General features: G+C 62.8%; 50 protein-coding genes, 2 tRNA genes and 1 riboswitch (2 of these 53 running past the window's edge). Of the genes, 25 read left to right on the top strand and 27 right to left on the bottom strand.

The features are described 5' to 3' along the window. From napH to moaA, 6 genes are all read right to left on the bottom strand, one after another. Window positions 1-605: the 5' portion of a quinol dehydrogenase ferredoxin subunit NapH gene (gene napH / locus BN1143_RS11900; protein WP_042050776.1), read on the bottom strand. Its footprint begins 271 nt before the window's first position; 605 of the gene's 876 nt are visible here — the first part of the coding sequence; its start codon is at window positions 603-605; its stop codon lies beyond the left edge, outside the window. After that, on the bottom strand, window positions 602-1,336 hold the full coding sequence (gene napG, locus BN1143_RS11895) for a ferredoxin-type protein NapG (protein ID WP_005299334.1): 735 nt from the start codon (window positions 1,334-1,336) through the stop codon (window positions 602-604). The genes napH and napG overlap by 4 nt, the downstream gene beginning before the upstream one ends. 15 nt (window positions 1,337-1,351) lie before the next feature. Continuing rightward, a complete protein-coding gene (gene napA, locus BN1143_RS11890) occupies window positions 1,352-3,841 on the bottom strand; it encodes a nitrate reductase catalytic subunit NapA (protein WP_017781794.1) in 2,490 nt (829 codons plus the stop codon). A 147-nt stretch (window positions 3,842-3,988) separates the two neighbouring features. Beyond that, the gene (locus BN1143_RS11885) at window positions 3,989-4,252 is read right to left on the bottom strand and encodes a chaperone NapD (RefSeq protein WP_017779249.1); all 264 of its coding nucleotides are present in this window, start codon (window positions 4,250-4,252) and stop codon (window positions 3,989-3,991) included. Between the two features lie 29 nt (window positions 4,253-4,281). After that, window positions 4,282-4,791, bottom strand: coding sequence for a ferredoxin-type protein NapF (napF, locus tag BN1143_RS11880; RefSeq protein WP_042050774.1), 510 nt, complete (start codon window positions 4,789-4,791; stop codon window positions 4,282-4,284). A 248-nt stretch (window positions 4,792-5,039) separates the two neighbouring features. Beyond that, window positions 5,040-6,035 (bottom strand): GTP 3',8-cyclase MoaA, encoded by a 996-nt coding sequence (moaA, locus tag BN1143_RS11875; protein ID WP_041203111.1) that lies wholly within the window; start codon window positions 6,033-6,035, stop codon window positions 5,040-5,042. Next, window positions 6,023-6,162, bottom strand: a riboswitch (molybdenum cofactor riboswitch). Its footprint overlaps the gene before it by 13 nt. 79 nt (window positions 6,163-6,241) lie before the next feature. On the opposite strand from moaA, the gene narQ reads away from it, so the two are divergent. From narQ to BN1143_RS11860, 3 genes are all read left to right on the top strand, one after another. Beyond that, on the top strand, window positions 6,242-7,954 hold the full coding sequence (gene narQ / locus BN1143_RS11870) for a nitrate/nitrite two-component system sensor histidine kinase NarQ (RefSeq protein ID WP_024942815.1): 1,713 nt from the start codon (window positions 6,242-6,244) through the stop codon (window positions 7,952-7,954). Next, the gene (gene narL / locus BN1143_RS11865; protein ID WP_005299317.1) at window positions 7,954-8,592 is read left to right on the top strand and encodes a two-component system response regulator NarL; all 639 of its coding nucleotides are present in this window, start codon (window positions 7,954-7,956) and stop codon (window positions 8,590-8,592) included. Before narQ ends, narL begins: the two co-directional genes overlap by 1 nt. Before the next feature lie 104 nt (window positions 8,593-8,696). Continuing rightward, complete coding sequence (locus tag BN1143_RS11860) at window positions 8,697-9,272, top strand: LON peptidase substrate-binding domain-containing protein (protein WP_005299312.1); 576 nt, start codon at window positions 8,697-8,699, stop codon at window positions 9,270-9,272. Between the two features lie 230 nt (window positions 9,273-9,502). Here the strand turns inward: BN1143_RS11860 and BN1143_RS11855 are convergent, their stop codons facing one another. Further along, window positions 9,503-11,599: an ATP-binding protein gene (locus tag BN1143_RS11855; protein ID WP_042050772.1), complete on the bottom strand. Its 2,097-nt coding sequence runs from the start codon at window positions 11,597-11,599 to the stop codon at window positions 9,503-9,505. Between the two features lie 18 nt (window positions 11,600-11,617). After that, on the bottom strand, window positions 11,618-12,802 hold the full coding sequence (locus BN1143_RS11850) for an FIST signal transduction protein (RefSeq protein WP_042050771.1): 1,185 nt from the start codon (window positions 12,800-12,802) through the stop codon (window positions 11,618-11,620). 112 nt (window positions 12,803-12,914) lie between these two features. Between BN1143_RS11850 and BN1143_RS11845 the strand changes: the two genes are divergently transcribed. Next, a complete protein-coding gene (locus BN1143_RS11845) occupies window positions 12,915-13,826 on the top strand; it encodes a gluconeogenesis factor YvcK family protein (protein ID WP_042050769.1) in 912 nt (303 codons plus the stop codon). Between the two features lie 51 nt (window positions 13,827-13,877). Here BN1143_RS11845 and BN1143_RS11840 read toward each other — a convergent pair whose 3' ends face one another. From BN1143_RS11840 to lpcA, 3 genes are all read right to left on the bottom strand, one after another. Next, complete coding sequence (locus tag BN1143_RS11840) at window positions 13,878-14,213, bottom strand: Hpt domain-containing protein (RefSeq protein ID WP_005299299.1); 336 nt, start codon at window positions 14,211-14,213, stop codon at window positions 13,878-13,880. A gap of 319 nt (window positions 14,214-14,532) precedes the next feature. Further along, window positions 14,533-15,312: a class II glutamine amidotransferase gene (locus BN1143_RS11835; protein WP_017781801.1), complete on the bottom strand. Its 780-nt coding sequence runs from the start codon at window positions 15,310-15,312 to the stop codon at window positions 14,533-14,535. Window positions 15,313-15,465: 153 nt separating this feature from the next. Then, the gene (gene lpcA / locus BN1143_RS11830; protein WP_005299294.1) at window positions 15,466-16,044 is read right to left on the bottom strand and encodes a D-sedoheptulose 7-phosphate isomerase; all 579 of its coding nucleotides are present in this window, start codon (window positions 16,042-16,044) and stop codon (window positions 15,466-15,468) included. A gap of 245 nt (window positions 16,045-16,289) precedes the next feature. On the opposite strand from lpcA, the gene fadE reads away from it, so the two are divergent. Beyond that, window positions 16,290-18,746: an acyl-CoA dehydrogenase FadE gene (gene fadE / locus BN1143_RS11825; protein WP_042050767.1), complete on the top strand. Its 2,457-nt coding sequence runs from the start codon at window positions 16,290-16,292 to the stop codon at window positions 18,744-18,746. A gap of 165 nt (window positions 18,747-18,911) precedes the next feature. Continuing rightward, a complete protein-coding gene (locus BN1143_RS11820) occupies window positions 18,912-20,429 on the top strand; it encodes an HD domain-containing phosphohydrolase (protein WP_005299285.1) in 1,518 nt (505 codons plus the stop codon). Between the two features lie 94 nt (window positions 20,430-20,523). On the opposite strand, the gene BN1143_RS11815 is transcribed toward BN1143_RS11820, so the two are convergent. After that, window positions 20,524-21,792: a TIGR03503 family protein gene (locus tag BN1143_RS11815; protein WP_042050765.1), complete on the bottom strand. Its 1,269-nt coding sequence runs from the start codon at window positions 21,790-21,792 to the stop codon at window positions 20,524-20,526. After that, a complete protein-coding gene (gene dnaQ / locus BN1143_RS11810) occupies window positions 21,789-22,523 on the bottom strand; it encodes a DNA polymerase III subunit epsilon (RefSeq protein WP_042050764.1) in 735 nt (244 codons plus the stop codon). The genes BN1143_RS11815 and dnaQ overlap by 4 nt, the downstream gene beginning before the upstream one ends. Before the next feature lie 52 nt (window positions 22,524-22,575). On the opposite strand from dnaQ, the gene rnhA reads away from it, so the two are divergent. Further along, complete coding sequence (gene rnhA, locus BN1143_RS11805) at window positions 22,576-23,040, top strand: ribonuclease HI (RefSeq protein ID WP_005299276.1); 465 nt, start codon at window positions 22,576-22,578, stop codon at window positions 23,038-23,040. A 43-nt stretch (window positions 23,041-23,083) separates the two neighbouring features. On the opposite strand, the gene BN1143_RS11800 is transcribed toward rnhA, so the two are convergent. Next, complete coding sequence (locus BN1143_RS11800) at window positions 23,084-23,806, bottom strand: methyltransferase domain-containing protein (protein WP_010634452.1); 723 nt, start codon at window positions 23,804-23,806, stop codon at window positions 23,084-23,086. A 71-nt stretch (window positions 23,807-23,877) separates the two neighbouring features. On the opposite strand from BN1143_RS11800, the gene gloB reads away from it, so the two are divergent. Both gloB and BN1143_RS11790 read left to right on the top strand, forming a co-directional pair. Then, the gene (gene gloB / locus BN1143_RS11795) at window positions 23,878-24,642 is read left to right on the top strand and encodes a hydroxyacylglutathione hydrolase (RefSeq protein ID WP_042050762.1); all 765 of its coding nucleotides are present in this window, start codon (window positions 23,878-23,880) and stop codon (window positions 24,640-24,642) included. Between the two features lie 70 nt (window positions 24,643-24,712). Next, window positions 24,713-26,260 (top strand): LysM peptidoglycan-binding domain-containing protein, encoded by a 1,548-nt coding sequence (locus BN1143_RS11790; protein WP_042050761.1) that lies wholly within the window; start codon window positions 24,713-24,715, stop codon window positions 26,258-26,260. A gap of 65 nt (window positions 26,261-26,325) precedes the next feature. On the opposite strand, the gene BN1143_RS11785 is transcribed toward BN1143_RS11790, so the two are convergent. Beyond that, window positions 26,326-27,171: an endonuclease/exonuclease/phosphatase family protein gene (locus BN1143_RS11785; protein WP_005299265.1), complete on the bottom strand. Its 846-nt coding sequence runs from the start codon at window positions 27,169-27,171 to the stop codon at window positions 26,326-26,328. Window positions 27,172-27,282: 111 nt separating this feature from the next. Here BN1143_RS11785 and BN1143_RS11780 point away from each other — a divergent pair, with 111 nt between their 5' ends. Then, window positions 27,283-27,507, top strand: coding sequence for a hypothetical protein (locus BN1143_RS11780; protein ID WP_005299261.1), 225 nt, complete (start codon window positions 27,283-27,285; stop codon window positions 27,505-27,507). A 6-nt stretch (window positions 27,508-27,513) separates the two neighbouring features. Here BN1143_RS11780 and yciA read toward each other — a convergent pair whose 3' ends face one another. From yciA to BN1143_RS11755, 5 genes are all read right to left on the bottom strand, one after another. Beyond that, a complete protein-coding gene (gene yciA / locus BN1143_RS11775) occupies window positions 27,514-27,912 on the bottom strand; it encodes an acyl-CoA thioester hydrolase YciA (RefSeq protein WP_024942822.1) in 399 nt (132 codons plus the stop codon). A 148-nt stretch (window positions 27,913-28,060) separates the two neighbouring features. Next, window positions 28,061-28,873 carry an NAD-dependent epimerase/dehydratase family protein gene (locus tag BN1143_RS11770; RefSeq protein ID WP_042050760.1) on the bottom strand — a complete coding sequence of 271 codons (813 nt, stop codon included), beginning with the start codon at window positions 28,871-28,873 and terminating at the stop codon, window positions 28,061-28,063. 258 nt (window positions 28,874-29,131) lie between these two features. Continuing rightward, on the bottom strand, window positions 29,132-30,130 hold the full coding sequence (locus tag BN1143_RS11765; RefSeq protein ID WP_042050759.1) for a LacI family DNA-binding transcriptional regulator: 999 nt from the start codon (window positions 30,128-30,130) through the stop codon (window positions 29,132-29,134). A gap of 179 nt (window positions 30,131-30,309) precedes the next feature. Beyond that, entirely contained in the window at window positions 30,310-32,226 is a 1,917-nt protein-coding gene (locus BN1143_RS11760; protein ID WP_042050757.1) for a transglycosylase SLT domain-containing protein, read from the bottom strand. A gap of 109 nt (window positions 32,227-32,335) precedes the next feature. Continuing rightward, window positions 32,336-34,828, bottom strand: coding sequence for a putative bifunctional diguanylate cyclase/phosphodiesterase (locus tag BN1143_RS11755; RefSeq protein ID WP_042050756.1), 2,493 nt, complete (start codon window positions 34,826-34,828; stop codon window positions 32,336-32,338). A 370-nt stretch (window positions 34,829-35,198) separates the two neighbouring features. Here BN1143_RS11755 and hpf point away from each other — a divergent pair, with 370 nt between their 5' ends. After that, window positions 35,199-35,537: a ribosome hibernation-promoting factor, HPF/YfiA family gene (gene hpf / locus BN1143_RS11750; protein WP_010634460.1), complete on the top strand. Its 339-nt coding sequence runs from the start codon at window positions 35,199-35,201 to the stop codon at window positions 35,535-35,537. A 77-nt stretch (window positions 35,538-35,614) separates the two neighbouring features. Here hpf and BN1143_RS11745 read toward each other — a convergent pair whose 3' ends face one another. Then, window positions 35,615-36,124, bottom strand: coding sequence for a VC2046/SO_2500 family protein (locus tag BN1143_RS11745; protein WP_042050754.1), 510 nt, complete (start codon window positions 36,122-36,124; stop codon window positions 35,615-35,617). A 125-nt stretch (window positions 36,125-36,249) separates the two neighbouring features. Between BN1143_RS11745 and BN1143_RS11740 the strand changes: the two genes are divergently transcribed. Further along, window positions 36,250-36,334 (top strand) — tRNA-Tyr (locus BN1143_RS11740). Window positions 36,335-36,386: 52 nt separating this feature from the next. After that, a tRNA-Tyr gene (locus BN1143_RS11735) sits at window positions 36,387-36,471 on the top strand. Between the two features lie 129 nt (window positions 36,472-36,600). On the opposite strand, the gene tamB is transcribed toward BN1143_RS11735, so the two are convergent. Both tamB and tamA read right to left on the bottom strand, forming a co-directional pair. Continuing rightward, window positions 36,601-40,383 (bottom strand): autotransporter assembly complex protein TamB, encoded by a 3,783-nt coding sequence (gene tamB / locus BN1143_RS11730; RefSeq protein WP_042050753.1) that lies wholly within the window; start codon window positions 40,381-40,383, stop codon window positions 36,601-36,603. 79 nt (window positions 40,384-40,462) lie between these two features. Continuing rightward, on the bottom strand, window positions 40,463-42,238 hold the full coding sequence (gene tamA, locus BN1143_RS11725) for an autotransporter assembly complex protein TamA (protein ID WP_042050752.1): 1,776 nt from the start codon (window positions 42,236-42,238) through the stop codon (window positions 40,463-40,465). A gap of 579 nt (window positions 42,239-42,817) precedes the next feature. Here tamA and BN1143_RS11720 point away from each other — a divergent pair. Together BN1143_RS11720 and BN1143_RS11715 are read left to right on the top strand one after the other, a co-directional pair. Next, a complete protein-coding gene (locus BN1143_RS11720) occupies window positions 42,818-43,192 on the top strand; it encodes a hypothetical protein (RefSeq protein ID WP_010634464.1) in 375 nt (124 codons plus the stop codon). Between the two features lie 81 nt (window positions 43,193-43,273). After that, a complete protein-coding gene (locus tag BN1143_RS11715; RefSeq protein WP_005299228.1) occupies window positions 43,274-43,552 on the top strand; it encodes a peptidylprolyl isomerase in 279 nt (92 codons plus the stop codon). A gap of 14 nt (window positions 43,553-43,566) precedes the next feature. Here the strand turns inward: BN1143_RS11715 and BN1143_RS11710 are convergent, their stop codons facing one another. Further along, entirely contained in the window at window positions 43,567-44,127 is a 561-nt protein-coding gene (locus BN1143_RS11710) for a peptide-methionine (S)-S-oxide reductase (RefSeq protein ID WP_042050750.1), read from the bottom strand. A gap of 51 nt (window positions 44,128-44,178) precedes the next feature. Between BN1143_RS11710 and BN1143_RS11705 the strand changes: the two genes are divergently transcribed. The 8 genes from BN1143_RS11705 (at window position 44,179) to mltB (ending at window position 52,955) form a co-directional block, all read left to right on the top strand. Then, a complete protein-coding gene (locus BN1143_RS11705) occupies window positions 44,179-44,853 on the top strand; it encodes a DUF1499 domain-containing protein (protein ID WP_017783881.1) in 675 nt (224 codons plus the stop codon). Between the two features lie 11 nt (window positions 44,854-44,864). Next, window positions 44,865-45,446, top strand: coding sequence for a carboxymuconolactone decarboxylase family protein (locus BN1143_RS11700; RefSeq protein ID WP_017783880.1), 582 nt, complete (start codon window positions 44,865-44,867; stop codon window positions 45,444-45,446). Further along, window positions 45,446-47,596 (top strand): FAD-dependent oxidoreductase, encoded by a 2,151-nt coding sequence (locus BN1143_RS11695; protein ID WP_042050748.1) that lies wholly within the window; start codon window positions 45,446-45,448, stop codon window positions 47,594-47,596. The genes BN1143_RS11700 and BN1143_RS11695 overlap by 1 nt, the downstream gene beginning before the upstream one ends. Before the next feature lie 20 nt (window positions 47,597-47,616). Beyond that, window positions 47,617-48,801: an ABC transporter substrate-binding protein gene (locus tag BN1143_RS11690; RefSeq protein WP_042050747.1), complete on the top strand. Its 1,185-nt coding sequence runs from the start codon at window positions 47,617-47,619 to the stop codon at window positions 48,799-48,801. Continuing rightward, a complete protein-coding gene (locus BN1143_RS11685; RefSeq protein ID WP_042050745.1) occupies window positions 48,801-50,471 on the top strand; it encodes an ABC transporter permease in 1,671 nt (556 codons plus the stop codon). The genes BN1143_RS11690 and BN1143_RS11685 overlap by 1 nt, the downstream gene beginning before the upstream one ends. Window positions 50,472-50,500: 29 nt before the next feature. Further along, window positions 50,501-51,139: an ATP-binding cassette domain-containing protein gene (locus tag BN1143_RS11680; RefSeq protein WP_042050744.1), complete on the top strand. Its 639-nt coding sequence runs from the start codon at window positions 50,501-50,503 to the stop codon at window positions 51,137-51,139. Between the two features lie 14 nt (window positions 51,140-51,153). Beyond that, on the top strand, window positions 51,154-51,756 hold the full coding sequence (locus BN1143_RS11675; RefSeq protein WP_042050743.1) for a CDP-alcohol phosphatidyltransferase family protein: 603 nt from the start codon (window positions 51,154-51,156) through the stop codon (window positions 51,754-51,756). 95 nt (window positions 51,757-51,851) lie between these two features. After that, window positions 51,852-52,955, top strand: coding sequence for a lytic murein transglycosylase B (gene mltB, locus BN1143_RS11670; protein WP_042050742.1), 1,104 nt, complete (start codon window positions 51,852-51,854; stop codon window positions 52,953-52,955). Between the two features lie 77 nt (window positions 52,956-53,032). On the opposite strand, the gene BN1143_RS11665 is transcribed toward mltB, so the two are convergent. Next, window positions 53,033-53,698: a peroxiredoxin-like family protein gene (locus BN1143_RS11665; protein ID WP_042050983.1), complete on the bottom strand. Its 666-nt coding sequence runs from the start codon at window positions 53,696-53,698 to the stop codon at window positions 53,033-53,035. A gap of 112 nt (window positions 53,699-53,810) precedes the next feature. Between BN1143_RS11665 and BN1143_RS11660 the strand changes: the two genes are divergently transcribed. Next, window positions 53,811-54,401: a TetR/AcrR family transcriptional regulator gene (locus tag BN1143_RS11660; RefSeq protein ID WP_042050741.1), complete on the top strand. Its 591-nt coding sequence runs from the start codon at window positions 53,811-53,813 to the stop codon at window positions 54,399-54,401. 24 nt (window positions 54,402-54,425) lie between these two features. Here BN1143_RS11660 and BN1143_RS11655 read toward each other — a convergent pair whose 3' ends face one another. After that, window positions 54,426-54,908 (bottom strand): MarR family winged helix-turn-helix transcriptional regulator, encoded by a 483-nt coding sequence (locus BN1143_RS11655; protein WP_042050740.1) that lies wholly within the window; start codon window positions 54,906-54,908, stop codon window positions 54,426-54,428. Between the two features lie 96 nt (window positions 54,909-55,004). Between BN1143_RS11655 and BN1143_RS11650 the strand changes: the two genes are divergently transcribed. Beyond that, on the top strand, window positions 55,005-55,886 hold the full coding sequence (locus BN1143_RS11650; protein ID WP_042050739.1) for a DMT family transporter: 882 nt from the start codon (window positions 55,005-55,007) through the stop codon (window positions 55,884-55,886). Window positions 55,887-55,971: 85 nt separating this feature from the next. Here BN1143_RS11650 and pgm read toward each other — a convergent pair whose 3' ends face one another. Continuing rightward, a protein-coding gene (pgm, locus tag BN1143_RS11645) for a phosphoglucomutase (alpha-D-glucose-1,6-bisphosphate-dependent) (protein ID WP_025201930.1) crosses the window boundary here: on the bottom strand, window positions 55,972-56,199 show its 3' end. The gene runs 1,422 nt beyond the window's last position; the window shows 228 of its 1,650 coding nt (coding positions 1,423-1,650); its start codon lies off the right edge, out of view; the stop codon is at window positions 55,972-55,974.

Below are 56,199 nucleotides of genomic sequence, written 5' to 3'. Positions count from 1 at the left end.
GCCCCCACCGGACAGAGGTGACCGCACCAGCCCCGCTCCACCACGAAGAGGTCGAACAGGAACAGCACCGCCAGCAAGGCCCAGCCCGCCCCCATGCCAAACAGCAGACCGCGCAGGGTGAGCGACACCGGATTGACCAGCTCCCACACCAGCACACCGGTGATGGCCGGCGCCACCAGCACCATGGCCAGCAGCCAGTAACGGGTATTGCGGCTGAACTGGCCATTGCCCTTGAGACCGAGCCGGGCTCGCAGCCAGGCGGCGGCATCCGTGATGAGGTTGACCGGACAGACCCAGGAGCAGAACACCCGCCCCCCGACCAGCCAGTAACCAGCCAGCACGATGACAGCCCCCAGCCAGAGGGTGGGGATGGGCCAATGGCCCGCCGCCACCGACTGCAGCAGGGTCAGCGGATCCGTGAGCGGCACCGTCTCCAGCAACAGCGAGCTGGAGAGGTTGCCCTCGAGGATCCAGATGCCCGCCAGCGGTCCCAGCAGGAACAACCCCAGCACGCCAAACTGGCTGAGCCGGCGCAACAGCAGGAAGCGATGGGCGCGCCACCAACCCAGCCTGGCCGTGGCTTCGGCTCCCGGATAACGACTCATAGCCCCTCCGGTTTGCGGGTTGGCAGGGTGAGCCTGTCGCCGATGAGCGATTTGCCCGCCTTTGCCTTCTCTTCCCAGCCGAGCCGGTAGTGGTGGCCCAGCTCCCCCTTGGCGAGCTGACGAGGCACCACCTTGATGGCTGCCTCTTCCAGCACGCAGGCGTGCTCGCACTTGCCGCAGCCGGTGCAGACATCGCTGTGCACCGTGGGCAGGAACATGGCGTGCTTGCCGGTGCGCTGGTTGTGCTGCAGCTCCAGGGTGATCGCCTTGTCAATCAGCGGGCAGACCCGGTAGCAGACGTCGCAACGCAGCCCCAGGTAGTTGAGGCAGGTCTCGTGATCGATGAGCACCGCCACCCCCATCCGCGCCTGATCGATGTCGGTCATGGCCTGATCCAGCGCCCCGCTCGGGCAAGCCGCCACGCAAGGGATGTCGTCACACATCTCGCACGGCACGGCACGCGCCTTGAAGTAGGGGGTGCCGGTGGTCACGGGTTCAAACAGCCGGGCGAGCTTGAGGGTGTCGTAGGGACAAGCCTCGACGCAGAGCCCGCAGCGCACGCAGGCGCCGAGAAACTCGGCCTCGTCGAGGGCGGCAGGCGGACGCAGCGCCTGGGCAGGCACCGCCTGCACCTGCTGGCGCGCCATGCCGCCGAGCCCCACGCCAAGCAGGCCCACACCGCAGGCCCCCTTGGCCATGTCGGCCAGAAACTGGCGCCGACTACGACTCATCTCGCGCTCCCCGCCTTATGCCTTGACGACCTTGACGGCGCACTTCTTGTAATCCGTCTCTTTGGAGAGCGGATCGGTGGCGTCCAGGGTCAGCTTGTTGACCAGCTGACTCGCGTCGAAGAAGGGCATGAACACCAGTCCCTTGGGCGGACGGTTGCGACCGCGGGTCTCGACCCGGGTTTTCACCTCGCCACGGCGGGAGGAGACGATCACCTCTTCACCACGGCGCACGCCGCGAGCCTTGGCATCTTCCGGGTGCATGAACAGTACCGCATCCGGGAAGGCGCGATAAAGCTCGGGGACCCGGCGGGTCATGGTGCCGGTGTGCCAGTGCTCCAGCACGCGACCGGTGGAGAGCCACATGTCGTACTCTTTGTCCGGTGCCTCGGCGGCCGGCTCATAGGGCAGCGCGAAGATCACCGCCTTGCCGTCGGGCTTGCCGTAGAAACGCACCCCCTCGCCCGCTTTCACGTAAGGGTCGAACCCTTCGCGATAGCGCCACAGGGTCTCTTTGCCATCCACCACAGGCCAGCGCAGGCCACGGGCTTCGTGATACTGATCAAACGGCGCCAGATCGTGGCCATGGCCGCGCCCGAAGGTAGCGTACTCTTCGAACAGCCCCTTCTGGACGTAGAAACCAAAGTGCTCTGCCTCGTCGTTCAGCGCCCCCTTGCTCTGCTCTTTCGGGAACTGGTTGACCTGGCCGTTGGCATAGAGCACGTCGAACAGGGTCTTGCCCTTCACTTCCGGCATCTTGGCGATAAGCTCCGCCGGCCACACCTCTTCCACGGTGAAGCGCTTGGAGAACTCCATCAGCTGCCACAGGTCGGACTTGGCCCCTTCCGGTGCCTTCACCTGCTGGTGCCAGAACTGGGTGCGACGCTCGGCGTTGCCGTAAGCCCCCTCTTTCTCCACCCACATGGCGGTCGGCAGGATGAGGTCGGCCGCCTGGGCGGTCACGGTCGGATAAGGATCGGAGACCACGATGAAGTTGGCCGGGTTGCGATAACCGGGCAGCCCCTCTTCGTTCATGTTCGGGCCGGCCTGCATGTTGTTGTTGCACATCACCCAGTAGGCGTTGAGCTTGCCGTCCTTGAGCATGCGGTTTTGCAGTACGGCGTGGTAGCCCACCTGCTCCGGGATGGTGCCTTCCGGCAGCTTCCAGATCTTCTCGGCGATGGCGCGGTGCTTGGGTTCGGTCACCACCATGTCGGCCGGCAGACGGTGAGCGAAGGTGCCCACCTCACGGGCAGTACCGCAGGCGGAGGGCTGACCGGTCAGGGAGAAGGGACCGGAACCCGGCTGGGAGATCTTGCCGGTCAGCAGGTGAATGTTGTAGCAGAGGTTGTTGGCCCAGACACCGCGGGTGTGCTGGTTGAACCCCATGGTCCAGTAGGAGACCACCTTCTTGCTCGGATCGGCATAGAGCTGAGCCAGCTTCTCGAGCTTGTCCTTGGAGACGCCGGAGAGCTTGGAGACGGACTCCAGATCGTAATCCGCCACGAACTTGGCGAAGTCGTCGAAGCTCATCGGGGTGGAATCGCCGTTGTCCGGGTTCTTGGCCTTCTGCTGCAGCGGGTTGGTGGGGCGCAGGCCGTAGCCGATGTCCGTGGTGCCCTTGCGGAACTGGGTGTGCTTGTTGACGAACTCCCAGTTCACCTTGTCATTCTGGATGATGTAGTTGGCGATGTAGTTGAGGATCGCCAAGTCGGTCTGCGGGGTGAACACCATGCCGTTGTCCGCCAGCTCGAAGCTGCGATGCTCGAAGGTGGAGAGCACGTGCACCTGCACGTCCTGGTGGGACAGGCGGCGATCGGAGATGCGCGACCAGAGGATGGGGTGCATCTCGGCCATGTTGGAGCCCCACAGCACGAAGGCGTCGGCCTGCTCGATATCGTCGTAGCAGCCCATGGGTTCATCCATGCCGAAGGTACGCATGAAGCCCACTACCGCGGACGCCATGCAGTGACGGGCATTGGGATCTAGGTTGTTGGTACGCAGACCGGCCTTCATCAGCTTGGCGGCGGCATAGCCTTCCCACACGGTCCACTGGCCGGAGCCGAACATGCCGACGGCGGTCGGGCCCTTCTCTTTCAGGGTGGCCTTGAACTTCTCGGCCATGATGTCGAAGGCCTGATCCCAGCTGATGGGGGCGAAGTTGCCGTTCTTGTCGAACTTGCCGTTGGTCATGCGCAGCATGGGCTGGGTCAGCCTGTCCTGGCCATACATGATCTTGGACAGGAAGTAACCCTTGATGCAGTTAAGACCGCGGTTGACCGGTGCATCGGGATCGCCCTGGGTCGCCACGACACGCCCATCCTGGGAACCCACCAGCACGGAACAGCCGGTACCGCAGAAACGGCACGGCGCCTTGTCCCAGGTGATGGCAGTCTTGTCGGTACTGGTGATCAGATTGGCCGCCAGCGTGGGGGCACTGACACCAGCCACGGCAGCGGCTGCCGCCACCGCGTTGGCCTTCATAAAGTCGCGTCGACTCAGCTTCATGGCATATCCTCACATTGCTTATCGCGTAAGTTGTCGAGTGTATCGAACTGGTTTTGGCTCAGGGCGGCGAACTAGAACCCTGGCGTCGTTTTTCTGTGCATCCATGGCGGCCATCATGATGAGTCACGCAGGCTCGGCCTTATGGCACTACTCCTTGCACTGGGCATCGAGCTCATCGAACTGGTGGTAAATCAGGGCGGCGGACAGCACGCCCGGCATCGCATTGATGGCGTCGATGGCCGTCATGATGGGCCGCTGGCTCGGGCCTTCCAGGGTCACCACCAGCTTGCCCTCATCACTGACTGCATGGATCTCGGCCCCCTCGAGGGTGGCAATCTGCTCTGCGAGCCGGTGACGCAAGGAGGGCTGGGTCAGCACCACCAGGCTCGATACATGGAACTCTTGTTTCATTGTGGCTCCTGCTTCACACACATCCTGCTTCATCTGGACTCCTCGCTGGCGGGGGCTCCCACCCGGATGCTGCCGACCGGACAATCCTTCACACAGGCACCGCAACCGGTGCAGACTGCGGCCTCGATGCTGGGGGTCGGCACCCGGCCCAGCACGGGGGAGAAATGGATTGCCCTGGGCTCGCAGCTGTCCTGGCAGCGCTGGCAGAACACCTGACCCTGAGCCAGACAGCTGGCTTCAATATGGGCGATGTATTGCCAGGGCGCCTCCGTGGTCGGACGAAATATCGGCACTCTGCAAGCGGCGACACATTCCCCGCAGAAGGTGCACTCGCCGCGCAGAAAATCCACGGTCGGGAAACCGCCATCGCCCTTTACCAGGATCTGCTCTGGGCAGGCCGTGAGACAGTCACCGCAGCGGGTGCAGTCGGCGGCAAAGTCGGACCAGGCGATGGACCAAGGGAGTTGTACCCGAGGTTCATTCGATGTCAGACGACCCCGAAACAGACTGCGACGCGACAGGTTGACCCCATCCGGCATAACGGCTCCTTGTTGCTGGTGATGGCGCACGAGTGAGTCCTATGACAGGTATTTTCAATACCTATTATAAGAGTGGGTGTATATTGCGGCCCTGACAAGTTCAGGGATATACCACCAGGGAGATAAACAGGGGGGATTCTTGCGCTGGATCAAACCCTTGGCGCAGGAAAGAACAACGGGGGAAAGACAAAATACCCCCATTTGAGGATTGCTTATTAATCGATGGCTATTTTTTCGAGCGAGGTCGCTCAGCCACCGATGGAGGCCAGATGCGGGGTCATGCCGGCATTGCCTTCGTGCAGCCTGTGGGTCGCAGCCTTGCCGGCAAGGGCGCTGCGGATCCGCTGCTGCAATTCATCCTGCTGGCCGTCATCCGTCAACAGATCGCGAAGCTCCACCCCGTGATCGCCGAACAGGCAGAGGTGCAGCTTGCCGAGGGAAGAGACTCGCAGCCGGTTGCAACCGGCACAGAAATCCTTGCTGTAGGGCATGATGAGCCCGACCCCACCCATCGACTCCGGATGCATGAATACCTGGGCGGGGCCATCGTCGTCGCCACGCAGCTGCTGCAACCAACCGGCATCGAGCAGACGCTGTTTGATGAGCGCCCCGCTGGCGTGGTGATCGCGAAACAGGGTATCCATCTCGCCGGTCTGCATCAGCTCGATGAAACGCAGCTCGATGGGTTGGTGCCGGATCCAGGCCAGGAAGGCATCCAGCTGGTGGTCGTTGAGACCCTTGAGCAGTACGGCATTGATCTTGACCGACTTGAAGCCGGCGGCCAGCGCCGCTTCGATCCCCTCCATCACCTCCGCCAGCTTGTTCTCGCCGGTGATCTGGTGAAACTGACGCGGATCCAGGCTGTCGACGCTGACGTTGAGGGCGGTCAGGCCCGCATCGAACCACTCTTTGGCCCGCTCTTTCAAACGATACCCATTGGTGGTCATGGCCACCTTCTCGATGCCGGGGGTATTGGCCACCGTCTCTATGATGGCGGTGAAGTCCCGGCGCAGGGAGGGTTCCCCGCCGGTCAGACGCACCTTGCGGGTGCCCATGGCGGCAAAGCCACCGACGACGCGGCGGATCTCTTCGAGAGAGAGAAAGGGCTGGCGCCCCGCCTTGCCACCGGCCGGTGGCCGATAGCCATCCGGCAAACAGTAGGTACAGCGAAAATTGCACACGTCGGTGACCGACAGGCGCAAATAGTAAAAACGACGGGAAAAACCATCTTGCAGTGGCGACATAAACACCTTTCCAAATACGGGAGGCCAGGGCATTTCTTTCCTGACCCTTACAGCTCGAACATCGGCTGACGGCGGTTTCCCCCTATCATGAGGACTTAGGCAAAACCGCTCGGAGTTCATCTAGTTTTTCGATGCTAGCACAAGTTGGAGTACACTCCCATGCTACTTTGTGGGGTTATTGTCTGCAGTGAAGGAAGAGAGCCGGCATGGGAAAGTGGTTCAAAGTACATTCGGTCAGCAGCGCCATCGGACGCTCCATGGTGCTCATCCTGTTCATGGCGAGCCTGATCGCCGTGGTGGCCATGGTGACCCTGTTCTATTCGGTGCCCGATGCCAAGGCGATCAACCTCTCCGGCTCCCTGCGGATGCAGGCCTACCGGATGGCCTACGAGATTGAGCAGGGCCAGCAGGTGCTGAGCCGGCTCGATCAGTTCGAGCAGACCCTGCACGCCGCCGAGCTGCAGGAGACCCAGCGCTGGATCACGCCAGCCTCCCTGCGTCGCACCTACGGCGAGGTGCTGCAGCAGTGGCAGGTGATGCGCGAGCACATCGAGAATGCCACCCCGCGGCGCTATACGGATAACACAGAGCAGTTCGTCGCCGCCATCGATGACTTCGTCAACCAGATGCAGTATCACGTGGAGTTCAAGGTGCGCATGCTGGCGCTGGCCGAAGGGCTGGGGCTGCTCTCCATCATCACCATCGCCTGGTTCACGGTGCGCTTTACCCGCCAGCAGGTGGTGGCCCCGCTCAACCAGCTGGTCTATTGCGCCCGCCAGATCCAGCGCCAGGAGTTCGATCTGACCCTGCCCCCCCGCTGCGAAAACGAACTGGGGGAGCTGTCGGGGGCCTTTGTCACCATGGCCGATGAGCTTGGCAAGCTCTACCGGGAGCTGGAGAGCAAGGTGGAAGAGAAGACTGCCAAGCTGCAACAGGCCAACGACACCCTCTCCTTTCTCTACAGCACAGCCCAGAAGCTGCACGCGGCGCCGCTGAGCCGGCGCACCCTGCTCAAGCTGCTGGAGCGAGCGGCGGCCCACCAGCACATCGACTACATCCGGCTGACCCGTTTCGAGCACAATGCCATGCCGGACTACATCACCGGCCGCAAGGGTTGGCCAGGCGATCTGGAGGCGGTGGTCAGCTTCTATCTGCAGATGGATGAGCAGGAGTATGGCCGGCTCGACGTCATCAGCAGCCACCCCATCGACGAGCGGCTGATGAAGAACTTCTCCATGTTGCTGGCTCAGGTGCTGCACAAGGATCAGACCCTGCTGCAACACCAGCGCCTGCTGCTGATGGAAGAGCGGGCCGTCATCGCCCGCGAGTTGCACGACTCCCTGGCCCAGGCGCTCTCCTATCTCAAGATCCAGGCCACCCTGCTCAAGCGCTCGTTTGCCAAGGGGGATACCGCCAAGGCCGAAGCCGCCATGCAGCAGATCGATGAGGGGCTTGGCAGCGCCTACACCCAGCTGCGCGAGCTGCTCGGCACCTTCCGCCTCAGCATTGGTGACGCCAATCTCGGCGAAGCCATCAAGGTGATGCTGGAGCAACTCAAGCCGCAGACCCAGGCCGATATCAGGCTCCATTACGGTCTGGCCGATACCGACCTCGAAGCGGGTCAGCACATTCACATTTTGCAGCTGATCCGTGAGGCAGTCCTCAATGCCATCAAACATGCCAGCGCACAAGTGATTGATGTTAGCTGTGAGACCCTCGCCGATGGTAACATCCAGGTTCAGATTTCAGATGATGGTGTCGGAATAGGGATCGCAAGCTCGGCGGTCAACCACTACGGCCTGAGCATCATGAACGAGCGTGCCAACAAGCTGCATGGCCTGCTGACCATCAGTGAAAGGCCGCCCAGAGGCACCTGCGTACATCTGACCTTTCCCACCAGCCTAACAAGAGACGCCTGATGGACGAGATGAAATATAGTGTTCTGGTCGTGGATGACCATCCCCTCATGCGCAAAGGGATTGTGCAACTGCTGGCACTGGAAGAGAACATCGAGGTCGTCGGTGAAGCTTCCAATGGTACCGACGCCGTCGCCATGGCCAAGGAGTCCGAACCGGACCTGATCCTGCTCGACCTCAACATGAAAGGTCTCTCGGGCCTGGACACCCTCAAGGCGCTGCGCGCCGAGGAGGTGACCTCCCGGGTGGTGATCCTGACCGTCTCCGATGCCCGTCAAGATGTGGTGGCCCTGCTCAAGGCCGGCGCCGACGGCTACCTGCTCAAGGACACCGAACCCGATATGCTGCTGGCCCAGCTGGCAGACGTGATGACCGGCAAGCAGATCCTGAGCGAACCGCTGCGCCCCTACCTCGAGAACATCTACGAGCTGGATCACCTGCAGCAGAAGCTGGAGAGCTTAACGCGTCGCGAAATGCAAATTCTGCGTGAAATTGCAAAGGGCCTCTCCAACAAACAGGTCGCCTCCGTGCTCCATATTTCCGAAGGCACGGTCAAGGTACACGTCAAGAGCCTGCTCAAGAAACTCGAGGCGCAAAGCCGCGTGGAAGCGGCTGTCATGTACCTGGAGCAACGCAACTAAGCCCCCTTTTTACCCAGCCAAAGCCACCGTCCGGTGGCTTTTTTCATCCTCTGGCACAGTCGCTGCATTGTCCTGTTCAGTAACAACTGAATGGAGGATGGAACATGAAACTTCAACCTTTGGCACTGTTCCCCTTGCCTTCCCACATCCTGCCTGGTGGCAAGCTTCCTCTGCGTTTGTTTGAGCCGCGCCACCTGCAGATGCTCAAAGAGTCATTCATCAATGACCAGGGGTTTGGCATCGTGATGGAAGAGGCAACCACCTCGGGCAAGTCGGGTCGGATCCTGCCGGTCGGCACCCGGGTCAAAGTCACCGACTTTTACACCCTGAATGACGGCCTGCTCGGTGTCACCGTGCTCGGCATGGAACGATTCTGCATCCACGAGATGGAGACGGACGAGCTGGGTCTGCGCCGGGCCAAGGTCGAGGCCCTGCCCAACTGGCCGAGTACCCACTCAAATTTCAGCGACAAGCCGCTGGTCACCCGGTTGCAGGAAGTGTTCGAACAATATCCGGAGCTCGACGAACTCTATCCGGACAAGCGGTTTGACGATGCAGCCTGGCTCTGCCAACGCTGGCTCGAGATCCTGCCGATGCCGATCTATGAGAAGCAGATGTTGATTGCCAAACAAAATAGTGAAGCGGCTCGTCAATTCTTGCGCCGACTGATCGCACAGTGAGTCAATTTGGGCTTTGCAAAATGCAAATATTCCGATAATGAAAATGTCACTTTCGCATTTTGCAAATTGCAGGACGCAATAAAAACCGATAATCGCGCTGCAAGCCCTGTAAAACCGGTTCTGAAAAGTTGGCACGACTTTTTCATATAGAATCGTACAACCCGATTTATCCCGTGCTCTCTTCAGTATTTGCTGAAGAATTGGTCAACCACCCAGGTTGACCATTTTTTTTAGCTGCGATCCGGTGATGCGGGATGAAAATGACGTTGCAGGCACTCTCGCAGCCGCATCAGACTGATGGGTTTGGCCAGAAAATCATCCATGCCCTGCGCCAGGCAACGGGCTCTGTCTTCCGCCATGGCGTTGGCCGTCAGCGCCACTATGGGCATGCGGTAACCCAGCTCCCGCAAGCGGCGGGTCGCCTCCAGTCCATCCATCTGCGGCATTCGCATGTCCATCAGAATGAGATCCGGCTGCTGCTGCGCGACCTGCGCCAGTGCCTCCAATCCGTTAGCGGCCACCCTGACCCGGCTAACCAGCTTTTGCAGCATGAGCGAGACCACCAGCTGGTTGACCGGGCTGTCCTCCACCACCAGCACATCCAGTGCCTGAATGGGCTGCTGATCCGGCTCTGGCCGGCTGCTGCACTCGCATGGCAATGCCATGCCTGGCAAATCAAACCAGAAGCAGCTGCCCTCGCCAGGCGTGCTGCGCAGATGGATGCTGCCCCCCATCAATTCCACCAGTCGCTTGCTGATGGCCAGCCCCAGTCCGGTGCCGGAGAAGCGGCGGGTGGCCGAGCTGTCCACCTGGGAAAAGGGCTCAAACAGCAGCGCCTGATCCTCGGCCGAGATGCCGATCCCGGTGTCGGTCACCGTCACCCGCAACTGCTGATCATGCCACGCCAGCTGTAACAACACCCTGCCCACGCTGGTGAATTTTACCGCGTTGCCGAGCAGGTTGCTGATCACCTGGGAGAGGCGCACCGGATCCCCCTGCAACTGGGCCGGCACGGCCTCATCGACCTGCCAGCGCAGGTCGATACCCTTGGCGACAGCCCGTGCCAGCAGTGGTTCGATGAGGGACTGGCAGAGCTGGGCCGGCTGCAACGTCTCGCAGTGAAACTCCAGGGTGTGGGATTCAATCTTCGAAAAATCGAGTACGTCGTCGATGATGGTCTGCAGCAGTCGCGCCGCATGGGTGGCATGGCCAAGCAGCGTCTGCTGCTGGGGTTCGAGCTGGGCGTGTTGCAGCAGATCCAGCATCCCCAGCACAGCATTCATGGGGGAACGGATCTCATGGGTCATCATGGCCAGAAACTGCGACTTGGCACGGTTGGCGGCCTCAGCTTCGTCCCGCGCCCTGGCCAGCTCCTGCTCACGGCGGATCTGGTTGCCCACATCCCGCGCCGTGCCCCGATAGCCGATGAAAACACCGGCCCCGTCGAAACAGGGTTCGGCGTTGATCTCCATCCAGCGCGGCCCCCGTGCCAGGCTGACCTGCACCCGCACTGCCCGTACCGGCAGGTGCAGACCGATGAGCCGGCGGTACTTGCCCCATTCGGGATCCCGCCTGTCATAGGCGTAGTCGTAGAGACTCTGGCCGGTCTGATGCACCAGCATCTCTTCCTGCTGACCGGGGGCCGAGACGTAGCTCAGCCTGTGTTCGGTATCCGTCTCCCAGAACCAGTCGGAGGCCATGCCGGCAAAACTGCGAAAACGCTGCTCACCCGCCTGCAACGCCAGGGTCTTGAGTTCAACCTGCTCCTGCAAGCGGGCCCGATAGGCGATGTTGACCAATGCCTGGGAGATAAGCGGCCGGCAGCGCTGCATGGCCGCCTTGCTCTTGAGATCGAAGGTACCCATCAGGGAGTGGCGACAGATGAGCACGCCGGAGAAACCGGGGGCCCGCAGCCCCGTCATCATGACGCTGGCCCAGCCCGTCACATCGGCCAGCGGCGCCAGCTCGGGCAACTGGGTCGGGTCATAGATGACCAGGGTCTCCCCCTCGATGGCCCGGGAAAAGATGGGTGTCAGCTGCCAGGGACGGCCCACCTCCCCCTCCTGGGTGCTGAGGTGGGTCAGCCCCCCCTCGCCCTCCCAGGCCACCACATCCGCGTGTTCGAAGCCGATGAAGGGTTTCAGCACCTGGATGAGGCTGTCCAGTACCTGCTCCAGCGTCTGGGCATCGGCCAAGGTGGCCACCCCGCACAGCAGGGTTTGCGACTCCTGCCGGTATTTGGCCTCTCGCTCCCGACAGCGCACCAGCTCCACCAGGGTGGTCTGCAGCTTGTCGCCAAGGGCTTCCAGTTCCGTATTACCAATCATCTTGTTTCCAGCGCAGTGTCAGCTGTCGAGAAAGATCACGCTCGATATCATCAGGTTGCCGTGTGCCAGCTCACCGTGTGGCAGACGTCCCTGCTCACCGAAGGTGAACGGGGTGATGAAGGGGATGTCCCCCAGCCGGGTATGAAATTGATCGACAAATTGGCATAAGCTATCACCAAGAGCCAAGCGGCAACCAGCACAAAAGATCACGAGGGCACCAAACGGCTGCATCTCGGTGGCCATGCCGTACTCTGGCTCGATGCGGGTCGCATTCAGACAGCGTTGCAACAGGCCCTCCTGGCTGCTGTACATCAGCAGCAACCGTTCCCCGACCTGAGTATCGGTAAAGAGGCGCAATCCGCCACCTTCTGTCACGGCTTCGGGGTGGGAGAGCTTGTAATAGGGCATGTCATCCAGGGTGCCAACCTGCCTGGCCAGCGGAGACAAGGTGGTTTCTCGCAGGATGGGCCCCACCGGCCAGGGCGTCGTGCGTCCGGTCCAGCGGGCATAGACGGCGGCGGCCGCTTCATCGTCAATGGTGAGGATCTCACGTCCTGCCAACGCCGTGATGATGCCGCGCTGTTCGGTGGGGACATAGCCGGAGTGGAACTGGAACGCCAGCTGGCAATCGGGATAGAGCACCGCCAGCACCACCCCCTCGCGAGTACTGCCCTCGTCCCAGCACAACTGCCACTCCCCGCTCACGCTGTTGTCGGCGGCTGAGCCGCCGACCACCGGCACCGTTGTGCCCAGTTCGGCTTCGATGCTCTCCAGCATCGCCTCCTCCTGGCCCGGGCTTGCATGCAACAAGATGAGTTGCGGCAACTCGCCGGGGCGCCCCCCGTCAGCAATGGCGCTGCGCAGCAGTTGGCGCACATCGACGGCAGCCCCCGCCTGACCCGCCACACCGTAGGCGCCCTTGTCATCGTAGATGGCCGCAACCGCCACCCCCCGCCCCTGGCGGGCATGGTGGCCGGTCTGGGTCATGACCCCGCCGCAGGAGCTGCAACCGATCAGCCGGGACGACGGGAACTGCTGTTTGAAGTGATGACGCAGTTCCTCAGCATCATGAGCCTGAGTAAAATAGACCAACAACAGCGAAGGGGAATCGGGTGATTGAGCGAGCAGCCGCTCACTGATCTGTCGGGCAGCCAGCAGGGAGGTCTCTTCAAGAGAGTGAGCCGTCAGAAAGTTCAACACCATCTCCTAGTTGTGCATGATGCTGGGGGTAAGCAAAAATCATACCTTAATCAAACAATTATCCCGTTTCATCGACTAGAATGCTCTCAATCGAGACCAACCACAGGACAGCCGCATGTGGCAGAAGAACATCAATGATTTTGACCGGGTCGTCGCCATCGGTGGCGGCCATGGCATGGGCCGCGTGCTCTCGTCCCTCTCGTTCCTGGGATCGCGCCTGACCGGCATCGTCACCACCACGGATGATGGCGGCTCCACCGGACGACTGCGCAAGAGCCAGGAGTGTATCGCCTGGGGTGATCTGCGCAACTGTTTGAATCAACTGGTCACAGATCCCAGCATCGGCAGCCTGCTGTTCGAGTATCGCTTCGCCGGTCGTGGTGAACTGGCCGGCCACAACCTCGGCAACCTGATGCTGCTGGCACTCGACAACCTCTGCGTGCGTCCTCTTGATGCTATCAAGCTCATCAGTGACATGCTGAAAATAGAGTCACAATTGTTACCCATGTCTGAATTTCCCACCGACCTGTGTGCCCACACAGTCTGTGGCAACCAGATCCTGGGGGAAGTATCCATCGATCAGCTCGATACCCCGCCGCTCTCACTCAGCCTGAGCCCCGAGGTTCCGGCCACCCGCGAGGCAGTACAGGCGCTGGAGCAGGCCGACATGATCATTCTGGGGCCTGGCAGTTTTCTCACCTCCATCATGCCCCCGCTGCTGCTGGCGGAAGTGGCGCAGGCCATCAACGAGAGCAACGCCATGCTGGTGTTCATCTGCAATCTGGTGGCGGAGAATGGCCCGGCTGGCCAGCTCAGCCTGCTCGATCAGTGGCGCTGGCTGGAATCACGGGTCGGTACGGGACGGCTCGATGCCATCCTTGCTCCTGCAGGAGAGTACCAACCTGAACTGGCTGGCAGGTTGATCCAGGCCGATCTGGGTGAAACCGCGCTGCCCCATCGTCATGATCGCCTGAAACTGAAACTGGCCCTGGACAGGGTGATCCAGCAACTGGTCAATCAACGCTAGCGGGCAGGTTGAGTCTGACAAGTCCGGCGCCCATGCGCCGGCTGCCCGGACTCAATGGTAGTTGGCAAGGTGGGAGAGCACCTGAGGCAGGGATTGTTCCAGCTCGTTGAGCAGGCGGGCGACCTCGGCCCCATCCGCTTGTTTGCAGGCGAGCTCCAGCGCCATCACCTGCTGATAGCTGACTTGAGCACCGTAACTGCCGCAAGAAGACTTCATGCTGTGGGCAAGCCGGGCCAGGGCCGTCCAGTCCTGACGCTCATAGAGCGGGCGTAGTTGAGTGAGCTGCTCGCCCACCTCCTCGATAAACACCGAGATCACCACCGGCATCATCTCCTGGCCGATATCTTCCGCCAATTGTCGCAATACCTTCTGATCCAGCCACTCCATTTCATCATCCTCCCGTGGTATTCAAACAGACCATACTATAGATGCCCGGCATGGTACCGTCACGTCTGCTTCCCTACCAACAATTAGACCCGCACGGGGCATAGGATGAAAAACGTGATCGAGCTCGCCTAACCAGACAATAGATGGCCGGATTGCAACATAATGGTTGCCAATAAATTAACAATTAAGCAACAATGACAGCCGTGAGAATGATGCGACTCAGCAACACCTCTCTCATCCCTTTTGCCTGTATGGCTGCTGCGAAGAACCAGGGTAGGATTCTACCCTGGTATTTTTTTACATTGAGATCAGGATGTTATCACTTCTGATCGGCAGACACCCGCTCACCCAGCCGAAACAGGTTGAACTCGCCAGGCGCCATCCTGACCCAGTCTTCATTGCCGGTCAGCGGCCGCGTGGCAATCAGGGTCACCACATCGTTCGGGGTTGTCTCGCTCTGAAAATCGATGGCGACATCCTCATCCAGCAGACGTGCCTCCCCGAATGGAGCTCGCCGGGTCAACCAGTAGAGGTTGTTGCTGCAATAGGTCATCACGAACTCCCCATCCGACAGCAACATGTTGAATACCCCAAGGCTACGCAGCTCCTCGCACAGGGTCGCCAGATAGCGGAACATGGCGGGGAAATTGGCAGGGCGCCTGGGGTATTTCTGCTCCAGCCGCTCGAGCAACCAGCAGAAAGCGTGCTCGCTGTCGGTATCTCCCACCGGCCTGTGTCGCCCGGTGGCCAGCTTCTTGTAGCCGGTCAACTGGCCGTTGTGGGCAAAGGTCCAGTAACGGCCCCACAGTTCGCGGGTAAAAGGGTGGGTATTTTCCAGCGACACACAGCCACGGTTGGCCTGGCGGATATGGCTGACCACGGCGCGGCTCTTGATGGGCAGTGCCTGTACCAGCCTGGCGATGGGGGACTGGGCGCTGGGTTCGGGATCCTTGAAGGTACGAAAGCCCTTCCCTTCATAGAAGGTAATGCCCCAGCCATCCTTGTGGGGTCCCGTCTTGCCGCCGCGCAGCATCAGGCCGGTGAAGCTGAAGCAGATATCGGTCGGCACATTGGCACTCATGCCGAGCAGTTCGCACATAAGCTGCGGGCTCCTTGCTTACTTGATCGTTGCTCGTTCAAGAGGTCGCCCGGCAGGAAATGCAGAGCCTTGCCGACCGACCTCTTGCACCGGATCACGCCGGCCGGAACATAAATCTGCAGGATTCAGCGGTTCCGGCGCGGGATCACATCCTTACTTGGCCATCTCTTTTTCGACCAGCTGGATCAGGATGTGGATCACCTTGATGTGCACTTCCTGAATGCGGTCGGCATAGCCAAAGTGCGGCACCCGGATCTCCACATCGGCCAGACCGGCCATCTTGCCGCCATCCTTGCCGGTCAGCGCTATCACCTTCATGCCCTTGGCACGGGCCGCCTCGATGGCCTTCAGGATATTGCCGGAGTTGCCGCTGGTGGAGATGCCGAGCAGCACGTCGCCACGACGGCCGACCGCTTCCACATAGCGGGAGAAGACGTAGTCATAGCCAAAGTCGTTGGAAACGCAGGAGAGGTGGCTGGGATCGGAGATGGCGATGCCGGCGTAGCCGGGGCGGTTCTCGCGATAACGACCGGTCAGCTCCTCGGCAAAATGCATGGCGTCACAGTGGGAACCACCGTTGCCACAGGAGAGTACCTTGCCTTCCTGCTTGAAGGAGTCAGCGAGCAACTTGGCGGCCGCTTCGATGTTCTTCAAATTTTGCTCATCTGCCAGGAACGCCTGGAGCACGCCGGCAGCTTCGGTCAATTCATTGCGGATCAGTTCTTGGTACATGATGTCTCTTCCAAAATATGGGCGGCGCCATTGTCGCACAAGCCAATCCCGGAGTCGCCCCCCGCCCGTCAAGATGGCGCCGGCACTACGTTATGCCGATCACAGAGCCAAGGTAACAAGCTTGTAAACAGCTTGATAAGTTTGTGCGTATGAATTACAACAGAGGCCATATCCAACAGGTCAGACCTCTGGATCAGTTAACCCCCAGTTCACCCAACTTCGGCAACTCATGCAAGGAGCGAAAAATGACGACGACTCTCACTCTGCTCGGAGTGATCCTGGTGATCGGCGCCATGGCTTATCGCCGGGCGTCTCTGTTCACCTCCACGCTTGCCACGGCGGCAGCCCTGATTGCCGGCGCCCTCTATGGCCACGTTCCCCTGCTGGTCTGGGTACTGTTTGCGGTGATCGCCATACCTCTCAATCTGGTGGATTTTCGTCGCAATCAACTGACCAAGCCGCTGTTCAAGCTCTACAAATCCATCATGCCGGAGATGTCCCGCACCGAGAAAGAGGCCATTGAGGCGGGCACCACTTGGTGGGAAGCCGACCTGTTTGCTGGCAACCCGGACTGGAAAAAGCTGCACGCCATCCCGGTCAGCACCCTCTCTGCCGAAGAGCAGGCCTTTCTGGACGGCCCGGTGGAAGAGGTGTGCCGCATGGTCAACGACTGGGAAGTGACCCATGAGCGGGCCGATCTCTCCCCCGAGGTGTGGCAATACCTGAAGGACAACAAGTTCTTCGCCATGATCATCAAGAAGAAATACGGTGGCCTGGAGTTCTCCGCCTACGCCCAGTCCTGCGTGCTGCAAAAGCTGTGCGGCGCCAGCGCCGTGCTCGCTTCCACCGTCGGCGTGCCCAACTCGCTGGGCCCGGGCGAACTGCTGCAACACTATGGCACCGATGAGCAGAAGGATTACTACCTGCCGCGTCTGGCGGTCGGCAAGGAGATCCCCTGCTTCGCCCTCACCAGCCCGGAAGCAGGCTCTGACGCAGGCTCCATTCCCGACTTCGGGATAGTCTGCAGGGGCGAGTGGGAAGGAAAAGAAGTACTCGGCATGCGCCTGACCTGGAACAAGCGCTACATCACGCTTGCCCCCATCGCCACCGTACTGGGCCTCGCCTTCAAGCTGCGTGACCCCGAGCACCTGCTGGGTGACGAAGAGGAACTTGGTATCACTTGCGCCCTCATTCCGACCCACATCAAGGGGGTCGAGATCGGCCGTCGCCACTTCCCGCTCAACGTGCCGTTCCAGAACGGCCCGACCCGTGGCAAGGACGTGTTCGTCCCGCTCGATTTCATCATTGGCGGCCCGGCCATGGCCGGTCAGGGCTGGCGCATGCTGGTCGAATGCCTGTCGGTCGGACGCGGCATTACCTTGCCCTCCAACAGCACCGGCGGCGTCAAGATGCTGGCCCTGGCGAGCGGCGCCTACAGCCGCATCCGCCGTCAGTTCAAGCTGCCCATCGGCAAGATGGAAGGCATTGAAGAGCCGCTGGCCCGCATCGGCGGCAACGCCTACATCATGGGCGCCGCCGCCAAGCTGACCGTGACCGGTATCGATTTGGGCGAGAAACCCTCGGTCATCTCCGCCATCGTCAAGTACCACCTCACCGATCGTGCCCAGAAGTGCATCATCGATGCCATGGACATCCACGGTGGCAAGGCCATCTGCATGGGGCCCAACAACTACCTGGCCCGTGGCTATCAGGGCGCACCCATCGCCGTCACGGTGGAAGGGGCCAATATCCTGACCCGCAGCATGATCATCTACGGTCAGGGCGCCATCCGCTGCCACCCGTACGTGCTGCCCGAAATGCTGGCGGCCAGCCACCCGGATCAGGAGCAGGCCCTCAAGGACTTCGACAAGGCGGTATTCAGCCACGTCGGCTTTGCCATCAGCAACCTGGTGCGCAGCTTCTGGCTGGGTCTGACCGGTGCCCGCTTCGCCGCCGCGCCGTTCAAGGACCAGACCAAGGGTTACTACCAACAGCTCTCCCGCCTCTCTGCCAACCTGGCGTTCCTGTCGGACATGGCGATGGGCACCCTGGGTGGCGAGCTCAAGCGTAAAGAGCGGGTCTCCGCCCGTCTTGGCGACGTGCTGAGCCAGCTCTATCTGGCCTCCAGCGCCCTCAAGCGCTATCAGGATGAGGGTCGTCAGCACGCCGACCTGCCGCTGCTGCACTGGGCGCTGCAAGATGCCCTGTTCAAGGCACAGGAAGCGATCGACGAGCTGCTGCGCAACTTCCCGAACCGCTGGATTGGGCTGGCCCTGCGCGTCATCGTGCTGCCACTGGGCCGCGACCTGAAACGTCCGAGCGACAAGCTGGACAACCAGGTGGCCCGCCTGCTGCAAACCCCGAGCGACACCCGCAGTCGACTGGCCCAGGGGCAGTATCTCACCCGCGAAGAAGGCAACCCCTTCGGTCTGCTGGAGCAGGCGCTGGACGACGTGCTCTCTGCCGAGCCACTGTTTGAGAAAGTATGCAAGGCTGACGGCATCAAGCGTCCGTTTATGCAACTGGACAAGGTGGCAGAATCCGGCCTGACGCTGGGGGTACTCAACCAGACCGAAGCGGACCTGTTGCGCCGCGCCGAAGAGAGTCGTCTGCGCACCATCAACGTCGATGATTTTGATCCCATCGAGCTGGTCGCCAACAAGGCCCTGTTCGAGCCATCGGCCTATCACAGAGCCGCCTGAGCGCCCGATAGATAGTCAAACGCCTCCCAAGTGGAGGCGTTTTTTATGGGGCAGGATCAGGATGACGACAAAGAGATTTCACAGATCAAATTTTATTTCCCAATAAGTTTCCTATCCTTAGTGAAGCAGTTAATGTAAGCACAGGATCCCAAACAGGATTGCATGATGGATGACCAAATCCTGATTATTGACGATGACGATCTGCCCCTTCTCGACGACCAGCAGGCTGGATGGAAGGTGATGATTGTGGACGATGAGCCCGAAGTGCATCGCATAACCAAGATCACCCTGAGCAAGTTTGAATTCGATAATAGACCCATTGAATTTTTGCATGCTTATTCAGCCGCTCAAGCCAAGGAGCTGCTCGCCAAGACCCCGGACGTGGCCTTGTTGCTGCTGGACGTGGTCATGGAGGTCGATCACGCCGGTCTCGATGTGGTCAAATTCGTGCGCGAGGATCTGCAAAACAAGATGGTGCGCATCGTGCTGCGTACCGGTCAACCGGGCCAGGCCCCGGAAGATGACGTGGTCAGCAACTACGACATCAACGACTACAAGGACAAGACCGAGCTCACCTCCCAGAAGCTGCGCACCCTGCTGCGAGCCAGCCTGCGCTCCTATCGCGACATCCGCACCCTCGAGAGCAACCGCCAGGGGCTGGAGAAGGTCATCGAGGCCTCCAAGGGGATCTTCGAGAAGCGGGCACTGCGGCAGTTTGTCGAAGGGGCCCAGGAGCAGCTCAGTGCCCTGCTCAATCTGGAAGATTCACATATCTATGATGTGAAGCAGTATGCCTACGAGGTACGGGATCAGATCCTGGAACCCTTGCTGCCGGGCCATCCGTCGCTGCGTCTGGCCGATGCTCCCGTCATCTTGCGTCAGGCCATGAACAATCGCGCCAACGTCTATGACGGCAACCAGATGGTGCTCTACTGCCAGAACCCCCGCCATCATCTGCTGTTTCACATCGAGACCACTCGCCAGCTCAGCCAGATGGATACGGGCCTGCTCAGCCTGTTCACCGAAAACATCATAGTGGCGCTGGAGAACATCCGACTCAACGAGGTCATCGCCGACAACCAGCGCGAAATCATCTACCGCATTGGCGAACTGGTGGAGACCCGCTCCAAGGAGTCCGGCCTGCACGTCAAGCGGGTCGCCCTTTATACCGAGCTGTTCTGCCAGTTGCTGGGCATGAGCGAGGAACAGAGCGAGCTCATCAAGCGCGCCTCTCCGCTGCACGACATCGGCAAGGTGGGCATTCCGGATGCCATCCTGCACAAACCGGGCAAGTTGACCCCGGAGGAGTGGGAGATCATGAAGACCCACGCCCAACTGGGGCAGGACATGCTCTCCGGTAGCGATCTGGCGTTGTTCCAGATTGGTGCCACCATCGCCGGCAACCACCACGAAAAGTGGAACGGCAGCGGCTATCCCCGTGGCCTCAAGGGCGATGCCATTCCGCTGGAAGGGCGGGTGGTGGCGCTGGCCGACGTGTTCGATGCACTCGGCTCGGATCGCTGCTACAAGAAGGCCTGGCCGCTGGACAAGGTACTGGCGCTGATCCAGGAGGAAAAAGGCCAGCACTTCGACCCCCAGCTGGTGGAGCTGATGCTGGCCAACCTCGATAAATTCCTCGAGATCCGCGAACAGCACAAGGATATCTACGTCGGGGAACATTGAGCTGGATGGGTTGTTCAACCACCCCAGTAATCTGCCCATATAGAAAAAGCCGCCCTGACAGGCGGCTTTTTGCTGCTTGCAGCATTCCCCTCACCTATTGCTCGGGCAGGTTGAGATCCAGCTTGGCCTCCGGCTTGGCGCTCTCGCTCTCGGCTTTTTGCGATGCCATGGCTTTTTTCAGCGCCCGCCGCTTTTGCAGCACGATGAAGCCCACGCCGCCGAGCAGGAGCAGCAATAATATGCCAGCGCCACCCAGCAGCCAGACCAACCAGCCGCCGCTCTCCTTTTCCTCGAACTTGACCTGGCTCGGAATTGCTGCCGAGGCTTCTGACGCGGCAGAGGCGGCCGATGGCGGCGTTGCCAGCACCGGGAAGATATTGAAGGATTTGACCGGCAGGCTCACCTGAATTTCGCGGCCCAAGCGGGTCGTGCCAAACAGGGTAGCCGTCACCTCATATTGGCCGACTTCCTTGATGGCGGAGAGATCCACCTCCACCTTGGGTTCGGTGGCCACCGCATTGAACGGCATGCTGGTCCCGACCGTGCTGGTCGCCTTGCCCTGGATCACCACGGAAGCGGGATCCAGTTCATCCACGTCAATCAGGAAGGAGAGCTTGGCCCCGAACTCCTGCGAGGGAGGCGCGAGGGAGTAACTGACAGGTAGCGGATAGATCAGCACATCCTGATAGCGGGCACGGGAGAAGACCTGATTGCCTGTGCTGTACATGGCCCGGTATTTCCCGGCTGGCACATCCAGCACCGCCTCGGCGGTCATGATGCCGTCGCCTGGCACCTCGTCGAGCCCCTTGCCATCGTCACGATAGTGACCGAGCACCTCATCGACGACCGGCTCCCCCTCCGGCTTGGCGTCATTGAAACGCTGCAGCCGTACCGTCATGCCGAGATCGGACAGGTAGTAGCCATCCTTGGGCGGCGCGTCGTCGATCAGCAGCCAGGATTTGAGCTTGACCTTCTCCCCCTGGTAAAGCTGGGTCGGCAACAGATCGGTTTCCAGCTTGATGTTCGACAGCAGGCGCACCCGGTTGTCGGGGTCCACCTCGCCAATGGCCTGCCAGGGGCCCGGCATGGGATTGCGGATGGTAATGAGATCCTGATCCTTGAGCGCCAACCAGCCGACATCGGGCGGCGTCACCTTGCTCACATAGAGCTTGCTGCCATCGGGCCGCACCAGGATCACCGACGGAGTGCCCGGCTTGCGCGTCACGATGAAGGTGATCTCCTTCACCCCGTAATCGATGCGAAAGCGATTATCGAGCAGGGGGATGTCGGAGGGGGCAAATACCTCGTTGGCCCCGGCCGTCAGCGAGGCCAGCAGCAGCAGGCCGCCCCATAGCTTGCTCATTGCCGCCACAGGCAGGCTCCTCCCTTCTTCTGCACCAGATCCAGCCGCGCCTCGTGTACCGCCTCAACGTCGGCACTGGCCCGGATCACCTTGAGCGGTGGACGGTTGCTCTCCAGTCGCCGGATACTGGTGTCCTGGTTGCTTTCATTCTCGTTGCTCTCGGTGGCCAGGTTCAGTTTGGTCTGGCCACCCGTCATCAACAGGTAGACGTCTGCCAGGATCTCCGCATCGAGCAAGGCCCCGTGCAGGGTACGGTGCGAGTTGTCGATACCGTAGCGATCGCACAGCACGTCCAGGTTGTTGCGCTTGCCCGGGAACAGGTCCCGCGCCATCGCCAGGGTATCCGTGATGCCGCAGATGTCGGCGGTCTTGAAGTTGAGGCCGAGCTTGCTGAACTCATAGTCCATGAAGCTCACGTCAAACGGCGCGTTGTGGGCAATCAGCTCGGCACCGCGAATAAACTCGATGAACTCGTCGGCAATCTGGCTGAACGACGGCTTGTCACGCAAGAACTCGTCGGTGATGCCGTGCACCTGGATGGCTTCCGGGTCCACCAGCCGGTCCGGCTTGATGTAGACGTGGAAGTGGTTCCCGGTCAGCTTGCGGTTGATCACCTCCACACAGCCGATCTCGATGATCCGGTGTCCCAGATAGACGGGGCCACCGGCCGTGTTCATACCAGTGGTTTCAGTATCCAGAATGATCTGGCGATTCAGTTGGGGTGTGCTCATGATCCAATCTATGTCAAACTTCGGCTTTACCCGCTAGTTTACCCCAAGCCTCATGTTAAAACAGATTGATTTGTATACGGATGGTTCCTGCCTCGGCAACCCGGGCCCGGGTGGTTATGGTGCCGTCATGGTCTACGGCAAGCATCGCAAGGAGATCGCCGCCGGCTTTCGCCTCACCACCAATAACCGGATGGAGCTGATGGCCGCCATCATGGGGCTGCGCACCCTGAACGAGCCCTGCCAGGTGCGCCTCACCACAGACAGCCAGTATGTGCGCCAGGGGATCACCCAGTGGATCATCGGCTGGAAGAAGAAGGGATGGATGACCGCCAACCGTCAACCGGTCAAGAACGTCGATCTCTGGAAAGCGCTGGATGCGGAAGTCAGTCGCCACCAGATCGAGTGGCTCTGGGTCAAGGGGCACTCCGGACACCCGGAGAACGAGCGCTGCGATGAGCTGGCCCGCGAGGCCGCCAGCGGCAAACAGCTGGCCGAAGATACCGGCTATCAACCCTGACCGCCTTCCCTTCTGGCACATGAGCCTGATCGGTGGCTGACGACTAGCCGCCCTGGCGCGCCATCCCCGGCGTGGCGATGGAACCCGGCAGACGCCAGCGACGGCGCACCGGTGTCAGGGGGAAGCGCCGTTTGCGCGCCGCTATCACGTAGACAGACGCAAACGGCCGACAGTAATCCCGCCCCACACTCTCCCGCCACCAGCCGATCCGGCTCTGCCTGCCCATGAACGAATAACCGAAGCGCTCGTCAAACATCACCTCGCAGCCAAGCAGCTGCAACCAGTCGGTGACCCGTGCCGGGGTGAACATGCGGGCGGACCAGGGCAGATGTTGACGCAGGAAAGGCAGGCAGTGGCCGATGCCGACCAGACTGAGCGGATTGTAGCCGCTGACGATAAGCCAGCCATCGTCGGTCAGTACCCGCTCCGCCTCCCGCAGCACCTGGTGCGGGTCGGGTGAAAAATCGAGACAGTGGGCCAGCAGGCAGGCATCCACGCTGCCGGTGCGTACCGGCAGGGCCAGCGGATCCCCCTTGAGATCCAGCAGGCGGCCTCCAGGGGCGACCCCTATCTGGTGGCGAATGGAGGAGCAACCGCAGGAGAGCTCGGCGCTCAGCGCGCCGACCTTCAGCAGATGATAACCAAACAGATGCGGGCACCAGCTGTCGAGTCGCTCCTGGATCTCGGCCGCTACCCAGTCCCCCATGGGCAGTGCCGACCAGCTGGTCGGGATCTCGATTTGTTGTTCGGTACGTGCCACCTGCATAATAGGGCTCAACTTGGGGTTCGAACGCCATCCAGTTATATAAGATACCCTCCATAAAGAGAAGCAGACTCATGTATCCAGTGATCACAGTTCCAGCCTTTAACGACAACTACATCTGGTTGATCCGACACGAAAATCACTGCCTGGTCGTCGATCCGGGCGAGGCTGCTCCCGTGCTGGAACGGCTGGCCGTGCTGGAGCTGCAACTGGATGCCATCCTGCTCACCCACCACCATCACGATCATGTGGGCGGCGTGGGTGAGTTGCTGGAACATTTTCCCCATGCCCGCCTCTATGGCCCCAAGCTTGACCCCATGCCGGCGCACCACGGCCAGTGGCTCGATGACGGGGATCAGATCAACTGGCACGGCCTGAGCCTCGAGGTGATCCACGTGCCCGGTCACACCCACGGCCACATTGCCTACCACGGTCACGGCATGCTGTTTTGTGGCGACACCCTCTTCAGTGCCGGCTGCGGCCGCCTGTTCGAAGGGACCCCGGCCCAGATGTTCGGATCGTTGCAGCGCCTCGCCGCCCTGCCCGATGACACCCTCATTTATTGTGCCCACGAGTACACCCTCTCCAACCTGCGCTTCGCCCACGCTGTCGAGCCCGACAACCAGGCGATCCAGCAACAGATCGGGCTGATCAGCAAGCTGCGCCAGCAGGGCCTGCCGAGTCTCCCCTCACGGCTGGGGGATGAGAAGCGCTTTAATGTTTTTCTGCGTTGCGAACAGGATTCCGTGAAATTTTCTGCTGAGAAACATGCTCTGAAATGCGTGGAAAATCCGGTAGATACCTTCACGATCCTGCGCCAATGGAAGGATGTTTTTTGAACAAACCTTGATCAGGGGGCCATTGCCCCTTATGATGCGAGCTGTTTTTCCCAAAGATGACCTGAGCGAGATGAAGGTACGAACGGCCTTATTGGCGGCGCTGTTTCTCAGCGGCTGCCAAAACCTGAGCCATCAGGATGACCGGGCGCTAACGGCAATCGAGCCGATCAAGTCCCCCCAAGTCAACAAAAAAGCGTATAAAAAACATTCTGCGCGCTTCCTGTTCGGTGACGAACAGATCGACGAACTGGATGACACCGATAACCTGTGGGTGCGTATCAGTGATGATATGCAGTTTGATCCGCAGGAGAACGACCGTGTCCGCCAGCAGCGTGATTGGTTGTTGCGCAATGATAAGCATCTGGCGACCATTGCCAGCCGGGCTGAGCCCTACCTGTATCTGATGGTAGAGGAAATCGAACGGCGTGAGCTGCCAATGGAGCTTATTACCATTCCCATGATCGAGAGCATGTTCGATCCCCACGCCCGTTCCCGCAGCAATGCGGTGGGTCTGTGGCAGTTCGTTCCTGCGACCGGCAAAAACTTCGGCCTGCGCCACGACAACTGGTACGATGGCCGCCGCGATGTACTGGCCTCCACCAATGCCGCGCTGGATTATCTGGAGTACCTGAACCGTTTCTTCGACGGCGACTGGCTGCAGACGCTGGCCGCCTACAATGCCGGTGAAGGACGGGTGCGCAACGCCATCATCCGCAATCAGAAGGCTGGCCGGCCGACCGACTACTGGTCGCTCGATCTGCCTCGCGAGACCCGGATGTACGTGCCCAAGATCCTGGCCATGGCTGACATGATCCGCAATGCGGACAAGTACAATGTCACCCTGCCGGTGCTGGCCAACAAACCGCAACTGCGGGTGGTCAACACGGGAGGCCAGATCGACCTGAACGTGGCAGCCCAGCTGGCGGGCCTGCGCCCGGCCCAGCTGAAAGAGGTCAATCCGGCGCTGACCCGCTGGTCGACCTCGCCCAAGGGCCCCTATCGCCTGCTGGTACCGGTTGAATATGCCGATACCCTGGAGCTGGCCCTGGCCGACCTGCCGCAGAGCGAGCGCATCCGCACCCGCTCCTATCAGGTTACCAGTGGCGACACCCTCTCCCGCATCGCCCAGAATCACGGGGTGAGCGTGCAGCAGATCAAGCTGGCCAACAACCTGCACAGCAACAACCTGCGCCGTGGTCAGACCCTGATGATCCCGACCAGCGGCAGCAAACCGGTGGTCAGCCAGAGCGTCCAGAGCAAGCCACAGCAGCTCGCCAGCCGTGGCAGCGGCAAGATCCAGTACAAGGTTCGGGCCGGTGACAATCTGTGGAGTATCAGCCAGGCACACGGGGTGACCCATGAGGAGCTGGCCAAGTGGAACGGTCTCAACGCCAAATCGGCCCTGAAACCGGGCATGAAGCTGGTGGTCTGGCCCAAGCAGGGCAAGGGTGGCAACAAGTCCATGGTCTATCAGGTGCGCCGCGGTGATTCCCTCTCCTCCATCGCAGCCCGCTTTCAGGTCGCCGTGATGGACGTGATGCGCTGGAATCAGCTGGGCAAGAGCGATTACCTCAAGCCGGGTCAGGAGCTGACCCTGTTCGTGAAGAACAACAGCTGATCGTTCATCACTTCATAAAAAAATACCCCGCCTGATGCGGGGTATTTTTTTATCTGGAGCAGGGCTCAGGGGGTGATGGCCTGGGCCGCGAAACGGGCCACGATGGGATTGTGATCCGAGGCATCGGTCGCCGGGCTGCTCACTTCCACCAGATCCAGATTGCGGTAATAGAGGTGATCGAGCGGCCGGCCAAAGGCAGTCCGGCGCAGATCCGGCATCGGGATCGCCTCCTGCAGCCCCAGATCGCTCACCAGCCGCTTCAGCCAGAACTCCCGCTTGTCGCTCCAGGTATTGAAATCCCCGGCCAGAATGACGGGCCCCTGGTGACGATGAATGAGGGCGGTCAGATCGTTGATCTGCTCGCGAAAGGTGGCCATCCCCAGCTCGAAATTGACCGCATGCAGGTTGACCACCAGCACGCCGTCAGGATCCCCCTGCAGGGGATAGAGGCTGACCAGACCGGATTTGGGGATGCGCAGCAGCGGCTCGGGGGAGCGCACGCCGCACACGAACGCCTGCGGCGTCTTGGCGACCGTCATGACACCGAAGGAGACGCCGCCCTGAGTAAAGGCTTGCAATTGCTGCCACTGGAAATCACCGGCCTTGAGCCACTCCAGCATCTCGGGGCGGGTCGCCGACTCCTGCAACAGCACCAGATCCTGGGCCTTGGCATACTCGTCCAGTCCCTCGCGCCAGTTTTTGCGCTGACCCTTGTAGAGATTCCAGACGGTAATGCCAAACTCGCGGGGCAAGGCGGTGGAGGCCAGCGCCACCAGCGGCGGCTTCTGGCAGCTGGCGCCGGGGATGATGCCCTGCGCTGTGACCAGGTGATCCTGATCTGGCACCTCGAAACAGCCGACCAGTCCCAACGTCAGCAGCGACGTACCCAGAATGCGATAACTATTTTTCATTGGCTAACAACCACCTGCCTCTGCATTGTGTCATGACCATCCCAAACGTCATCGCTGCCGACTAGGCTCATAACTCGTGTCCGGCCCGGCTCATCCAGAAGGAATTCAACGATGGCGAGACAGCACCAGTACCGCGTGACGTTTTATGATCAACAAGGAAATTGTCATCAAGTGGAGCTTTCCACCGTCTATCAGATCAGACGGGATCCCCAGTGCGATCTCTGCCTGTTCGACACCCAGCAGTGCGTCGGCTCGGAAGAGATGCTGGAACGCATGATACGGCAAAAAACCGGGTTTGAGCAGGAAATATCCATCATCAACGCCCGGCTTATCTGACCCGGATCAGACCGGTACCGGGCGGGATTTTCCCTGTTCGTCGATGGCGACATAGGTGAAGATCCCCTCGGTGACGCAATAGCGCTGGGCTTCGTTTTCACGCAGTACCGGCTTGACCCACACCTCCAGCTTCAGCCGCATGGAACTGCGGCCAATCTTCAGGCAGCGCCCGTAGCAGCACACCACGTCGCCCACCTTGACCGGGCTGTGAAAGGTCATGCCCTCGACGGATACGGTACAAATACGTCCTTTTGCCAGCTCCTTGGCCATGATGCCCCCACCTATATCCATCTGGGACATGATCCAGCCCCCGAAGATATCGCCATTGGGGTTGGTATCGGCTGGCATTGCCAGGGTTCTCAGCAACAGTTCCCCATCGGGGTGACGTCTTGTATCTACCATCATTACCGCTCTCTCTATATGGATGGCGGCATGATAGGGGGCGAGCTCCCCCTTGGCAAACCTCAATTGCCCGTCAAACGGCAGGCCCGGCCAGGGAGTGGAGCCGCCTGTGCCTCACCGCCATACCCACACATAGCACCGGGCAGTATGTTCAGAGCCCCCGGGCTGCCAGCTCGGCAAACCAGTGCGCCGGATCGGGCCAGCGATAGACAAACCCGCGCTGCTCGCAGATGCGCTGCCCCTCGACGGGGGCAAACCGGCCGGCTGGCTCGATGAAGATCGGGGCCGGCAGGCCCAGCTGGCGCGCGGCAAAGGGATAGAACTGCTCCCGGCGCGGGTGCACTGGCGCACTCAGGTTGTAGGCATCCCCATCCTTGCCCTGTTTCAGCAGCAGCAGGCAGGCGGCCACCACATCATCCAGATGCACCAGGTTCACCGCCTGGCCGCCCCCCTCCAGGGTCTTGCCCGCCAGGAAACGGCCGGGATGGCGCTCTGGCCCGTAGAGCCCGGCCGGGCGCAGCACCATGGAGCATGCAATGCCGGCCCCCATCGCCGCCTGCTCGGCGGCCAGCATCCGCCTCCCGCGCTCGTGGGCAGGCATGGGGTGTTCATCCTCCCCCTGTCCCGGCGCCCAGACCGAGGTAGCACTCACGAACAGCAACCGCTGCACGCCGGCCCCCTTAGCCAATTCAGCCACCCGAGCGATGGCGGCCGGATAATCCTCGACCTTGCTCGGCGGCACGCAGATCACCTGCTCGCGGCAGCGAAACGGCAGGGCCGCCAGCCCGGAGCCCAGTTGCAGCGGCCAGGCCTTCACCCCCTCTGCTGTCAGCTGCGCGGCTTTTTCGGCCGAGCTGACCGTCACCGCCACCTGGCGGCCCTCGGCCTGCAGCGCCCGGGCCAGCGGCAGTCCCAGCCAGCCTGCCCCCACGATCCCGGTCTGGTATTCACGCTCTGTTGTCATGACAAAATCCTGGCAAAAAAAAACGGCCATCCATGATGACCGTCGAAAGTAACGAAGGAAATAGCTGGATTAACCAGTTACCTCCCACAGCGGGAAAATCGGGAGCGCAGGCTCCTAATTCGTGGGGCCTATGCTAGTGGCAGGCAGTCCAAAAAGCTTTGAAGCGGATCACAGTTGAAAAGGATTTCTGAAAACGCTTTCAATTTTTCAGCAAAATTCGGGAGCGACATTGGCCCGTTCAGGGCCAATGTCGGCCACTCAGGCGACGGATTCCCGTCTCACCAACTCGGCCTCGAACTTGAGCTCCAACCCCTCGGCCGGCTTGTGATCCAGCAGGCTCAGCGCCAGCTCGGCAGCCCGGCCGCCCATATCCTCGATGGGGTAACGCACCGTGGTGAGCTTGGGATAGATGTAACGGGCATAGGGAATGTCATCAAAACCCACCACCGAAATCTGCTGCGGGATCTTGTAACCGCGCTCCAGCAGACAGGAGATGGCCCCCGCTACCATGGCGTCGTTGAAGCCGAGCACGGCGGTAAACTCGACGCCCCGATCCAGCAGCTCGCCCATCGCCACGTAGCCACCGTTCTCGTCGGCAAAGGCGCGGCCGATGAGAGCAGGATCAAGAGCGATGCCGGCCCGCTGCAGGGCGTGGTGATATCCGGCCATCCGCTGCTGACCATCGACGAACTCTTCATCGTCCGAGGTGACGAAGGCAATCTTGCGATGACCTGCATCCAGCAAGTGCTGGCAGGCGGTGGTGATGCCGGCCTGGTTGTCCAGCCAGACGCAGCGATCTTCGGCGCCCGGCACCTGGCGGTTGATGAAGACCACCGGGGTGCTGCCCGCCACCAGCTCGCTCAGCTCCTCATCGGGCAACGCCTTGCTGTGCAGGATCAGCGCATCGCACTGGCGCTGCAGCAGCGCCTGGATGGCATGGCGCTCGCGCACCTCGTCGTGATTGCCGGACATGACGATGGTGAACTTGTCCGCCTTGTCCACCACGCTCTCGATACCGCGCATCATCTGGGCGAAGAAGGGGCCACCACACAGATCCCCCACCAGCACGCCGATGCAGTTGGAGCGCTTGCTGACCAGCGCCTGGGCAAAACTGTTGGGACGAAAATTGAGTTCCTTCATGGCCGCCAATACGGCCTCACGCTTTTCTGGTGCCACCTGCGCCGTGTTGTTGATGACTCGCGACACAGTTGAAATGGACACATTAGCCAACCGGGAAACGTCTTTAATCGTTGCCACTATCAATTCCTTTGTTGGGGAAGCCTGTCTGTGTTGAACGGGCGATTATAACGAACCTGCCAGACCAAGAGAGGGCGCCCGATCACCTGGCAGGTTTCCTTTTGTAACAAAACCTTATGGGATAATAACCATTTTGGGGAAGGAATGGGAATCCGGCTGCCGCCAGGGCGGCAGCCGTCTCAATAAGCGTGACTCAGCTCGCGCTCGGACATGAAGCGCAGTGGCTGCTGCAGCTTGTGCTGATAGATGAGGTCAAACGACAGCACGTTCTGCACATAGTTGCGCGTCTCCTTGTAGGGAATGCTCTCGACCCAGACATCCATCGGTTTGTCCGCACTCTGATCGCGCCAGCGTTTGACCCGACCGGGGCCGGCGTTGTAGGCCGCCGCCGCCAGGATCCGGTTGCCGTCATACACATCCAGCAACCGCTTGAGATAGGCGCTGCCAAGGCGGATGTTCATGGCGGGATCAAACAGCTGCTGCTCGTTGCGATAGGGCACCCCCAGCTTGCTGGCCGTCTCCTTAGCGGTGGTCGGCATCAGCTGCATCAGCCCCCTCGCCCCCACTGGCGACTGCGCCAGCGGGTAGAGGGCGCTCTCCTGGCGCGAGATGGCGTAGAGCAGACTGGTGTTCATGGTTCGCTCCTGCGCCATCTGGGAGAAGGTGTGCTTGAGTGGCAGCGGGAAGCGCAAGTCGAGGGCATCCCAGGCCTCGGCCCGGATGCTGGCCAGAATGGCCAGCTCGTGCCAGCCCTGATTGAGGGCGATATGACCAAACTCGAGGCGCTGAGCCACCGGGTTGCGATCCATGTTGTGGATCCACTCCGCCCGCGCCGCCGTGATCTCGTTCATATCGAGCAACTCGCGCACCCGCAGCAGGAAGGGCCAGCGGCGGCTGGCGGTGCGCCAGTCCGGCACCTTGTGCGCCACGCTCTGGTTCTTCATCCGATAGGGCACGCCGGTGCGCTGCGCCGCCATGAAGCCGTAGAAACCGCGCAGATTGGCGGTCTCCAGATAGAGATCCCGCGCCGGTTTCTGTTGGCCCTGCACTTCCAGCGAGCGCGCCAGCCAGTAGCGCCAGCGATCCTCCTTCTGCAGGCCCATGGGCATGCGCTTGACCCAGCCGGAGAGCCCTTTCCAGTCCTGCTCCCAGATGGCGAGCCGGGCCCGCAGCTCCAGCAGATCCGGGTCGGCCTGGCGCACTACCGTTGCATCCAGCCAGCTGCGCTGGGCAGTGGAGCGATCCAGCAGCAGCCGTCTGGCCACCGCCCGTTCCACCGGTTTGAGCTCGGCGGCGCTCAGCGAAAAACGCGAGCGCAGATAGCCAAGCTGCCCCAGCACCGCCTCCGGCTGCTGGTTGGCATAGCGGGCCAGTCCCAGCAGCAGCAACTTCCGGGAAGGGGCTGCGTTAGTGAAATAGGTCGTGTTCATCGCCTTGGCGGGCTGCTCGAACAGGGTGATCATCTGATCCCCATAGGCCTTCATGCCGCTACCGAGCTGGGCGCCGAGGTGGCGGATGAGGTTCGGGTTCTCCGCCTCGAAGGCCAAGGTCATGCGGGTCCAGATCTTCTCCTGGGTGCGCAAGCCCGCCTGCTGCCAGAGCTGGAACAGGGGATCGCAGGCATCGGGACGGGACTGGCCGCTCAGCCAGAGCTTGCCCGCCTCCTGCAGCGCCTGGCTCTGCTGGCCGGTGTAGTAGCGCGCCTGATAGTGCATGCAGAGCAGATCGGTGGAGTTCGGCTTGGCCGGGTAGAAGCGCAGGAACTGGGACCACTGCTGGCTCTGGGCCAGATAAGTGAGGTAGCTGCGCTCCAGCCGGTTGGATTGGGGGGTGTCGCCGTGCTCGCGGATGAAGCGGGTCACGTCGTCATAGTCCGCCGCCCCGGGCCGGAAGGCCAGCTGGTAGTAGTCGAGATAGGGCAGCAGCGGATAATGGGTCAAACGGGCACGAATTTGCTGAAAACGGGCCTGATCGTCGGCCCGCACCGCGTCATAAGCCTGGCGATAGAGAGATTGTTCCAGGGTCTGCGCCGCCACCTGCGTCAGCAGCCCCGACACGCACAGCGCCGATAAAATGATTCCCTGCACGGCTTTCACGAGAGACGTCTCCATTGAGAGGCAATGCCACCGCCCGTTGGCGGTGGTGTCATATTCCCTCATTCTACCCGTTAACCCCGGGGGCTACAGCTCGCCGGCGAGACTATTTTTACTCGCCGCTGGCGAGGCTCTCACTGCGGGCAAGGCGTCGCACGTAGCGCTCCAGATAGGGTACCGGCAGTGGCTTGGAGGCCAGGTAGCCCTGGTAGAAGTGGCAGCCCTGGGCCTGCAGAAACTCCAGTTGCTGGCGCGACTCCACCCCCTCCGCCGTCACGTTGAACCCCATGTGACGCGCCATGGCGATCACCGCCTCGACGATGGCCATGTTGTCGCCATCGCGCGGTATGTCCTGGATGAAGGAGCGGTCGATCTTGAGCTCGTCCGCCGGCAGCCGCTTGAGGTAGCTCAGGGAGGAGTAACCGGCGCCGAAGTCGTCGATGGCAAAGCTGATGCCGAGCGCCTTGAGCTCGCTCATCTTGCTGATGGTGTCTTCTGCATGCCCCAGCACCACGGATTCGGTGATCTCCAGATTAAGGCTGGCGGGATCCATGCCGGTGGAAGCCAGCACGTCGTGGATCCGGTCGACAAAATCGGTGGCGTGAAACTGCTTGGCACTGACGTTGACCGACAGCTGCGGGATGTGGATGCCGTTCTCCTCCCAGCGCACGTACTGGGCGCAGGCCTCGTACAACACCCAGTTGCCGATGTCGACGATAAGGTCCGTCTCCTCGGCGATGGGAATGAACTCGGCGGGCGACACCAAGGCACGGCCTGGCGGCTGCCAGCGGATCAGCGCCTCGACGCCGATGATGTCGCCCCCCTCCACCATGTGCTGAGGCTGGTAGTAGAGGGTCAGCTCCTGCTGGTTGAGGGCGCTGCGCAGCTCGTTGTGGATGAGCAGCCGACGATCCGCCTGCAACTGCATGGAGGCATCGAAGAAGCGCCGGGTCTTGCGACCGGCCGACTTGGCCTGATACATGGCGGTGTCCGCCTGCTTGAGCAGATCGTCCACCCCCTGCTCCCGGCCGGGGAACAGGGTGATGCCGACGCTGGCGCCGATATGCAACACCTGGCCCGCATGGTTGTAGGGGGCCGCAATCTCGCTGATGAGCCGCTCGGCGATGAGATCGGCCTGCATCTCCGCCTGGGGAGGACTGGCCGAGAGGGAGGGCAGCAACAGCACGAACTCGTCGCCACCGAGTCGCGCCAGACAATCCCCCTGGCGTACCAGCCGCTTGAGCCGGCTGGCGACCTCCTTGAGCAGCCAGTCGCCGGTGGCGTGGCCGAGGGAGTCGTTGATGGTCTTGAAGTGGTCGAGATCGATGAACAGCAGGGCGCCGATCAGATAGTCGCGGCTCGCCTCGCCAAAGGCGTGGGCCAGGGTCTCGTGCAGCTGGCGGCGATTGGGCAGGCCGGTCAGCTCGTCGTAGTAGGCGAGATCCTGGATGCGGCGCTCCGCCTCCTTGCGCTCGGAGATATCCTCGAAGCAGATGACGAAGTGGCTGATCGCCCCCCTGTCATCTTGCACCGGGGTGACGATTTCCCACTGCGGATAGGGATAGCCATCCGCGTGCAGGCGCTGGGTCTCCCCCTGCCAGCGGCTCAGGCTGCCGAGCTCGTAGCCAAGCCCCCCCAGCCCGCACCAGAGATCGTTGCCCAGATGCAGGCCGATGACTCGCTGGCTGTCAAAGCCGGTGATCTGGCTGAAGGCGTGGTTGACCCGCAGGATCTTGAAGTCGGGGTCGGTGATGATGATCCCTTCGTGGGTTTCGAAGGCCACCGCCGAGAGGCGCAGCTGGGCGTCGCTCTGCAGCCGCTCCAACTCCGCCACCATGCGCATGGAGAAGGTGGTCAGCACCGAGCCCAGATTGGGGATGGCGCTCTGATCGGAGAAGAGCAGCGCCAGGTGCCCCAGCAGCTGGCCGTTGCGATCGCACAGGGGCAGGCCGTAGTAGCCTTGCCCTGCCTTGAAGCCGGCGCAGTGCAGATGCTCGGCGGTGAGCGGCAGAATGCAGGTCTCGCCGCGCTGGTAGACCTGCTGGCACGGCATGCCAGCCAGCTCGTACTCCTTGAGGTCGATGCCGTGACAGGCCAGCACCTTGAGCCGCTCGCTGCCGGTGCGCTCCGCCAGCCAGACCGCATCCGCCACCAGAATGTGGGCAAGCTGGCTGACCAGGGTATTGAAGAAATCGAGCCCGGTCCGGGCGGAGAGTGCCTGGGCCAGCTGGGTCAGCAGAGGGTCTTGCAGCAGTGGCAATTGCTGGGAGAGATCGGCAGGCAGCTGGGTGCTGCGGGTGGTATCGAGCGGCGCAATCCAGCCACAACACATCTGCTGGGCCGGTACGTACTGGCCACTCCAGAGCACGTGACGCACCTCGCCGTTCTCGTCGCCGAGGTGGCCGATGAACTGGGCCGGTTGCTGGGAGTGGTAGAGTCTGGCGAGAAAGTCGGCAAAGCCGGCCTCGTCATCTGCCGCCAGTTGCCCGAACCAGGGGTGAGGCCCCTCCCCTTGCCAGAGCTGGTAGGAGGCATGATCGGACAGGCTCCACTGGGCATGTTGCCGATCATAAAACCACATCATCTGAGTGGCTTGCTGTTTCATGTACTACTCCAACACCACAACAACCACGTTCAAGTCCCTGACGACTCGATAGCGCCCACATTCTCAGCGCGCACGTCGGCAAGGGCGGTGCGGGGGGAAGTGCGAAAGATGCGAGACTAAGCGGTGAAAACCGGACATGAGGTCGACATGCGGCGCTGCCACGAAGGGACAGAAACGATCCAAGTTTCCCCATACTGCCTGCCTGTTTCGTCGAGCTCAAGTGCTTTTTGGTGCAGAACGGGAAAAGATCACAATTTCCCCCTCCCCTTCGCAGCAAGGAACCATTTAGTGACGCAGATCACATTTTAATGTTCAGCCATGAGTAATCTGAAGGTGAAGACACAAGCAATACGACCCGAAGGGGGCCAATATGAAAATCGAAATTACCAGCAAAATCATCGAGATCACCCCGGCTATCCGCGAGCGCATTGAATCCCGCTTTGACAAGCTCGAACGTCTTCAGGTGCCTCTTATCACACCCCATGTGATTGTCTCCAAAGAGCGTCTGATGTTTATCGTTGAAGCCACTGCTGGCATCCCCAACGGCAAACTGTTTGCCCAGGCAGAACATGAGGACTTGTACGCCGCCATCACCGAACTGGGGCAAAAACTGGAGCGTCAGATCAACCGCCACACCGAGAAACCCATCGCCCGTCGCGCCGCTGCGGCCGGCAAGGAAGTCCCGCTGCCGGACGAAGCCGACGCCTGATCCAGAGCACGACACATCCATCACACAAAAGGCGGGGTCTCCCCGCCTTTTTGCTGCCTGACGCCTTGGGCACACCCTCAGCTGAGCCAGTGCAGGCCGGCATCCACCCCCTCCTTGAGCGCATCGAGTACGGGCAGCATCAGCAGCGGATCCTCGCGTCTGGGCTGATCCGCCAGCTTGCCTCGCCAGCGTTCGCGCCCAAGCGGCGAGAGGTTGTCATAGACGGCGGGCTCCAGCGCAGGTGGGGTACCGAGCAGTGGCGGCGAGCGCAGCGCCAGCCAGAGCCGCACATCCACCATGGAACCCCCCTGCTGCAGCCGTTCGTTGAGCACGCTTGCCTCTGCATCATCCTCGCTCCCCTGCAATGGGGTAACCGGTGACAGCTCAAAGCGGCTGCGCCAGACCCGACTCTCTGCCTTTGCTGGCTGCCTGGGATCAAACCAGGGCTGCTCTTCCACCGCATCGGTCAGCAGGGCCAGATGCAGCCGAAAGTCCGCCCTGTCTCCGTGCTGGAGATCCTGGTTGAGACGTTGCCCGAGCTGGGCTTCGTCCACCAGCCATTGCTCACGAACGGCGCTGGGTAGCATGGGATAACTCTTGGAAACGGTGGTTTCATCCTTTATCGGCCGAAAATCCGATCCTTTGAGCAGGAAAAATCCCGCCGAGGGGTTCACAACCTCAGAAGATCTGTTAGTATGCGCCTCGCACTTGTGGAGGGGTTCCCGAGTGGCCAAAGGGATCAGACTGTAAATCTGACGGCTCTGCCTTCGAAGGTTCGAATCCTTCTCCCTCCACCATTTCAAGTGCCGTCACGCCCCAGGTTGTGATGCAAAATCAGCAATGCCCCGTGGAGGGGTTCCCGAGCGGCCAAAGGGATCAGACTGTAAATCTGACGGCTCTGCCTTCGAAGGTTCGAATCCTTCTCCCTCCACCATCTATTCAAGAAAACCCGGCCTCGCGCCGGGTTTTCGCTTTTCAGCGTCCTACCTCATTCGTCGACCCCCTCAACGCCGCCAATAAAAACGGGAGGCAATCGCCTCCCGTTTTTGTCTCTTGCCGCCCGTTACAGGGTGAAGCGATAGAAGATATCCACCGCCTGGGCCACCCCGCTCATGGCCTGCAGGTAGAGCCTTGGCATCAGCTCGTAGCGCAGCTTGAACTCGGCGATGGGGCTGAACACCCCGACCCCGTACTGGAACTGCAGCCCCGGCAGCAGGTAGGCCGACAGGGTCACCTGGGTGTTTTCACCACTGCCGGCGGTGTCGAGGGCCACGTCGCTCATGCCGAGGGATTCCCCCAGACTGGAGACCACGCCGTTGGCCTGGCTGACTGCGCCCGCCACCAGCAGGCCGTTGAAACCGCCATCCTCGCCGCTGGTCTGCAGCCCCTTGCCACGCAGCAAGTAGGAGAGCTGCTCGGACTGGGCCATCTGCGGCTCCGAGTAGACGGTGATCTTGGGCTTGCTGGCCGGCCCGGTCACCCGCACCCCGACCGTCACCTTGTCCTCTATGGTATCGGGATCCCGATACGCCTCTATGTTGAGGTAGGGCTGATCGAGGGGGCCGGAGAAGAGGATGCGGCCATCCTTGATGATGAGGTTCTGGCCATAGGCTTTGAAGCGCCCGTCGTTGAGCACCAGCTGACCGTTGCCCGCCAGCGGCCGCGAGGGATCCTGGCGAATGTTGATGCCGCCCCCCACCTTGGTCTTGAGCCCCATCGCCTCCAGCCGCACGTCGTCACCCAGCCGGATGGCCAGCTTGATCTCCATCGGCAGCGGCGCGGCCTTGGGCACCGGCGGCAGATCGTCATAGACCACGGTCACGTCATCCGACACCGCCACCGCGCTCTCGGGCAGGCTCTTGACCAGGATCCGCGCCCAGGGAATATCGACCTGGCCGGTGATCCGGGTCTCCTCTCCCAGCGAGATGGCGATGTCCGGGGAGACCCGCACCCGGCCCATGCCCGGATACTGGGCCTCCAGCTCCTTGCCCTCGATGGTGAGGCTGCCGGTGACCGGCAGCTGCGCCCAGCTCAGCCAGCCTCCCAGTGCCAGCGGGCCCTTGCCTACCAGCATGGTGCCGTCCAGCTCGGCCCGGTTGCCTTCAATCTTGAGACGGGTCACCAGCTTGGAGAGGGTCACCATGTCGGAGTGGGTCTGTACTTCCCCATCCAGCAGGCTGAGCTGGCCAAACAGCAGCGGCGAGGCCAGAGTGCCGTCGAAGCGGGCATCGGCCGAGATGACCCCCTGCAGGGAGCGCACCTCTGGGATGAGCGGCGCGAAGGTGGTCAGCTTGAGGTCGTCAAACTTGAGCTGGCCGGAGAGATTGCCGCGACCGGACGGCTCCCGGATATAGAGCTTGGTGTCGATGTTGCCGATCTGCCCGGAGGCAAAGTCGAGCCGGATGGCCGCCTGCTGGCGCTCGAAGTCCACTCCGAGCTCGAGGCGCTGATAGTCGGTCTTGAGCTCGTCCGCCACGAAGGTGCCCGGCGTGGTGCGCACGGTGGCGTGCAGGGTCGGCTGATTGCCGCGCCAGCTGGCCCGCCCGTCGGCGGAGAGCACCGCCTGCCAGCGGAAGTTGTCCGGCAGCCAGGGCCGCAGGCGCTTGAGGTCGAACTGGTTGAGGGCAAACTCCAGGCTGCCCTGCTGGGCCGATACCTGACTGCCCTTGACGCAGAGGCTGGCCCCCTGGGAGCCGAGACAGAGATCGCCCATGGTCAGCCGCTGACGCGGCAGATCCACATCCAGATCCCAGGGGGCGCTCAGCTCCCAGCGCCGCAGCGGCGTCTTCAACTTGAGCTCGCCGAGGGCGCCGCGCCAGCGATCCCCACGCAGGCCGCCGCTCAGCTTGAGGTTGGCCGCCACCGGGTCACCCTTCATGGTGAGCGACAGGGCGTGCTGGTTGAGATCGCCGTTCAGGTTGAGCGCCAGCTGGCTGAGGCTGGTCGTCCCCTGTACCAGGCTGGCCACCGTCAGGGCCACCTCCCCTGCCGGCTTGTCGCCGACCAGGGCATTGCCCTTGATGGCGATCCCCTTCAGGTCGGTGCCGGCATAATAGAGACGGCTGGCAGCCAGATCTGTGGTAACCCGCGGCGCCTGCTGATTGCCGGTCAGCCGCACCTGCCCCTTGATGTCCCCCTTGAGCCCGGGGTAGAGCCCGGCCAGGTTGGGGGCATCGAGATCCGCATCCAGCTTCCATGTCTGCTGGCTCAGGCTGCCCTTGGCCTGCAGCTGATTGGGGCCGCTTTGCAGCGCCAGCGCCGGGATGGTCCACTCCATCTTGTCGTTGCCGCTCGCACTGCCCTTGATGGCCAGCGGATACTGGTTGAGCTTGCCGTCCACCTTCAGCTCGGGCAGTTGCAGCTGCCAGTGGCCCGCCTCATCGAGCTCGAAGCGGCTGGCAATCTTGCCCGCCAGCGCCCCCTTGAGCTCGGGCACCAGCTCGGCCGGGTTGATCCCCTTGAATTCCGTGGTGCCCTGCCAGCGTACCCCCTTGTCCCAGGCGAGCTTGCCGTCCAGCTTGAGCTCCCCCTTGAGGGCGTTGAGCAGCAGGTTTATCTGGTTCAGCTGCGTCAGATCCCCCTTGCCGGTCAGCGCCAGCTTGAAGGGGGGCACGTCCGTGCCCTTGCCGGCGGTATTCAAGGCAAACTGGTAGCCGGAGAGCTTGCCCTTGGCGCTCAGCGTGCCCTTCTCCAGCCGGTAGCTTGGCTCATCTTTGGCAGGCTTGTGCAGCGGCCAGCCCAGGCTCTTCCACTCCAGCCCCGCATCAAACGGCAAGTCGGGATCGAGGGCCGCCAAGGACCCCTTGAGGCTGGCGGCCACCGGCCCCTTGACCTGCAGCGCCAACGCCAGCTTGCCCACCGAGCCACCCAGGGTCAGGCTGGCCTGCTGCCCCTGCAGCTCGCCATCCAGCAGCCCCTTGCGGGCCTTGGCATCCAGGGTCAGGGCGAGCGGATAATCCTCTTTGAGCTGGATCTTGCCCTTGAGCGCCAGATCCGCCATGGCGTGGCGCAAGGAGAGCTCGCGCAGCGCGATGTCGCTCCCCTCGGCGCTGGCCGACAGCAGCAGCTTGTCGAGCCCTTCAATCAATTCACCTTGCTGATAGCGAAACGCCGTGACCTGCAATCCTTCCAGCTGGATGGGGAAAGGCAGCCGGATGGCGGGCAGCGCGATAGGCTCCGCCGGCTTGGGCGGTTGCGCCTTGCCCGCATTTGCCGCTTTGTTCCCGTTGCCGGCAGCCTTGGCCACGTTTTGCGGGTTGGGGGCCGCCTTGACGCCAGCCGGTTTGGCAGCCTCGGTGGCCTGCGTCTCGGCCAGGGTCACCTTGAGGCCATCCAGCACGGGCCCCTGCACGATCAGCCCCTTGCGGCTGAGGGTGGCGCCGATGTCGAGAGACTTGAGGCTCACTCCCACCCCGGGCACAGTCACATCGAGATCCGCCACCGTCAGGCTGTCGACCTGGATTTTCAGCGGCAGCGGATGCCAGACAAAGGGCTCTGACGGCTCTTCCGGGGCAGGCTCCGAGTCGGCCACCTTGACCACCGGGTGGGTAACGTTAAGGGATTTGATCCAGAGCTTGCCCTGCAGCAGCTTGCCCAGATCCCAGTCCAGCACGGCGCGATCCACAGTGACGTCCACCAGCTCGTCCTGCCAGCCGACCCCTTCCAGGGTCCAGCCGTAGCCGAGCTGGCCCGCCACCAGCTCCCCCTTGAGGGAAGGCAGGGCGGCCCTGGCCTGCTGCCACAGCCACTTGTTGCCCTGATGGGTGAAGCCCAGCAGGCTGACGCCGATAAGCAGCAGGAAAATGAGCCCCATCAGCCACAGAAAGATACGTTTTACCCAGATCACAGTGCAGACCCCCGCGAAAGATGCAGCCGCAGCGGCCGGTCAGAAGAACATAAGAGAAGATATGTGGAGCGCAGCCGGATCATAGTTCAGGCCCCAGCGCGAAGTGGAGCCGCAGCGGCTTCTCATCTTCGGAAATGCCCACCGCCAGATCGAGCCTGACCTGGCCGATGGGGGTCACCCAGCGCACACCGACCCCGGTGCCTATCTTCCAGGCCTCGCTGTAGTCGACCGTGGCGGTACCGCTGTCGACGAACAGGGCCCCCAGCCACTTGTCGCTGAAACGGTAGTTGTATTCGGCGCTGGCGACGCTCACGTAGCGGCCCCCCAGCAGCTTGCCGTCGCTGCCGCGCGGCGAGATGGTCTCGTAGCCGTAGCCCCGCACCGTCTGATCGCCACCGGTAAAGAAGCGCAGGGAGGGCGGCACCAGCGAGAAGCTGTCCCCTATGATGGCCCCCTGTTCGGCCCGCAGCAGGAAGCGGTGATCCTCCCCCAGGGTGCGCAGCCACTTGCTGCGCCCCCACACCCGCACGAAGCTGATGTCGGAACCCCAGTAGGGGTCGGAGAACTCCAGGGTGAGCTGCTGGCGATCGCCCCAGTCGGGCACCAGACCGCCGCGTCCCCGCAGCCGTGACCAGGAGACGCCGGGGATCAACAGCAAGCTGTTGCCCTCGTCGGCACCCTGGGTATAGACCTCGTTTTCCAGGCGGATGAACACGTCCCGGTCCCAGCTCTCCGGCCGCCGCTTCCAGCGGTGCACGCTGAAGGTAGTCAGATCGGAGCGGGTATCGTTGTTGTCCTTGTACTGATAGCCGGCCTGCAGCGAGTAGTAGTCCCGCAGCGGGTTGCCCACCGGGATCTGGTAGTCGAAGCTGAGTTCGGCCTCGGGCTGGGAGACCTTGGCGGTGGCGTTGAGCCGGTGGCCGTAGCGGTTGACCCAGGGCTTCTCCCAGGTGGCACTCATGCGCGGCCCCACGTCGGTGGCATAGCCGATACCCGTTTCAATCTCGTGATCGACCCGGTTGGAAAGGGTCACCTGCACCGGCACCCGGTTATGCTCGGCCTGGCTGATGAGGGGCTTGATGTCCACCTGCTTGAACAGCTTGGTGGAGGAGACATCCTGCGACATCTCCGCCAGCCGGATCGCCAGATAGGGGTCACCGCTCTTGATGTTGATGAGAGGGCGGATGAGACGCAGCGCCTCCGGGGTGGCATCGTAGCGGATCTCGCCGAAGTGGTAGCGCGGGCCGGAGCGAAACAGGATGTAGATCTCGGCGGTGCCCTGATCCGGGAACACCTTGACCTGGCTCTTGCTGATCTTGGCGTCGAAGTAGCCGCGGGCCAGCCCCAGGCTGCCCAGATCCGCCTTGATGGATTCGTATTTGCCGTGGTTGAGGGGATCCCCCTCTTTCAGGGGCAGCTTGTCCAACAGCTCGCTGTAGAGCTCGTCGCTGCCGGCATCCCCTTCCAGCAGGATGTCGAGGCGGGAGATGATGACCGGCTTGCCGGGATCCACCTCGATGATCACCTTAGCGGGGGTTTTCTTGTCCCGGCTCAGGGTGATCTTGGGCTGGTAGTAGCCATAGACCTGCAGCGCCTTTTGCACGCTCTCGGTGATCTTGGGGCGGGCCGGGCGGTACTGGCGCTCCTGATAGACCGGCAGGGCGTTGAGGTAGGCTTCGACGTTGTCCTTGTTCTCCCCTTTCAACCCCTTGATTTGATAGGTGAGTTTGGCCGCCATGGCGGGCGTGACGAACAGCAGCAGACAGAGGCTCAGTCCCAGCGCGCGAAGCCCACGACGAAAAGCCCGTGCGGGCGGTGAGATCCCTGCAGGCAGGGGCGGATTGCATCCTGTCAAACGTCAATTTCCCCGAAGAACATGATTAAAATAATGCGATATTCAGAACGAATATGAGGCTCACTCGATCGCAAGCGCGCCTCATCCTAGCATATCCCCGGCTCGACATCAGAGCGGGTTGACCGCGAATTTCGCCATATTATTGAAGCCTTTGCCCGCGCGGGCCGCCCATTTTTCAGGCATTACCCCGCAGACTTATGCCACTATGGGCCCAAAAGGGCAATCCATGACCCTCAGGGCCTGGCCAGATGGCCCCTGTCGGCCACTCCGGCCCGACGGCGCAATCTCCCCGATTTCCCGATGGGCGCGACACCAACTGTCGGCAACGGGTCAAGATAGCAGCGACGCCCCCTCCCCAAGCGGCACAGCCAGGCCCCTGGCCGACACTGGGCCGGCACTGGGCCATCTCACTCGCCCCTCCGCGGGACTGCGGATTTTATCTTGCCGGATCAAACAGTTGCCGTCACGCAATCAAAGCCTCGTTCAACCCAATCGATTTATCCCGCTGCCCCCCTGCTCACTTCTCGCCCACACTGGAGCCATTGGATCAGACCCCTGCCCCACCAGAGGAGACACAGCATGCACGCACGCAGCGAACAGATGGCGGACTACATCGCCGATAGACTCGAATTCATCACCTTTCTCGCCTGTTGCAGCGCCCTGCTGGCCCTGCTGACCGGCATGAACGGCCAGCAGGCGCTGGCCTTCACCGCACTGAACCTGCCATTCGGGCTCGCCATCCTGCTGGGCATGGCCATGCTGGCACCGCTGCCGACCCACTGGCGCCTGCCGGGCATCACCCTGTTGCTGGCAGGCAGCGCCCTGGCGACCCTGCAACTGGGGGGCAACTGGCTCAATCCGCTGGCCATCTGGAGCCTGCACGCCCTGCTCGGGCTGGAGATCCTCTGGCAGGCGCGGCCCAGAACCCGGCTCGGAGCCCGTGCCCGTAGCTGATATGCCGATGACGGCTGACGCGCGGCAGGAATTGGAGTACTCTTTGCGCCCCCGATTTGCCCGCTACCGAGGAGCACCCCGATGAAAAAAGCCTGTGCCCAGCACATCCTGGTCAAGACCGAGAAAGAGTGTCTGGAGATCAAGGAGAAGATTGCCAAGGGAGCCGACTTCGGCCAGATGGCCAAGCGCTTCTCTACCTGCCCCTCCGGCAAGCGCTTCGGCGATCTGGGGGAGTTTTCGAAGGGCGACATGGTCAAGTCGTTTGACGATGCCGTGTTCAAGGGCGAGCTGCTGACCGTGCTCGGCCCGGTGCGCACCAAGTTCGGCTTTCACCTCATCAAGGTGCTCTACCGCAGCTGAGTTCAGGGCCCGGTTCAGGGTTCTGGGTTCAGCTCCACCGGCCAGCCGCCGCAGCGGCGGGCATAGAAGCCAAAGCGCCAGGGGTGGCGCGCCGCCCAGTCCTCCATCTCCGGCGCCGGAGTGAACCGGCTCTGCGGCCAGAGCGCAACCCGGCTCGGCCGCCCGTGCAGGGCCTGCCAGCGTGTCAGGCTCACCTGGGCCAAACGCCACTGGTAGTCATCCTTCGGCAGCAGGGCCGGCGCAAATGCCAGCCCCCGGTTGCAATACTGGCCGTCGCCATCGCGCCCATCCACCAACTGCCAGAAGACGTTGAGCAGATCCCCATACCCCACCTTGACCGGGTCATAATCGATGCGCACCGCCTGGCGCCGCGGTGGCACTTCCCGCCAGCTCGACCCCGTCGCCACCAACTGGCTGACATAGCCCGGCTCCACCCGGCTGACCCCGGGCAGGGTCTCGTAGACGGCCTCGGCACGCCACATGTCCCCCGCCGCCAGCACGGCACTGTCCGCCCACAGCGGAACGCTTGGGAAAAGCAGCAGGATTGAGATAAATTTACTAACGTTATCAGTCAATTAAGTTTATCCTTCTGGGCACTTGTTCATCATAACCAGGGGATCCCCGTTATGCCCAGTTATTTGTGGTGGCCACTGCTGGCCTGGTTGCTGCCGCTCGCCGGCGCCCTCGGCAGCCGTGTTCACCTCTGGCCCTGGTGGCTGGGATTCGCCCTCTGCCTGCTCGGGGCCCTCGTCTCCCTCGTCTTGCTGGTTCGCCTGCCCTGGTCTCGCAATCGCTGCGCCAACGGCTGGGGCGCCGTCCCCCTGCTGTTGCCCCTGGCTTTTGTGGTGCAGGCGCTGCGCACGCCGCTGGTCAACGACGTGAGCACGGATCCCAGCAACCCGCCCCAGCTGCTCTGGGCAGCCGAACTCAGAACGGCGCAGGATCTGCCCATTAATTCGGCCCCCTTGAAAGCATTTGAGGGGAAACCCGGTCCTCTCTTTACCAGCGCCCCTCCGGCCGAGGTGATCACCGAGGCCCACGCCCTGATGGAGCAGCTCGGCTGGCAGGTGCGACCAAGCCCACAAGGGCTCGAGGCGGTGGTCACCACCGGCTGGTTCGGTTTTCAGGATGACGTGTCGCTGCGGGTCTTTGCCGGCCCCAAAGAGACCCGCATCGACATGCGCTCCGCCTCCCGCCAGGGACGCAGCGACTTGGGCACCAACCGGGCCCGTATAGAGGAGTTTCTGATCCGCCTCAACGAGCGGCTGGGTCAGGCCTACAAACCCAACTTGAAGCAATAAGAAGGTCATCCATGCGCGTCGAGGTCAAGCCCGACCGGGAATATGCCTGGTTCATCCGCCCCTTTTTCTGGCTGCAACAGCGCAACTACGGCCAGGTGCTCATTCCGGGCAAGTGCTGGGGCCGCTCACCGCGCCTGTTTGCCGCCGTTGCCACCCTCTATGGCGTCATCAACCGCAAGCGCTCCCCCATCGACCCCGTGCTGCGCTCTCTGGTGACGGTGCGGGTCTCCCAGCTCAACTGGTGCCGCTTTTGTGTCGACATCAACGCCATGACGCTGATCAAACGGGCGGGCTCCAGCGAGAAGGTGGAGGCGCTCGCCAACTGGCGCGAAAGCCCGCTGTTCGATGAGCGAGAAAAAGCCGTACTCGACTACACCGAGGCGATGACTGGCCTCGATGGAGTCAGCGATGAGCAGGCTGCCCGTCTCAAGCCCTGGTTCGACGACGATGCCATGGTGGAGCTCACCGGCCTCATCGCCTTCCAGAACATGTCGGCCAAGTTCAACGCCGCCCTCGATATCGCCCCGCAGGGCTTCTGCCAGCTGCCGGTGCAGCCAGTGCGTCCAGCCCAACCGGATAGCAAGGACGCCTGATGAGAGGCTCCCGCCTGCTGCTGGTGCTGGTGATGGGCTGCCTCATCGGCACCTTTTTCGCTTTCGACCTTGGCCACTACCTGAGCCTGCCCCAGCTGCAGGCCCGTCAGGCCGAGCTGGCCGCCCTGGTCGACCGCCATTTCGTCAGCGCCACCCTGCTGTTTGTCGCCGTCTATGTGGTGAGCACCGCCCTCTCCCTGCCCGGCGCCAGCCTGCTCACCCTGGCCGGCAGCGCCGTGTTCGGCGTTGCCTGGGGACTGCTGCTGGTCTCCTTTGCCAGCAGCATTGGCGCGACCCTGGCCTTTCTCAGCGCCCGCTTTTTGCTGCGCGACTGGGTCGAGCGGCGCTTTGGCGACAAGCTGGCCAGCTTGCAGGCCGGCATGAAAAAAGAGGGAGCGCTTTATCTGTTGAGCCTGCGCCTCATCCCCATCTTCCCCTTCTTTCTGGTCAACCTGCTGATGGGGCTTACTCCCATCAGAGTCAGTACCTACTACTGGGTGAGCCAGCTTGGCATGCTGCCCGGCACCTTCGTCTACGTGCTGGCGGGCAGCGAGCTCGCCAACCTCACCAGCACCGGCAATATCCTCTCCCCCGGTCTGATGGTGGCGCTGACCCTGCTCGGGCTGATGCCGATGCTGCTCAAGGGGTTGCAGCGGCGCCTCGCCCTGCATCGGCTGCACGCCCCCTACCGCAAGCCGACCCGCTATGACTACAACCTGCTGGTGATTGGTGCCGGCGCCGGCGGCCTCGTGACCAGCTATATCGCCGCGGCGGTGAAGGCCAAAGTGGCCCTTATCGAGAAGCACAAGATGGGGGGCGATTGCCTCAACAGCGGCTGCGTCCCCTCCAAGGCGCTGATCCGAAGCGCCCGCTTTGCCGCCGAACAGCGCCGGGCCGGTGAGCTGGGCTTTGGCCCAAGCCAGACCAGCGCCGATTTCGCCGCCGTGATGGAGCGGGTCGCCCGCGTCATCAAGGAGGTTGAACCCCACGACTCCATCGAGCGCTATCAGGGGCTGGGGGTGGAGTGTATCCAGGGGGAGGCAAGGCTGGTCTCTCCCTGGGAGGTGGAGGTGAATGGCCAGCGCCTTGCCAGCCGCCATATCGTGCTCGCCACCGGCGCCCGGCCGCTGGTGCCCGAGCTGCCGGGGCTGGATCAGGTGCCTTGGCTCACCTCCGACACCCTCTGGCAGCTGCGCACTGCACCGCGCCAGCTGTTGGTGCTGGGCGGCGGCCCCATCGGCTGCGAGCTGGCCCAGAGTTTTGCCCTGCTTGGGGTACCCGTTACCCTGGTGGAGCTCTCGGATCAGCTACTGCCCCGCGAAGAGCGGGAGGTGGCCGAGCTGCTGGCGGAGCAGCTGGCCCGCGATGGCGTGCGGGTGCTCACCGGCTGGCGCGCCGAGCGAGCCGACTATCTGCCAGCGGCCTCGGATCTCCCCATCCGGCTGCAACTGCGGCGGGGTGACGAGACGCAAATAATTGAAGGCGATCAGCTGCTGTTGGCGCTGGGCCGGGTGGCCAACGTCGGCGGCTTCGGACTCGAAGCGCTGGGAGTGGCGCTGACCCCGCGCGGCACTGTGGCGGTCGATGGCTTCCTCGCCACCAACTACCCCAGCATTCTGGCGGTGGGGGACGTAGCGGGCCCTTACCAGCTTACCCATGCCGCCGCCCATCAGGGCTGGTATGCCGCAATCAATGCCCTGTTCAGCCCGTTCAAGCGCTTTCGGGCCGACTATCGGGTCATGCCGGCCGCCATCTATACCACCCCCGAAATTGCCCGGGTCGGCCTCAACCAGAAAGAGGCCAGGGCGCAGGGCATCCCCTTCGAGCTGACCCGCTTCGAGCTGGCCGAGCTGGACAGAGCCATCGCCGACGGCGAGCGCCAGGGCTTTATCGAGGTGCTCACCGTACCCGGCAAGGATCAGATCCTGGGTGCCAGCATAGTGGGCACTCACGCCGGCGAGCGGATCGCCGAATTCGTGCTCGCCATGCGCCACCGCCTCGGCCTTGGCAAGATCCTCGCCACCATCCACGCCTACCCCACCCTTATGGAGGGGAACAAGTATGTGGCGGGCGAGTGGCGACGGGCCCGTCAGCCCGCCACCCTGCTGGCGCTGCTGACCCGTTATCACAGCTGGCGCCGCGGCGCCTGACCCAACTCCAGGTAACCCAGATGCGACACTCCTTGCCCTCGTTCAAACAGCTGCTGCGTGCCCTGCCTCTGCTGGCAGGCAGCCTCCTCTTCACCCAGGCCAACGCTGGTGACAACCCGCAGTGGCAGCAGACCCTCGAGGAGGCCAAAGGGCAGACCGTCTACTTCAACGCCTGGGGCGGCAGCCCGGAGATCAACGCCTATCTGGTGTGGGCCGGCCAGGAGCTGGCACGCGAATACCAGGTCAAGCTGGTGCAGGTGAAGGTGGATGACATCGCCCAGAGCGTGAGCCAGCTGCTGGCCAACAAGCAGGCTGGCAAGCGCAGTGGCGGCCCCATCGACCTGCTCTGGGTCAACGGCGAGAACTTCAAGGCGCTCAAGGAGCAGGGGCTGCTCGGCGATCCCTTCACCCATGAGCTGCCCAACATGGCGCTGGTCGACCGTACCCTGCCGGTGAGCGAGGACTTCACCGTGCCGGTGGAGGGGCTGGAAGCCCCCTGGGGCATAGGCCAGCTCAACCTGATGGTCAACGGCGAAGAGGTCAGCCCGCTGCCCACCTCGGCGGCGGCCCTGCTCACCTGGAGCAAGGCCCACCCCGGCCGCTTCACCTATCCCAAACCGCCCCAGTTTCACGGCTCCAGCTTCCTCAAGCAGATCTTGCTGGAGCTGACCCCGGATCCCGCCCCTCTCTATCGGGAGGCGACCGAGAGCGATTTTGCCAAAGTTACCGCCCCGCTCTGGGCCTGGCTGGACGAGCTGCACCCGACGCTCTGGCGCAAAGGCAAGCTGTTCCCCACCAGCGCCGCCGAAACCCGCCAGCTGCTCGATGACGGCGAGCTCGCCATGGCCATCAGCTTCAACCCGCAGGAGGCGCAGAGCGCTGTGCAAAATGGCACCCTGCCCCCCAACGTGGTGGCGGTGGCCATGGCGAAAGGGGCGCTGACCAACAGCCACTTCCTCGCCATCCCCTTCAATGCCAACGCCCGTGCAGGTGCCAAGGTGGTGGCCAACTTCCTGCTGAGCCCCGCCGCCCAGGAGCGCAAGGCCGAGCCCGCCTTCTGGGGCGATCCCAGCGTGCTGCGCGCCGATGCCCTGCCAGCCACCCAGCAGCAGGCGCCGGCACTGCGCTTCAAATCGGTGGCAGAGCCCCATCCCAGCTGGCAGCTCAGGCTCGAAGCGGCCTGGGCCGAGCGCTACGGCCACTGATGAGCCGCTTTGGCAGCGCTGCATCCGCTTGGCGCCCCCTGTTTGCGGCGGGGTGCGCCCTGGTTTTTGGTCTCCCGCTGCTGGCGGGGGGCTGGCAACTGCTGGCCGAGGGGCTGAGTCTGGCCCACCTGCAGCGGCTGCTGGCCCAGCCGGGCCTGTGGCACTCGGCGATGCTGAGCCTGTGGATTGGCGCCGCCTCGACCCTGGCCAGCCTGCTGCTGACCGCACTGCTGTTGGCCCACAGCGACAGCCGGGCCGTCGGCTGGCTGCGCCGGCTGCTCTCGCCCTTGCTGGCGCTGCCCCACGTCGCCTTTGCCATCGGCTTTGCCTTTCTGCTCGCCCCCTCCGGCTGGCTGCTGCGCCTGCTCTCGCCGACCCTCACCGGGTTTGAGCTGCCTCCCGACTGGCAGACCCTGCGCGATCCCGCCGGGCTCGGGCTCATCCTCGCCTTGACCCTCAAGGAGACCCCCTTTCTGCTGCTAATGGCGCTCGGTGCACAAGACCCCGCCAGGGTGGTGCGTCAGCAGTGGCTGGGGGCGAGCCTTGGCTTCAGCGCCCCCCAGATCTGGTGGCGCCTGCTGCTGCCGGCGCTCTGGCCTGCCCTGCGTCTGCCCCTCTACGCGGTGGCCGCCTACGGGGTAGCCGTAGTGGATCTGGCCCAGCTGCTCGGGCCCGATGCCCCCGCCCCGCTGGCTGTCCGGCTGTGGCTCTGGTATCAGGACCCGGATCTCGTCTGGCGCGGCGCCACCGCCAGCGGAGCCCTGCTGCTGCTCGCCATCACGGCGCTGCTGCTGGCCCTGTTGCGGCTGCTCGAGCTGGCCCATCGAACCCTTGGCAAACCCGGCTGGCTCGATGGCAGACGAGCCAGCCCAAGCGCTCTTGGCCGCACCCTTGCCACCGGCAGCGTGGCGACCCTGATCGCCATCAATCTGGCGGTGCTGGGGACGCTGCTGCTCTGGTCACTAACCCGGCGCTGGCCCTTTCCCGCCCTCTGGCCGAGCCAGTGGAGCGGCCGCCATTGGCTCGAACTGCTGCCGACCCTGTCGCCGCTGCTGACCACCAGCATGCTGCTGGCGCTGGCGAGCGGGGCGATAGCGCTGGTGATGGCGGTGCTGAGCCTGGAGGCGCAGGCGGGCCGCCGCCCCTGGCCGCTCTGGCTCATCTGCCTACCACTGTTGCTGCCGCAGGCCAGCCTGCTGTTCGGCATTCGGCTCGGGGTGGACTGGTTCAGCCTCGGGTGGGGAGGCGATGGCATCGGCTGGGGCTGGGTGCTCTGGAGCCAGCTGCTGTTTGTCTTTCCCTACGTTTACTTGTGCCTGCAGGGCCCCTATCGCCAGTTCGACGTGCGGATCACCCAGAGCGCCCTGCTGCTCGGGGCAACCCCGTGGCGAGCCTGGAGGCAGGTGAAAGGACCGCTGCTGGCCCGTCCGCTGCTGTTTGCCTTCGGCATCGGAGCGGCGGTAAGTCTGGCCCAATACCTGCCGACCCTGCTGTTTGGGGCAGGCCGGGTGATCACCATCACCACCGAGGCGGTGGCCACCGGCAGCGGCCTCAACCGGCGGCTGGCGGGCCTCTACGGCCTGTTGCAACTCTTGTTGCCGCTCGTTATCTATCTGCTGGCGCTCTGGCTGCCGGCCCGACTCAACCCGGCGCTCAAGGGGGACGGCTAACAATGAACTCTCATGATGGAGATAGCCATATGCTGAGCACCACGCCTCTTCGCCTCTATCTGGAGGAGAACCTGCTGCTCTCGCTGCCCGCCCTGCAGGTGGCGCCGGGCGAGGTGTTGACCCTGATGGGGCCCAGTGGCTGTGGCAAGAGCTCGCTCTTGGCGGCGCTGGCGGGGGTATTGCCCGCAAGCGGCCCCATCCGGCTGGCGGGGGACGTGACCCTGGGCGCACGCCGGCTCACCCAGCTGCCGCCCCAGGCGCGGCGCATCGGCATGCTGTTTCAGGATGATTTGCTGTTCGACCACCTGACGGTGGCCGAGAACCTGATGTTCGGCATGCCGGCCAGCGTGAAGGGGCACAGAGCACGGCGGGAAAAGGCGGTGGCCGCGCTGGCGCAGGTGGATCTGACAAATCAGGCGGACAAGCTGCCGGGGGCGCTCTCCGGCGGCCAGAAGGCCCGCGTCAGCCTGCTGCGGGCGCTCTTGGCCGAGCCCGAGGCATTGTTGTTGGACGAGCCCTTCTCCCGCCTCGACAAGCCGCTGCGGGCCGCCTTTCGCGCGCTGGTGTTCACGCAGATCAAGGCGCTGGCCATCCCCGCCATTCTGGTGACCCACGACGAAGATGACGCGCCGGGCACCATAATCCAGCTCACCGAATCCCGTTTTTGACCGAGGAGTTCACCTTGTTTGACCGCCACCTGATCCCCGTTATCCGCAGCCCCCTCGCCCGGCTCGCCAGACCGCTCTGTCGCGCCGGGATCAGCGCCAACCAGGTCAGCCTCACCGGCTTTGCCATCGGCATGCTGGCGTTGCCGCTGCTGGCCTTTGGCTGCTATCAGTGGGCGCTGGCGGCCATCCTGCTCAACCGGTTGCTGGACGGGCTCGACGGCGCCGTGGCGCGGGAGACCGGCATCACCGACTGCGGCGGTTTTCTCGACATCACGCTCGACTTCATCTTCTACGCCGCCGTGGTGCTGGGCTTTGCCCTCGCCACCCCCGCCAATGCACTGCCCGCCGCCACACTGCTGTTTGCCTTCATGGGCACCGGCTCGAGCTTTCTGGCGTTTGCCATCATGGCGGGCAAGCGGGGCATCGACAATCCGGTCTACCACCACAAGTCTCTCTACTATCTGGGCGGCCTCACCGAGGGGAGCGAGACCATAACCCTGTTCGTGCTGATGTGCCTGTGGCCCGCCGCCTTCGCACCCCTCGCCTACGGCTTTGCCCTGCTCTGCGCCATCACCACCCTGACCCGGCTCTGGAGCGGCTACCACACCCTGCGCTGAGGCAGGACGGCGGGAGGGGGCCGCTACGGAACACTTGCGCATGGACGACAATGTTTTACCATGGCGACACTCTTTTTCAGGCTCATGAGAACCTTATGCGTCGCCTTGTCTCCGTGCTCACCCTCTCCCTGTTTCCCATGCTCTATGGCTGCAGCAGCACGCCGGCTGCCAAGCCCGTGGTCAAGCCCCAGCCCAACAGCGCCTTCATCAACCAGACGCCGCCGAGCAAACCCTTCTACGGGCAGGTGAGCCAGCCGGGAGTCAGCAAGGGGGACTTCGCCAATCGCGCCAATGTGAACAACTTCGTGCAGCGGATGGTGCAAAAGCACGGTTTCGACGGCGCCGAGCTGCACCGGGTGCTGGCCCAGGCCGAACGCTATGACTGGATCATCCGCCTGATGGATGCCCAGGCCCCCACCACCACACCGCCCACCGGCCCGACCGGCGCCTGGAATCGCTACCGTGCCAAGTTCATCACCCCGGACAACGTACAGAACGGCGTCAGCTTCTGGCGTGAGTACGAGAACGAGCTCAACCGCGCCCAGCAGATCTATGGGGTGCCGCCGGAGATCATCGTCGGCATCATAGGCGTGGAGACCCGCTGGGGCCGGGTGATGGGCAAGACCCGCATCCTGGATGCACTGGCGACCCTGGCGTTCGACTACCCGCGCCGGGCCGAGTTCTTCACCAGCGAGCTGGAATCCTTCCTGGTGATGACCCGCGACGAGGGGATGGATCCCACCGAACCCAAGGGCTCCTACGCCGGCGCCATGGGCTACGGCCAGTTCATGCCCTCCAGCTTCCAGCGCTACGCGGTGGACTTCAACGGCAACGGCCACACCAACCTGTGGGATCCGGTGGATGCCATCGGCAGCGTGGCCAACTACTTCAAGGCCCACGGCTGGGAGAAGGGACAACCGGTGGCGGTACGCGGTCAGGGCCAGCTGCCCGGCTACGAGCACGGCTTCCAGACCCGCTACCCGGTCGCCTCCCTGCGCCGCGCCGGGCTGACTCCCACCAGCACCCTCGGCAACCACAGCGAGGCGAGCCTGCTGCGCCTGGATGTGGGCACCGGCTATCAGTACTGGTACGGCTTGCCCAACTTCTACACCATCACCCGCTACAACCACAGCACCCACTACGCCATGGCGGTGTGGCAGCTGGGGCTGGCGGTCAAGGATGCCCGCGGCGGTTTCTGATCCGGCCGGATAAAAAAGGCGGCCCTCGGGGCCGCCGCGCCAACCATCCACACTGCGCCTTCGGGCGCAGTGTGCGTTTACAGCGCCCCCGTCTTCGCCAGACGATCCAGCTCGGCAAGCAGGGCGGCCGGCTCGACCCGACGGGTGTAATCGGCGTTGATGAAGTGGTAGAGCACGGTGCGGTCCTGACCGATGATGTAGCTGGCCGGCACCGGCAGGGTGAAGCTCTCGTCGCCGTTGCTCGCCGGGATGTCGATGCCAAAGCCGGCATAGATGGGCCTGAGCGCCTCCGGCAGCTCGAACACCAGCCCCAGCGCTGCCGAAACCCGGTTGCCCTCGTCGCTCAGCACGGTGATCGCCAGCCCGTTGGCGGTGAGGGTATCCTGCGCCGAACTGGGGGTTTCCGGCGTCATGCCGATGAGGTTCACGCCGCGCTCGCGCAGCGCCGGCAACACGGCGTTGAGCGCCTGCATCTCCATGTTGCAGTAGGGACACCAGCCACCGCGATAGACGTTGAGCAGCACAGGCCCCTCCGCCAGATAGTGGGAGAGCGGGCGCACCACCCCGTGCTGATCCGGCAGGGCGAAGTCGGGCATCCGCTCTCCGCGTCCCAGGGCGGCCTGCTCCAGCCCGCTTGACTGCAGGCTGCGGGTCGCCTCCTCCATCAGGGCCAGCACCGGGGCCGGAACCTGATGCTGCTTCTGCTCATCGTACGCTTTGATTTTTTGCTCGAGTGTGTGCATCATGACCATCCTTTTTGTAGTGGTCGCTACAATATCAAGCGGACCAAGCTCCATGGTCAAGTTGTTTTTTAGCGATCACTATAAAATAACGTTTCACAAGGCAGGAATCGAGATGGCAAGACCCGCATCATTTGACAGAGAACAGGTACTGGAAATCGCCCTCAACGCCTTCTGGGATACCGGCTTCAGCAACACCGGCATTGCCGCGCTGGTCGAACGGATGGGACTCAAGCCCAGCAGCCTGTACGGCGCCTTCAGCTCAAAGGAGGGGTTGTTCATGGAGGTGCTGCAGCGTTATTCGGCGCAGAGCCTGGCGCAGATCGAGCAGCTCCTGGGTTCGGCAGCCTCCCCCCTGGCGGGCGTGCAGGCCCTGCTCGATGCAGTGGCCCGGGATGCCATCGCCAGCGAGGCGCACCGTGGCTGCCTGCTGGTCAACACCTTGCTGGAGATCGGCCGCCACCACCCGCTCATTCAGGAGACCGCCAGCAGCCACCTGGCCGAGGTCGAGCTGCGGGTCAGTGCAGCCCTGCGCCAGGCGCAGGCGGCAGGGGAGCTGGCCGCCGGGCGCGACGTCGACGCCACCGCCGCCTTGCTGATGACCATGGTGTGGGGATTGCGCGTGCTGGGCCGCACCCATCCGCCCGCCGCCAAGGTGAACGCCGTGCTGGCCCAGATGCAGGCCATCTTGTCTGCGGACGCGTGACGACCGCTCACCAGGCTCTGAGGGTCACTCGTTTTCCAGCAGCCAGCGCTTGAGCAGGGCGGCCAGCTGCTCCTGCTCGGCCATGGTCAATGGCGCCAGCAGGCGCCGCTCGTTGGCCACGTGCCGCTCCACCGCCCGGTCAACCAATTCCCGACCCGCGTCGGTCAGGCAGACCAGCAGGCTGCGCCGATCGCTCGGGGCCGCCTGGCGTTCGACCAAGCCCCGCTCTGCCAGTTTGTCGAGCCTGGCGGTCATGGCCCCCGAGCTCAACATGGCGGATTGATAGAGCACGGTCGGGGTGAGCGGTTCGCCGGCCCGGCGCAAGGTCGCCAGAATGTCGAAGTCGCTGCCGAGCAGGCCGCACTCCTTGAGCTCCTCGCTCACCTCCCGTCCGGCGATCGCCGCCATTCGCGCCACCCGTCCCAGCACGCCCATGGGAGAGCAGTCGAGATCCGGTCGCTGCCGGGCCCACTGGGCCAGCAACAGGTCTACATGATCTGATTCCATCTTCGGCCACTTATCTTTTTGTCGAGATACTTGATGGTAAACCAATTTGAGGCTAGTTTATCTTTACTTAAAGATACTTTATAAAGAGACAAACGCATGCCCATGCTGATCGCCCTGCTGGCCCCCCTGCTCTGGGGCAGCACCTATGCCGTCGTCAGCCTCTACCTGACCGACTACTCCCCCTACTGGGTGGCGGTATGGCGGGCGTTGCCAGCCGGCCTGCTACTGCTGTTGCTGCACCCGCGCCTGCCGCCCCTGCCTTGGGGCAAACAGAGCCTGCTGGCGTTTTGCAACATCGCCGCCTTCTTCGCCCTGCTGTTCGTGGCCGCCTTCCGCCTGCCGGGCGCCGTGGCGGGCACCCTGGGTGCCACCCTGCCACTGATCCTGATGTTGCTGGCCTGGTTGCAGGATGGCGTCAAGCCGTCCCTGAAATGGCTGTTGCTGGGCCTGATGGGGCTGGGCGGGGTCTTGCTGCTGCTCAATCCTTCCGCCAATCTGGATCCCGTCGGCGTGACCTGCGCCCTGCTGGCCACCCTGCTCATCGGCCAGTCCAGCCGCTGGATGCGCCACTGGCCGGTCAGCGATCTGCTGGCGCTGACCGCCTGGCAACTGCTGCTGGGCGGCCTGATGCTGATCCCGCTCGCCTGGTGGCTGGCCGGCCCCATGCCGCTGCCTCAGCCGGCAAGCGCCCCTGGTCTGCTCTGGCTGATCCTGCTCAACACGGCGCTGGCCTACTGGGCCTGGCTGTGGGGGCTCAAGCGCCACGGCCCGGAGGTAATGGGCATGCTGGCCCTCACCAACCCCATGGTGGCGGTCTCCTGCGGCGTGCTGATGGTGGGCGAGACGCTGGATGCCCGCCAATGGCTCGGCATCGGGGTGATCCTGGCCTCACTGTTTCTGATGAAGCTGCCGGCCCGCCCCTTCTTCAAGCGCTGGCAGGCTCGCCGGGCGTGCACCGGCCAGTGCGGCAAGCCGTGAGCACGACCCATCCAAGCTCAAACGCAATAAAAAAGAGGAGCCATCAAGGCTCCTCTTTCACATTCCGCGGGTATTTGAGTCGAACTCAGACGCCGGCCTTGGCCAGAGCGGCGGAGACGATCTGCTGGGCTTCCTGCTGGATGAGGTCCAGGTGCGCCTCGCCCTTGAAGCTCTCCATGTAGATCTTGTAGATGGACTCGGTGCCGGAGGGGCGCGCCGCGAACCAGCCGTTCTCGGTCACCACCTTGAGGCCGCCGATGGCGGCATCGTTGCCCGGTGCCTTGGTCAGCTTGGCGACGATGGGCTCGCCGGC

Source organism: Aeromonas dhakensis (assembly GCF_000820305.1).
GTDB classification, from domain to species: Bacteria; Pseudomonadota; Gammaproteobacteria; order Enterobacterales; family Aeromonadaceae; genus Aeromonas; species Aeromonas dhakensis.
This window is presented reverse-complemented; position numbering and strand designations above follow the sequence as displayed.

What these genes read in the sequence shown, in the direction of transcription:
- BN1143_RS11850 (WP_042050771.1), bottom strand. Translation starts at nt 12,802, where the DNA reads ATGGTGTTGAACTTTCTGACGGCTCACTCTCTTGAAGAGACCTCCCTG.
- BN1143_RS11660 (WP_042050741.1), top strand. Translation starts at nt 53,811, where the DNA reads ATGGCAAGACCCGCATCATTTGACAGAGAACAGGTACTGGAAATCGCC.
- BN1143_RS11785 (WP_005299265.1), bottom strand. Translation starts at nt 27,171, where the DNA reads ATGAAAAATAGTTATCGCATTCTGGGTACGTCGCTGCTGACGTTGGGA.
- moaA (WP_041203111.1), bottom strand. Translation starts at nt 6,035, where the DNA reads ATGTCGCCACTGCAAGATGGTTTTTCCCGTCGTTTTTACTATTTGCGC.
- BN1143_RS11745 (WP_042050754.1), bottom strand. Translation starts at nt 36,124, where the DNA reads ATGCTACCCAGCGCCGTTCGTGAGCAATGGCTGGTGGACGAAGCCCAG.
- BN1143_RS11705 (WP_017783881.1), top strand. Translation starts at nt 44,179, where the DNA reads ATGCCCAGTTATTTGTGGTGGCCACTGCTGGCCTGGTTGCTGCCGCTC.
- BN1143_RS11835 (WP_017781801.1), bottom strand. Translation starts at nt 15,312, where the DNA reads ATGTGCGAACTGCTCGGCATGAGTGCCAATGTGCCGACCGATATCTGC.
- BN1143_RS11695 (WP_042050748.1), top strand. Translation starts at nt 45,446, where the DNA reads ATGAGAGGCTCCCGCCTGCTGCTGGTGCTGGTGATGGGCTGCCTCATC.
- BN1143_RS11720 (WP_010634464.1), top strand. Translation starts at nt 42,818, where the DNA reads ATGCACGCACGCAGCGAACAGATGGCGGACTACATCGCCGATAGACTC.
- narL (WP_005299317.1), top strand. Translation starts at nt 7,954, where the DNA reads ATGGACGAGATGAAATATAGTGTTCTGGTCGTGGATGACCATCCCCTC.
- BN1143_RS11755 (WP_042050756.1), bottom strand. Translation starts at nt 34,828, where the DNA reads ATGAAACAGCAAGCCACTCAGATGATGTGGTTTTATGATCGGCAACAT.
- napG (WP_005299334.1), bottom strand. Translation starts at nt 1,336, where the DNA reads ATGAGTCGTAGTCGGCGCCAGTTTCTGGCCGACATGGCCAAGGGGGCC.
- napA (WP_017781794.1), bottom strand. Translation starts at nt 3,841, where the DNA reads ATGAAGCTGAGTCGACGCGACTTTATGAAGGCCAACGCGGTGGCGGCA.
- BN1143_RS11820 (WP_005299285.1), top strand. Translation starts at nt 18,912, where the DNA reads ATGGATGACCAAATCCTGATTATTGACGATGACGATCTGCCCCTTCTC.
- narQ (WP_024942815.1), top strand. Translation starts at nt 6,242, where the DNA reads ATGGGAAAGTGGTTCAAAGTACATTCGGTCAGCAGCGCCATCGGACGC.
- BN1143_RS11885 (WP_017779249.1), bottom strand. Translation starts at nt 4,252, where the DNA reads ATGAAACAAGAGTTCCATGTATCGAGCCTGGTGGTGCTGACCCAGCCC.
- BN1143_RS11790 (WP_042050761.1), top strand. Translation starts at nt 24,713, where the DNA reads ATGAAGGTACGAACGGCCTTATTGGCGGCGCTGTTTCTCAGCGGCTGC.
- BN1143_RS11665 (WP_042050983.1), bottom strand. Translation starts at nt 53,698, where the DNA reads ATGCACACACTCGAGCAAAAAATCAAAGCGTACGATGAGCAGAAGCAG.
- hpf (WP_010634460.1), top strand. Translation starts at nt 35,199, where the DNA reads ATGAAAATCGAAATTACCAGCAAAATCATCGAGATCACCCCGGCTATC.
- lpcA (WP_005299294.1), bottom strand. Translation starts at nt 16,044, where the DNA reads ATGTACCAAGAACTGATCCGCAATGAATTGACCGAAGCTGCCGGCGTG.
- fadE (WP_042050767.1), top strand. Translation starts at nt 16,290, where the DNA reads ATGACGACGACTCTCACTCTGCTCGGAGTGATCCTGGTGATCGGCGCC.
- BN1143_RS11690 (WP_042050747.1), top strand. Translation starts at nt 47,617, where the DNA reads ATGCGACACTCCTTGCCCTCGTTCAAACAGCTGCTGCGTGCCCTGCCT.
- BN1143_RS11780 (WP_005299261.1), top strand. Translation starts at nt 27,283, where the DNA reads ATGGCGAGACAGCACCAGTACCGCGTGACGTTTTATGATCAACAAGGA.
- BN1143_RS11655 (WP_042050740.1), bottom strand. Translation starts at nt 54,908, where the DNA reads ATGGAATCAGATCATGTAGACCTGTTGCTGGCCCAGTGGGCCCGGCAG.
- BN1143_RS11700 (WP_017783880.1), top strand. Translation starts at nt 44,865, where the DNA reads ATGCGCGTCGAGGTCAAGCCCGACCGGGAATATGCCTGGTTCATCCGC.
- BN1143_RS11800 (WP_010634452.1), bottom strand. Translation starts at nt 23,806, where the DNA reads ATGCAGGTGGCACGTACCGAACAACAAATCGAGATCCCGACCAGCTGG.
- dnaQ (WP_042050764.1), bottom strand. Translation starts at nt 22,523, where the DNA reads ATGAGCACACCCCAACTGAATCGCCAGATCATTCTGGATACTGAAACC.
- BN1143_RS11770 (WP_042050760.1), bottom strand. Translation starts at nt 28,873, where the DNA reads ATGACAACAGAGCGTGAATACCAGACCGGGATCGTGGGGGCAGGCTGG.
- BN1143_RS11685 (WP_042050745.1), top strand. Translation starts at nt 48,801, where the DNA reads ATGAGCCGCTTTGGCAGCGCTGCATCCGCTTGGCGCCCCCTGTTTGCG.
- BN1143_RS11650 (WP_042050739.1), top strand. Translation starts at nt 55,005, where the DNA reads ATGCCCATGCTGATCGCCCTGCTGGCCCCCCTGCTCTGGGGCAGCACC.
- BN1143_RS11715 (WP_005299228.1), top strand. Translation starts at nt 43,274, where the DNA reads ATGAAAAAAGCCTGTGCCCAGCACATCCTGGTCAAGACCGAGAAAGAG.
- napF (WP_042050774.1), bottom strand. Translation starts at nt 4,791, where the DNA reads ATGCCGGATGGGGTCAACCTGTCGCGTCGCAGTCTGTTTCGGGGTCGT.
- BN1143_RS11845 (WP_042050769.1), top strand. Translation starts at nt 12,915, where the DNA reads ATGTGGCAGAAGAACATCAATGATTTTGACCGGGTCGTCGCCATCGGT.
- mltB (WP_042050742.1), top strand. Translation starts at nt 51,852, where the DNA reads ATGCGTCGCCTTGTCTCCGTGCTCACCCTCTCCCTGTTTCCCATGCTC.
- BN1143_RS11840 (WP_005299299.1), bottom strand. Translation starts at nt 14,213, where the DNA reads ATGGAGTGGCTGGATCAGAAGGTATTGCGACAATTGGCGGAAGATATC.
- BN1143_RS11680 (WP_042050744.1), top strand. Translation starts at nt 50,501, where the DNA reads ATGCTGAGCACCACGCCTCTTCGCCTCTATCTGGAGGAGAACCTGCTG.
- BN1143_RS11855 (WP_042050772.1), bottom strand. Translation starts at nt 11,599, where the DNA reads ATGATTGGTAATACGGAACTGGAAGCCCTTGGCGACAAGCTGCAGACC.
- BN1143_RS11860 (WP_005299312.1), top strand. Translation starts at nt 8,697, where the DNA reads ATGAAACTTCAACCTTTGGCACTGTTCCCCTTGCCTTCCCACATCCTG.
- BN1143_RS11815 (WP_042050765.1), bottom strand. Translation starts at nt 21,792, where the DNA reads ATGAGCAAGCTATGGGGCGGCCTGCTGCTGCTGGCCTCGCTGACGGCC.
- rnhA (WP_005299276.1), top strand. Translation starts at nt 22,576, where the DNA reads ATGTTAAAACAGATTGATTTGTATACGGATGGTTCCTGCCTCGGCAAC.
- yciA (WP_024942822.1), bottom strand. Translation starts at nt 27,912, where the DNA reads ATGATGGTAGATACAAGACGTCACCCCGATGGGGAACTGTTGCTGAGA.
- gloB (WP_042050762.1), top strand. Translation starts at nt 23,878, where the DNA reads ATGTATCCAGTGATCACAGTTCCAGCCTTTAACGACAACTACATCTGG.